The organism is Lacinutrix sp. MedPE-SW (genome assembly GCF_001874145.1).
Classification (GTDB): domain Bacteria; phylum Bacteroidota; class Bacteroidia; order Flavobacteriales; family Flavobacteriaceae; genus Lacinutrix.
The window spans coordinates 57,672-115,342 of record NZ_MPCX01000011.1 but is presented as its reverse complement, the minus strand read 5'-3'; the positions used below and the strand labels follow the sequence as shown (position 1 = coordinate 115,342).

Annotated in this window: 56 protein-coding genes and 1 tRNA gene (1 of these 57 only partly in view); 53 read left to right on the top strand and 4 right to left on the bottom strand. The window is 31.4% G+C overall.

Annotated elements, in window-relative coordinates; genetic code table 11:
* Positions 1-28 precede the first annotated feature (28 nt).
* Positions 29-853 (bottom strand): dihydropteroate synthase, encoded by an 825-nt coding sequence (folP, locus tag BM549_RS11235; protein ID WP_290470354.1) that lies wholly within the window; start codon positions 851-853, stop codon positions 29-31.
* A gap of 105 nt (positions 854-958) precedes the next feature.
* Here folP and BM549_RS11230 point away from each other — a divergent pair, with 105 nt between their 5' ends.
* From BM549_RS11230 to BM549_RS11030, 42 genes are all read left to right on the top strand, one after another.
* A complete protein-coding gene (locus BM549_RS11230; protein ID WP_290470353.1) occupies positions 959-1,495 on the top strand; it encodes a DUF1599 domain-containing protein in 537 nt (178 codons plus the stop codon).
* Positions 1,496-1,509: 14 nt separating this feature from the next.
* Positions 1,510-2,829 (top strand): BT_3928 family protein, encoded by a 1,320-nt coding sequence (locus tag BM549_RS11225; RefSeq protein WP_290470352.1) that lies wholly within the window; start codon positions 1,510-1,512, stop codon positions 2,827-2,829.
* A 4-nt stretch (positions 2,830-2,833) separates the two neighbouring features.
* On the top strand, positions 2,834-3,910 hold the full coding sequence (locus BM549_RS11220) for an ABC transporter permease (RefSeq protein WP_290470365.1): 1,077 nt from the start codon (positions 2,834-2,836) through the stop codon (positions 3,908-3,910).
* Between the two features lie 60 nt (positions 3,911-3,970).
* Entirely contained in the window at positions 3,971-4,720 is a 750-nt protein-coding gene (tpiA, locus tag BM549_RS11215; RefSeq protein WP_290470351.1) for a triose-phosphate isomerase, read from the top strand.
* A gap of 136 nt (positions 4,721-4,856) precedes the next feature.
* A complete protein-coding gene (gene prmA / locus BM549_RS11210) occupies positions 4,857-5,693 on the top strand; it encodes a 50S ribosomal protein L11 methyltransferase (protein ID WP_290470350.1) in 837 nt (278 codons plus the stop codon).
* A 239-nt stretch (positions 5,694-5,932) separates the two neighbouring features.
* Positions 5,933-6,772 (top strand): M57 family metalloprotease, encoded by an 840-nt coding sequence (locus tag BM549_RS11205; RefSeq protein WP_013868965.1) that lies wholly within the window; start codon positions 5,933-5,935, stop codon positions 6,770-6,772.
* Between the two features lie 95 nt (positions 6,773-6,867).
* On the top strand, positions 6,868-7,143 hold the full coding sequence (locus tag BM549_RS11200) for an ATP-dependent Clp protease adaptor ClpS (RefSeq protein ID WP_013868964.1): 276 nt from the start codon (positions 6,868-6,870) through the stop codon (positions 7,141-7,143).
* Positions 7,144-7,220: 77 nt separating this feature from the next.
* A complete protein-coding gene (locus BM549_RS11195; protein WP_290470349.1) occupies positions 7,221-7,649 on the top strand; it encodes an organic hydroperoxide resistance protein in 429 nt (142 codons plus the stop codon).
* A 240-nt stretch (positions 7,650-7,889) separates the two neighbouring features.
* On the top strand, positions 7,890-8,522 hold the full coding sequence (locus BM549_RS11190; RefSeq protein ID WP_290470348.1) for a Crp/Fnr family transcriptional regulator: 633 nt from the start codon (positions 7,890-7,892) through the stop codon (positions 8,520-8,522).
* A gap of 73 nt (positions 8,523-8,595) precedes the next feature.
* On the top strand, positions 8,596-9,399 hold the full coding sequence (locus tag BM549_RS11185; protein WP_290470347.1) for a sulfite exporter TauE/SafE family protein: 804 nt from the start codon (positions 8,596-8,598) through the stop codon (positions 9,397-9,399).
* Positions 9,400-9,520: 121 nt separating this feature from the next.
* Positions 9,521-10,930 carry an MBL fold metallo-hydrolase gene (locus BM549_RS11180; protein WP_290470346.1) on the top strand — a complete coding sequence of 470 codons (1,410 nt, stop codon included), beginning with the start codon at positions 9,521-9,523 and terminating at the stop codon, positions 10,928-10,930.
* Between the two features lie 10 nt (positions 10,931-10,940).
* Positions 10,941-11,258, top strand: coding sequence for a rhodanese-like domain-containing protein (locus tag BM549_RS11175; protein WP_290470345.1), 318 nt, complete (start codon positions 10,941-10,943; stop codon positions 11,256-11,258).
* 156 nt (positions 11,259-11,414) lie between these two features.
* Complete coding sequence (locus tag BM549_RS11170) at positions 11,415-11,684, top strand: heavy metal-associated domain-containing protein (protein WP_290470344.1); 270 nt, start codon at positions 11,415-11,417, stop codon at positions 11,682-11,684.
* 4 nt (positions 11,685-11,688) lie between these two features.
* Positions 11,689-12,414 (top strand): DUF2490 domain-containing protein, encoded by a 726-nt coding sequence (locus BM549_RS11165; protein WP_290470343.1) that lies wholly within the window; start codon positions 11,689-11,691, stop codon positions 12,412-12,414.
* Position 12,415: 1 nt separating this feature from the next.
* Positions 12,416-12,943 carry a hypothetical protein gene (locus BM549_RS11160; protein ID WP_290470342.1) on the top strand — a complete coding sequence of 176 codons (528 nt, stop codon included), beginning with the start codon at positions 12,416-12,418 and terminating at the stop codon, positions 12,941-12,943.
* A 94-nt stretch (positions 12,944-13,037) separates the two neighbouring features.
* Entirely contained in the window at positions 13,038-14,345 is a 1,308-nt protein-coding gene (locus BM549_RS11155; protein WP_290470341.1) for an FAD/NAD(P)-binding oxidoreductase, read from the top strand.
* A gap of 176 nt (positions 14,346-14,521) precedes the next feature.
* Positions 14,522-15,187, top strand: a complete 666-nt coding sequence (locus BM549_RS11150; protein WP_290470340.1) for a peroxiredoxin — start codon at positions 14,522-14,524, stop codon at positions 15,185-15,187.
* A gap of 78 nt (positions 15,188-15,265) precedes the next feature.
* Complete coding sequence (locus BM549_RS11145) at positions 15,266-16,597, top strand: rhodanese-like domain-containing protein (protein ID WP_290470339.1); 1,332 nt, start codon at positions 15,266-15,268, stop codon at positions 16,595-16,597.
* 207 nt (positions 16,598-16,804) lie between these two features.
* Positions 16,805-18,160 (top strand): cytochrome ubiquinol oxidase subunit I, encoded by a 1,356-nt coding sequence (locus BM549_RS11140; protein WP_290470338.1) that lies wholly within the window; start codon positions 16,805-16,807, stop codon positions 18,158-18,160.
* A gap of 9 nt (positions 18,161-18,169) precedes the next feature.
* Entirely contained in the window at positions 18,170-19,207 is a 1,038-nt protein-coding gene (cydB, locus tag BM549_RS11135; protein WP_290470337.1) for a cytochrome d ubiquinol oxidase subunit II, read from the top strand.
* 199 nt (positions 19,208-19,406) lie between these two features.
* A complete protein-coding gene (locus BM549_RS11130; RefSeq protein ID WP_290470336.1) occupies positions 19,407-19,964 on the top strand; it encodes a YeeE/YedE thiosulfate transporter family protein in 558 nt (185 codons plus the stop codon).
* Positions 19,965-19,967: 3 nt separating this feature from the next.
* Positions 19,968-20,381: a DUF6691 family protein gene (locus BM549_RS11125; protein WP_290470335.1), complete on the top strand. Its 414-nt coding sequence runs from the start codon at positions 19,968-19,970 to the stop codon at positions 20,379-20,381.
* A 265-nt stretch (positions 20,382-20,646) separates the two neighbouring features.
* The gene (locus BM549_RS11120; protein ID WP_290470334.1) at positions 20,647-21,891 is read left to right on the top strand and encodes a site-specific integrase; all 1,245 of its coding nucleotides are present in this window, start codon (positions 20,647-20,649) and stop codon (positions 21,889-21,891) included.
* A 2-nt stretch (positions 21,892-21,893) separates the two neighbouring features.
* Positions 21,894-22,937 carry a hypothetical protein gene (locus BM549_RS11115; protein WP_290470333.1) on the top strand — a complete coding sequence of 348 codons (1,044 nt, stop codon included), beginning with the start codon at positions 21,894-21,896 and terminating at the stop codon, positions 22,935-22,937.
* A 99-nt stretch (positions 22,938-23,036) separates the two neighbouring features.
* Positions 23,037-23,369, top strand: coding sequence for a helix-turn-helix domain-containing protein (locus BM549_RS11110; protein WP_013868959.1), 333 nt, complete (start codon positions 23,037-23,039; stop codon positions 23,367-23,369).
* A 248-nt stretch (positions 23,370-23,617) separates the two neighbouring features.
* Positions 23,618-23,842: a hypothetical protein gene (locus BM549_RS11105; protein ID WP_290470332.1), complete on the top strand. Its 225-nt coding sequence runs from the start codon at positions 23,618-23,620 to the stop codon at positions 23,840-23,842.
* Positions 23,843-23,848: 6 nt separating this feature from the next.
* Positions 23,849-24,166 carry a hypothetical protein gene (locus tag BM549_RS11100; RefSeq protein WP_116823317.1) on the top strand — a complete coding sequence of 106 codons (318 nt, stop codon included), beginning with the start codon at positions 23,849-23,851 and terminating at the stop codon, positions 24,164-24,166.
* Positions 24,167-24,168: 2 nt separating this feature from the next.
* Positions 24,169-25,365 (top strand): primase-helicase family protein, encoded by a 1,197-nt coding sequence (locus BM549_RS11095; RefSeq protein WP_290470331.1) that lies wholly within the window; start codon positions 24,169-24,171, stop codon positions 25,363-25,365.
* Positions 25,366-25,946: 581 nt separating this feature from the next.
* A complete protein-coding gene (locus BM549_RS14020) occupies positions 25,947-26,267 on the top strand; it encodes a DUF6660 family protein (protein WP_079738439.1) in 321 nt (106 codons plus the stop codon).
* Positions 26,268-26,316: 49 nt separating this feature from the next.
* The gene (locus BM549_RS11090; protein ID WP_290470330.1) at positions 26,317-28,503 is read left to right on the top strand and encodes a TonB-dependent receptor; all 2,187 of its coding nucleotides are present in this window, start codon (positions 26,317-26,319) and stop codon (positions 28,501-28,503) included.
* A 2-nt stretch (positions 28,504-28,505) separates the two neighbouring features.
* A complete protein-coding gene (locus BM549_RS11085; protein ID WP_116823314.1) occupies positions 28,506-28,919 on the top strand; it encodes a Fur family transcriptional regulator in 414 nt (137 codons plus the stop codon).
* A 56-nt stretch (positions 28,920-28,975) separates the two neighbouring features.
* Positions 28,976-29,338, top strand: a complete 363-nt coding sequence (locus BM549_RS11080; RefSeq protein WP_116823313.1) for a DUF3703 domain-containing protein — start codon at positions 28,976-28,978, stop codon at positions 29,336-29,338.
* Positions 29,335-31,284, top strand: a complete 1,950-nt coding sequence (locus BM549_RS11075) for a heavy metal translocating P-type ATPase (RefSeq protein WP_116823312.1) — start codon at positions 29,335-29,337, stop codon at positions 31,282-31,284. Before BM549_RS11080 ends, BM549_RS11075 begins: the two co-directional genes overlap by 4 nt.
* 71 nt (positions 31,285-31,355) lie before the next feature.
* Positions 31,356-31,769 (top strand): hypothetical protein, encoded by a 414-nt coding sequence (locus BM549_RS11070; protein ID WP_240324258.1) that lies wholly within the window; start codon positions 31,356-31,358, stop codon positions 31,767-31,769.
* Positions 31,770-31,878: 109 nt separating this feature from the next.
* Complete coding sequence (locus BM549_RS11065; protein WP_290470329.1) at positions 31,879-35,631, top strand: efflux RND transporter permease subunit; 3,753 nt, start codon at positions 31,879-31,881, stop codon at positions 35,629-35,631.
* Positions 35,628-36,848: a TolC family protein gene (locus BM549_RS11060; protein ID WP_290470328.1), complete on the top strand. Its 1,221-nt coding sequence runs from the start codon at positions 35,628-35,630 to the stop codon at positions 36,846-36,848. Before BM549_RS11065 ends, BM549_RS11060 begins: the two co-directional genes overlap by 4 nt.
* Complete coding sequence (locus BM549_RS11055; protein ID WP_290470327.1) at positions 36,848-37,579, top strand: heavy-metal-associated domain-containing protein; 732 nt, start codon at positions 36,848-36,850, stop codon at positions 37,577-37,579. The genes BM549_RS11060 and BM549_RS11055 overlap by 1 nt, the downstream gene beginning before the upstream one ends.
* A gap of 1 nt (position 37,580) precedes the next feature.
* On the top strand, positions 37,581-38,372 hold the full coding sequence (locus BM549_RS11050) for a cation transporter (protein ID WP_034646374.1): 792 nt from the start codon (positions 37,581-37,583) through the stop codon (positions 38,370-38,372).
* Between the two features lie 25 nt (positions 38,373-38,397).
* Complete coding sequence (locus BM549_RS11045; RefSeq protein WP_034646375.1) at positions 38,398-38,880, top strand: DUF305 domain-containing protein; 483 nt, start codon at positions 38,398-38,400, stop codon at positions 38,878-38,880.
* Positions 38,870-40,648: an efflux RND transporter periplasmic adaptor subunit gene (locus tag BM549_RS11040; protein WP_116823308.1), complete on the top strand. Its 1,779-nt coding sequence runs from the start codon at positions 38,870-38,872 to the stop codon at positions 40,646-40,648. Before BM549_RS11045 ends, BM549_RS11040 begins: the two co-directional genes overlap by 11 nt.
* Before the next feature lie 32 nt (positions 40,649-40,680).
* Positions 40,681-41,175, top strand: coding sequence for a heavy-metal-associated domain-containing protein (locus BM549_RS11035; protein ID WP_116823307.1), 495 nt, complete (start codon positions 40,681-40,683; stop codon positions 41,173-41,175).
* Positions 41,176-41,583: 408 nt separating this feature from the next.
* The gene (locus tag BM549_RS11030) at positions 41,584-41,859 is read left to right on the top strand and encodes a helix-turn-helix domain-containing protein (protein ID WP_290470326.1); all 276 of its coding nucleotides are present in this window, start codon (positions 41,584-41,586) and stop codon (positions 41,857-41,859) included.
* Between the two features lie 112 nt (positions 41,860-41,971).
* On the opposite strand, the gene BM549_RS11025 is transcribed toward BM549_RS11030, so the two are convergent.
* Positions 41,972-42,045: transfer RNA gene (locus BM549_RS11025), tRNA-Arg, on the bottom strand.
* Between the two features lie 123 nt (positions 42,046-42,168).
* The gene (locus tag BM549_RS11020) at positions 42,169-42,321 is read right to left on the bottom strand and encodes an SsrA-binding protein (protein WP_290470325.1); all 153 of its coding nucleotides are present in this window, start codon (positions 42,319-42,321) and stop codon (positions 42,169-42,171) included.
* A gap of 580 nt (positions 42,322-42,901) precedes the next feature.
* On the opposite strand from BM549_RS11020, the gene BM549_RS11015 reads away from it, so the two are divergent.
* Together BM549_RS11015 and BM549_RS11010 are read left to right on the top strand one after the other, a co-directional pair.
* On the top strand, positions 42,902-44,881 hold the full coding sequence (locus tag BM549_RS11015; RefSeq protein WP_290470324.1) for an endonuclease: 1,980 nt from the start codon (positions 42,902-42,904) through the stop codon (positions 44,879-44,881).
* A gap of 28 nt (positions 44,882-44,909) precedes the next feature.
* A complete protein-coding gene (locus BM549_RS11010) occupies positions 44,910-45,848 on the top strand; it encodes a calcium/sodium antiporter (RefSeq protein WP_290470323.1) in 939 nt (312 codons plus the stop codon).
* A gap of 70 nt (positions 45,849-45,918) precedes the next feature.
* On the opposite strand, the gene BM549_RS11005 is transcribed toward BM549_RS11010, so the two are convergent.
* Complete coding sequence (locus BM549_RS11005; RefSeq protein WP_290470322.1) at positions 45,919-46,944, bottom strand: glutamine synthetase beta-grasp domain-containing protein; 1,026 nt, start codon at positions 46,942-46,944, stop codon at positions 45,919-45,921.
* Between the two features lie 191 nt (positions 46,945-47,135).
* Here BM549_RS11005 and BM549_RS11000 point away from each other — a divergent pair, with 191 nt between their 5' ends.
* From BM549_RS11000 to BM549_RS10960, 9 genes are all read left to right on the top strand, one after another.
* A complete protein-coding gene (locus BM549_RS11000) occupies positions 47,136-49,322 on the top strand; it encodes a glutamine synthetase III (RefSeq protein ID WP_290470321.1) in 2,187 nt (728 codons plus the stop codon).
* A gap of 203 nt (positions 49,323-49,525) precedes the next feature.
* Positions 49,526-51,070 (top strand): curlin, encoded by a 1,545-nt coding sequence (locus BM549_RS10995; protein WP_290470320.1) that lies wholly within the window; start codon positions 49,526-49,528, stop codon positions 51,068-51,070.
* Between the two features lie 137 nt (positions 51,071-51,207).
* Positions 51,208-51,723, top strand: coding sequence for a hypothetical protein (locus tag BM549_RS10990; protein ID WP_290470319.1), 516 nt, complete (start codon positions 51,208-51,210; stop codon positions 51,721-51,723).
* A gap of 9 nt (positions 51,724-51,732) precedes the next feature.
* On the top strand, positions 51,733-52,539 hold the full coding sequence (locus BM549_RS10985; protein WP_290470318.1) for a CsgE family curli-type amyloid fiber assembly protein: 807 nt from the start codon (positions 51,733-51,735) through the stop codon (positions 52,537-52,539).
* A 2-nt stretch (positions 52,540-52,541) separates the two neighbouring features.
* Positions 52,542-52,952: a curli production assembly/transport component CsgF gene (locus BM549_RS10980; RefSeq protein WP_290470317.1), complete on the top strand. Its 411-nt coding sequence runs from the start codon at positions 52,542-52,544 to the stop codon at positions 52,950-52,952.
* Between the two features lie 18 nt (positions 52,953-52,970).
* Entirely contained in the window at positions 52,971-54,467 is a 1,497-nt protein-coding gene (locus BM549_RS10975) for a CsgG/HfaB family protein (RefSeq protein ID WP_290470316.1), read from the top strand.
* Positions 54,468-54,511: 44 nt separating this feature from the next.
* Complete coding sequence (locus BM549_RS10970; RefSeq protein ID WP_290470315.1) at positions 54,512-56,038, top strand: carboxypeptidase-like regulatory domain-containing protein; 1,527 nt, start codon at positions 54,512-54,514, stop codon at positions 56,036-56,038.
* A gap of 87 nt (positions 56,039-56,125) precedes the next feature.
* A complete protein-coding gene (locus BM549_RS10965; protein ID WP_290470314.1) occupies positions 56,126-57,304 on the top strand; it encodes an AIR synthase related protein in 1,179 nt (392 codons plus the stop codon).
* Positions 57,305-57,322: 18 nt separating this feature from the next.
* Positions 57,323-57,671 carry the 5' end (the start) of a DUF3078 domain-containing protein gene (locus BM549_RS10960; protein WP_290470313.1) on the top strand. Its footprint extends 605 nt past the window's final position, so only the first 349 of its 954 coding nucleotides appear in the window; the start codon lies at positions 57,323-57,325; its stop codon lies beyond the right edge, outside the window.

The window sequence follows — 57,671 nt, the reverse complement described above, 5'->3', positions numbered from 1 at the left end:
TTTAGGTAAATTTAAAAATTTAAAAGAATTAAGCCTCGAGTTCTGTAAATAATTTTACACATTCTACAGCTTCTTTTACATCATGTACACGTAAAATAGAGGCGCCTTTTTGTAAAGCAACCATGTTTAAAGCGGTAGTGCCATTTAATGCTTCAGTTGCTGTTGTGTCTAGTGTTTTGTAAATCATAGATTTTCTAGAAATTCCAGCTAAAAAAGGAAGATTAGTAATTTTAAAACTATCAAGAGATTTTAAAACCTCAAAATTTTGAGTGGTAGTTTTTGCAAAACCAAAACCAGGGTCTAAAATAATATCATTAATACCTAAGTTTCTTGCTGTTGTGATTCTTTCAGAAAAATAAAAAAGTATTTCCTTTAAAATATTTTCGTAATTAGTATGTTGTTGCATAGTTTGTGGTGTGCCACGCATATGCATCATAATATAAGGAACATTAAACATTGCAATAATATCAAGCATATTTTTGTCTAAATGTCCAGCAGAAATATCATTAATAAGTGCAGCACCTTTTTCTAAACATTGTTTGGCTACTTCAGCTCTAAAAGTATCTACCGAAAGTATAATATCTGGAAAATGATTAATAAGTAAATCTATTATTGGTAAAATACGGCTTAGCTCTTCATTTAAAGAAACATCATCTGCATTTGGTTTAGAGCTATACGCGCCAATGTCTATAAAAGTTGCGCCATCATTAAGCATTTTTTTTACTTGATTAATGATTTTAGATTCGTCCTTATAAAAACCGCCATCAAAAAAAGAGTCTGGAGTTATGTTAAGAATTCCCATAACTTTGGGAGTAGATAAATCTATAAGTTTTCCTTTGCAATTAATGGTCATAGATACCTTTAAGTTTGTAGTTTGTAAAGCATTTAAAAAGTATAAACGCTAAACCTTGAATTTTAAACAATTTTATGCGAAATTTACGCAAAATTGAAACAACTTATGCAAGATACTTCAAAACAATACGATGCGGTTATAGAAACCTGCCGTAGTCTGTTTATAAATAAAATGAGTGACTACGGAAGTGCATGGCGAATTTTAAGATTACCATCGCTTACAGATCAAATTTTTATAAAAGCACAACGTATTAGAAGTTTGCAACAAAACGATGTAAGAAAAGTTGACGAAGGTGAACAAAGTGAGTTTATAGGTATTATAAATTATTGTATTATGGCATTAATACAATTAGAAAAAGGTGTTGTAGAACAACCAGATATGTCTACAAATGAAGCTACTATTTTGTATGATGAGAAAGTAGCACTTACAAAACAACTAATGCAAGATAAAAATCATGATTATGGAGAAGCTTGGCGCGATATGCGAGTAAGCTCTTTAACAGATTTGATTTTGCAGAAACTTTTACGTGTTAAGCAAATTGAAGATAATGCAGGGAAAACAATTGTAAGCGAAGGTATTGATGCTAATTATCAAGATATGATAAACTATGCCATTTTCGCAATGATTCACCTAACAAATTAATAGCAAAATAAGTTATGAAATATTTAGTTCACATATGTAGAATACTCGTTGGAGCTTTGTTTATTTTTTCAGGATTAATAAAACTTAACGATCCATTAGGGTTTTCATATAAGTTACAAGAATACTTTAGTGAAGAGGTTTTAAATCTACCTTTTTTAGATCCTTATGCTTTAGGTATTTCGGTATTTGTAGTAGTATTAGAAGTGGTTTTAGGAGTGTTTTTATTATTAGGTTATAAGCGTAAGTTTACTGTTTGGTTACTTTTAGCAATGATTATATTTTTCACATTCCTTACATTTTATGCAGCATTTTTTGAAGTAGTAAAAGACTGTGGTTGTTTTGGTGATTTCTTACCATTAAAACCATGGGAAAGTTTCTGGAAAGATGTCACGCTTCTAATTTTAATTCTCGTTTTAGTAGTTGGAATAAAACACATTAAGCCAATTTTTGGTAAGTTTCCAACCACACTATTAGCTTTATTAGGTTTTATAGGTAGTTTATGGTTTGGTTACCACGTGCTAATGCATTTACCAACATGGGATTTTAGAGCTTATGCCGTAGGTAAAAATATTGCAGACGGTATGGTTGTTCCAGAAAACGCACCAAAAGCAGTGCAAGAATTTACATGGACTTTTAATGTAAATGGAGAAGAAAAAGAATATGTAACAGATGGTAGTTATCCAACTGTAGATGGCGAATATGTTGGCGTAACAACAAAAATAATAGAAGAAGGTTACGATCCTCCAGTAAAAGACTTCTCTATAGAAAGTGAAGACGAAAACTTAACAAGTAAGTTTTTAGCTAAAGAAAATTTAATAATGGTTGTTGCATACAATCTTGAAACAGCAAATACAAATGGATTAAAAAACATTAAAAGCTTTACAGATTTAGCAATAAAAAGAGGATACACAGTAATAGGTTTATCTGCATCAGGAAGTGAAGCAAAACAATATGCAAAAGAAACCTATGGTTTTGATTTTGATTTTTACCTGTGTGACGAAAAAGCATTAAAAACAGTAGTGCGTTCTAATCCAGGAGTAGTAAAATTAAAAAAAGGTACTGTAGTACAAAAAGCACATTTTAACGATGTTGATAATATCGATTTACCAGAAGTAGAACGTGAAATTGAGCCAGAAATAGAAACAACAGTAGAAGAAAATGTAGTGTATCTTTTAAACGGAGAAACAATTACCAAAGCAGAAGCAGATGCTTTAGAAACAGAAAGTATAGAGCAAATTAATGTAATAAAAGAAGGAGAAGAATTAGAGAATTACAATGCTTTAAACGAATCTAATTTTGCGGGTATTGTAAAAATAACTTTAAAAAAAGAGTAATAATCTGCTAAGCTATCTCTTAAATAAAACCTTTTATGCACTACTCACTTTATTTGGAGTAGTTACAGTCATATTCTTTTTATTTAATGTTTTACCTGGAGATCCAGCACAAATGATGTTGGGTCAAAACGAAGATAGTGAGCAATTGGCCATAGTTAAAAAAAAATATGGTTTCGATAAGCCGTTAGCTATACAATATGCATACTATTTAAACGATTTATCAGTACTATCATTTCACTCTAATACGCAAGACGATTATACATATTTACAAGACAATAAGTATACAGCATTACAGCTTTTTACAGTAGGTAATATAACAACAGTTTTAAAATACCCATATTTAAGAGAATCGTTTACAAAACAAGGAAAAAAAGTAAGTACAGTTTTAGGTGAAACACTACCAAATACATTTGTATTAGCAGTATCAGCAATAATAATAGCATTAATATTAGGTATTTTTTTAGGTGTAATTTCAGCACTAAAAAAAGACACGTTTATAGATAGTGCAATACAAATAATAAGCACAATTGGCATGAGTGTGCCCTCATTTTTTAGCGCTATATTATTTGCTTGGTTTTTTGGTTTTGTATTACATAAATATACCAATTTAGAGATGACAGGTAGTTTGTATGAGCTCGATAACTATGGCGAAAAAGTAAATTTAAAACTAAAAAACCTAATATTACCAGCAATTGTTTTAGGTATTAGGCCATTAGCAGTAGTAATACAATTAATGCGTAACTCGTTGTTAGAAGTGTTTAATCAAGACTACATTCGTACAGCAAGAGCAAAAGGATTAAGCGAGTTCCAGATTATAAAAAAACACGCTATAAAAAACGCATTAAATCCAGTAGTAACAGCAATATCAGGATGGTTTGCATCAATGTTAGCAGGAGCCGTTTTCGTAGAATATATTTTCGGGTGGAATGGTTTAGGAAAAGAAATTGTAAACGCACTAAATACTTTAGATTTACCAGTAATTATGGGTTCAGTATTAATTATAGCCTTACATTTTATAATAATCAATATTTTTGTAGATATAATATACGCTTGGCTTGATCCAAAAGTAAAATTAGAATAAAAAAATTAAGCCAATAAAAGGCAGTACACTAATAATATAAAACTATAAAGCATTACTAAAATGAGAAAAAATATAGTAGCAGGAAATTGGAAAATGAATAACGATTTACCTCAAACCGAAGCATTAATCGTAGACCTATTAAAACAAACACAAACCTCAAATGTCGAGGTCATGATTGCACCAACCTACGTAAACCTTTATCAAGCATTCGATGCTACAAGAAACTCTAATATAGAAGTAATAGCACAAAACATGCACTTTGCAGAAAACGGCGCATATACAGGAGAAATTAGCGCAACAATGCTAAAAAGTATAGGAGTAAAAACAGTAATATTAGGCCATAGCGAGCGTCGCGCATACTTTAACGAAACCAATGAGTCTTTAGCAAAAAAAGTAGATGCCGCATTAAAAAACGATTTACGAATAATTTTTTGTTTTGGAGAAGAATTAAGCGATCGTAAAGCAGGAAACCAAGAACAAGTAGTAGAAAACCAAATAAAAAGCGCATTATTTCACCTAGAAGCATCAGCATTTAAAAACATTATTTTGGCCTACGAGCCAGTATGGGCAATAGGTACAGGAGAAACAGCAAGTCCAGAACAAGCGCAAGACATGCATAAATTTATACGCCAAACATTACAAAATAAATATGGTGAAAATACCGCGCAAGACGTATCAATACTCTACGGCGGAAGCGTAAAACCAGCAAACGCAAAAGAAATATTCTCAAAACCAGACGTCGATGGCGGCTTAATTGGAGGCGCATCACTAAAAGCCGAAGATTTTATAGCCATAGTAAACGCATTTTAAATAAAAATTTGGGCGTTACCAAGCGATAAAAAAATCGCTTGGTCGTGCTCTCGGCAGTCGCTCTCTGCGAGGAGCTTCAACAAATGCCTCCATCACTAACGCAAGGCATACTTGCCAAATACAAAACATAACAATTATGTCTAATACAACATATATAGGATATTACTTTAAAGTAGAACCATTACAACCAGCAACCGAAATTTTAATAGCCGAGTTAGGTTATGCAGGTTTCGAAAGCTTCGTAGAAACAGAAACAGGAGTAACAGCATACATACAAAAAGACGAGTGGTTCGATGGTATATTAAATAATATATATGTACTAACCAATAACGAATTTAAAATCTCATACACCTTCGATGAGATAGAACAAGTAAACTGGAATAGTGAATGGGAAAAAAACTTTAACCCAATAATAGTAGACAACCTTTGTTCTGTTCGTGCACCATTTCATGAAAAACCAGATACAAAGTATGATATTGTAATAGAGCCAAAAATGAGTTTTGGAACAGGACATCATGAAACAACACACATGATGATACAACATATATTAAACAATACATTTCAAAACAAATCTGTACTAGATATGGGTTGTGGTACAGGAGTATTAGCCATTTTAGCAGCATTCAAAGGCGCAAAACCTGTAGATGCTATAGATATAGATAACTGGTGTTATTTAAATAGTGTTGAAAATGCAGAACGAAATAATGCCGCACACATAAATGTATACGAAGGAGATTCAAGCCTATTAAAAAATAAAAATTACGATATAGTAATAGCAAACATTAATCGCAATATTCTATTAAAAGATATTGGGATATATTCAAAATGTTTAAACCAAAACGGACAATTATTTTTAAGCGGATTTTATAATAATGATATTGCTATAATAGAAGAAGAATGCAATAAATACAATCTAAAATTACAATCAAAATTAGAAAGAAATAATTGGGTAGCATTAGAGTTTAAAAATTAATAATTCCTATATTTTTAATCAAAACACTGCTTATTTTTTAATAATTATGTGAAAAAACAGAAATTTACGGTAAAAACCGTAACATTCTTATTTTTCTATTCCTTACATTTACACCAGAAATAAATTTATTTTAAAACATATTTTTCAGTTATATAATCTTATAATTTGAAGCTGGAAACCTATGTCTTTTGTTTACGTAAACATTAATTTTTAAATTAATCTAATACCCTAATAACAAAATGAAAAATTTTAGAATATTTTTAATAGCAATTCTAGCAGTTTCGTTTTTCTTTCAATCTTGTCAAAAAGATGAGGTTAAACCAGAAGAAGTTCAAACCAAAGAACAAATTTCAGACGAAATTTTAAGTAAACTTGCAGAGTTATCCCTAAACGTTAACGATGTGCAAAAGGTAGACTTTCAACTACCAGATGGCTCAACTGTAGAAATGTATCAAATAGAAGACGATATATTACTAACAGAGTCTCAAATATTAAAGCAAGAAGTTAACAGTAATGAGTTAGACCGAAACTATCGTACTAATAATTTAGTTTCTCAAGGAAGAAATATCTCAATTATTGGTTACACCGGTGGTGGCGGTTTTGGGTTATCTCAAAACGAGCAAACTGCATTACAATGGGCAGTTGCTAACTATAACCGTTTAAGTGGAGTTTCTATATCTTTTACATTAACATTTGGTACAGACTATAATTCAAAAGATATGGTAGTGTATCACAACCCTAATCAAAGTGGAGCAGGAGGTTCTGCAGGTTTTCCATCAAATGGATTACCACACAAGTTTGTTCAAATATATGGTTTAGATAACTATAACACGAATGTAATAGAGCATGTAATAACTCATGAAATAGGACATTCTGTCGGGTTCAGACATACAGATTGGTCTACAAGACAAAGTTGCGGCCAAAATACAAACGAAGGTCAAGCTGGAGTTGGAGCAATAGCCGTAGCAGGAACATCTGCTGGTTATAACCCTAACTCTATAATGGTTGCCTGTTTTAACTCTGGTGAAGATGGAGAGTTCGATAGTGATGATATTATAGCACTACAAAACATGTATTAAGCTTAAAAGTTAAAATTTAATAAGGAGGACGTCATTTTTGGCGTCCTTTTTGCTTTAATAGTAAAAAAAAATTATTTTAGTTTAAAATATTAAAAATGAGCACTAAAGAAAAAGTATTAGAGCAATTTGACACCGCTACAAAAGAAAAAAAGAATAATGAAATTGTAGTTTATAATGATGATGTAAACACTTTTGATCACGTTATAAATACACTCATTAAAGCTTGCGACCATACTCCAGAACAAGCAGAACAATGCACAATACTCGTACACTATAAAGGACAATGTACAGTAAAAACAGGAGAACTTAAAGATTTAAAACCAAGATGCTCTAAAATCTTAGAAGCTGGCATAAGTGCAGAAATAATTTAGGAGAAATTTAAGAGCTTAGATTTTAAATCACATAACTTACGTAGTATCTTTATTACATAAACCTTAAAAAAAATACAATGAAAACATTATATGAAGCAACAACAACAGCTATAGGAGGAAGAAAAGGTAATGTAAAATCTGAAGACGGACCGTTAGATTTTAATCTTTCTGTGCCAAAATCTATGGGCGGCGATGGCGGCAACGGTGCAAATCCTGAACAGTTTTTTGGAGCTGCTTATGCTGCATGTTTTGGTGGAGCATTACAATCTGTTGCAAATGCAGAAAATATAGATATAGACGAAGAGGCTTTAAGTGTAACGGCTATTATAGGGTTTTGTAAAGATGAAGATGGTTTCTGTTTAGAAGCTACATTAGATTGTTACATACCAGGTGTAGATTTAGAAACAGGAGAAAGTTTAGTAGAAAAAGCACACGAAGTTTGTCCATTTAGTAAAGCAACTAGAGATAATATAACAGTAACATTAAATTTGCTTTTAGACGAATAATATACAGAAAAAGTTAAAAAAAGATAAAGCCACTATATTTATAGTGGCTTTATCTTTTTACAACCATTTATAAGTTGTTATATGTTAAGCTTTGTAACTAATGTTACCAATCGCAATTTTCTATTCTATTATTTTTACATTAAATTACAATAACTACCATTTAAAATAATAAAATTATCGGGTAACTATATTAATTAATTACGGTAAAATGCAGTTAACAATTACTAATAAATGTAAAAGATGATTCAAGAGCTAAAAAATAGTTATGGAAGCCTTTTTGAAGAAGAGCTTATTAATGAAATTATCCAAGTTGGGACTTATAAGGATGTGCCAGCAGGATTTAAATTAATGGATATTGGTTCTTACGTTAAAGGTATGCCCTTATTGCTTTCGGGAGCTATAAAAGTTCTTAGGGAAGATAAAGATGGAGACGAACTTCTTTTATATTATTTAGAAAAAGGAGACACCTGTTCTATGACAATGACCTGTTGTATGGGGCAAACTAAAAGTGAAATTAGGGCAATTGCAGAAACAGATGCAACTTTAATAATGATTCCAATTCAAAAAATGGAAATTTGGACCTCTAAATACAAATCTTGGAGAAATTTTGTATTTGAAAGTTACCACAATCGTTTAAACGAAATGCTACATACTCTGGATAGTATTGCTTTTAATAATATGGATCAAAGACTTTTAGATTACTTAAAAGAAAAAGCAAGAATTACAAAATCTAAAGTTATAGAAAGTACACATCAAGAAATTGCTTACGATTTGCATAGCTCTAGAGTTGTGATTTCTAGATTGTTAAAGAAATTAGAAAATTTAGGTAATATTAAACTTCATAGAAATTATATAGAAATTATAAATTTATAATAGTTGTGTAACTCAGGTTACTTCAAATTAACTTAAGACCATTTACTTTCGCGATATATAAGAATATTAAAGTATGGGAATTTTAGAAATTTTTGGCTATATCAGTGCACTTATTATTGGTATATCGTTAGGTCTTATTGGTGGTGGTGGTTCTATATTGGCAGTACCAGTTTTAGCTTATTTATTTTCAGTAAACGAAAAAGTAGCCACAGCATATTCGTTATTTATAGTAGGCGCAAGTGCATTGCTAGGAGGTATAAAACAGCATTTTAAAGGATATGTAGATTGGCGTACTGCAATTGTATTTGGTTTGCCTGCAATTATAGGTGTAAGTGCAATTAGACGTTATGTCGTACCAGCACTACCAGATGTTTTATTTACTATAGGAGATTTTGATTTTACACGTAGAATGGCAATGTTTGGTTTATTTGCTCTTTTAATGATTCCAGCTGCATTTTCAATGCTTAAAAAAAGAGAAGAAAAACTCCAAACAGGAAAAGTAAAATACAATTATCCTTTAATTATTATAGAAGGTTTAGTTGTTGGAGGAATAACAGGTTTAATTGGTGCTGGTGGTGGATTTTTAATAATTCCAGCTTTAGTAATTCTTGCAAATGTAAAAATGAAAGTTGCTGTTGGTACATCATTAATAATTATCGCATTTAAATCTCTACTAGGATTCTTTTTAGGTGACGCTTTAACAATGGATATCGATTGGGTTTTCTTGGCAATTTTTACAGGTATTTCTTTTGTAGGAATATTTATTGGTAGCTATTTAAGTAATTTTATAGATGGCACTAAACTAAAAAAAGGATTTGGCTATTTCATATTTGTAATGGCAATATTTATTTTTTACATGGAATTTTTTGTAGAGTAAAAAATAGAAATATCATAAATTTTCTTTAAACAACAAGAGTTTTTTTAGTTGTGTAACCTAGGTTACTGCATTATAGCTAAAGTCTATTTAGTTTTACAATAACAAATTAAAAATAATAAAAATGAACGTTGAACAAATTTATACAGGTTGCCTTGCACAAGGCGCATACTATATTGAGAGTAATGGTGAAGTTGCTATTATCGATCCTTTAAGAGAGGTAAAGCCTTATATAAATAGAGCCAAACTCGACGATGCAAAAATTAAATATATTTTCGAAACACATTTTCATGCAGATTTTGTTAGTGGTCATGTAACCTTAGCAAAAGAAACTGGAGCACCAATAATTTATGGTCCTAATGCAAAACCTTCTTTTGAAGCCGTTATAGCTAAAGATGGTCAAGAGTTTAAATTAGGTAACGTAACTATTATTGCTTTGCACACACCAGGTCATACCATGGAAAGTACTACATATTTATTACGAGACGAAAATGGTAAAGATCATGCTATATTTAGTGGAGATACACTTTTTTTAGGTGATGTTGGAAGACCAGATTTAGCGCAAAAAATGGGTGTTTTAACAGAAAAAGATTTAGCAGGTTTTCTTTTCGATAGCTTAAGAGAAAAAATAATGCCTCTTGAAAACGATGTTATAGTTTATCCTGCTCATGGAGCTGGTTCTGCCTGCGGGAAGAATATGATGAAAGAAACGGTAGATACGTTGGGCAATCAAAAGCAAATGAATTATGCACTTCGTGCAGATATGACTAAAGAAGAATTTATTGAAGAAGTTATAGATGGCCTTTTGCCACCACCGCAATATTTTCCTGCTAATGTAAAACTTAATAAAGAAGGTTACGATGATATTGAAGAGGTTTTAAAAAGAGGAACTCAAGCTTTATCTCCAAAAGCCTTTGAAGCTGCAGCAAACGAAACAGGAGCGATAGTATTAGATGTTCGTCATCAAGACGATTTTGCTCAAGGTCACATACCTAGGTCAATATTTATTGGTTTAGATGGTGGCTTTGCACCATGGGTTGGCGCTTTAATAGCAGATGTAAAACAACCAATTTTATTAGTCACAGAGCCAGGAAGAGAAGAAGAAGCGGTAACAAGATTATCTAGAGTTGGTTTCGACAATACACTTGGGTATTTAGAAGGCGGTTTTAATGCTTGGAAAAAAGCATCTATGGAGTATGATGCAGTAAGTTCTATAACTGCAGAGCAATTTAAAAGTGAATTAGAAGCAGAAAAGAAACCAGTATTCGATGTGCGTAAAGAAAGTGAATACCTTTCAGAACATGTTATCAATGCTAATAATACGCCATTAGATTTCTTAAACAATTATTTGTCAGAATTTCCAGAAAACACTTCATTTTATGTGCATTGTGCTGGTGGATATAGAAGTATGATTGCTGCTTCAATACTTAAAAGCCGAGGAATTCATAATTTAGTAGATGTAAAAGGTGGTTTTAAAGCCATTAAAGAGTCTGGAGTTAATGTTTCAGAATTTGTTTGTCCAACAACACTTTAAAAAAATAGAAATGAAAAATATAGATCAAGAACAGTGGCAAAAATCGATTGCTAAAGATGAAAACGCTATTATACTAGATGTAAGAACACCTAAAGAATGGGCAGAAGGTATTATAGAAAATGCTTTACTAATTAATGTTTTAGATACTGAAGAATTTGATGCTGAAATTAAAAAACTAGACAAGAATAAAAATTACTATGTGTACTGCAGAAGTGGTAAACGTAGTAGTCAAGCTTGCGAATTATTAGAAAATATAAATGTAAATGAAACGTACAATTTATCTGGCGGCATTTTAGATTGGACAGGAAAAACAGTTAGTCCAAAATAATAATCGTGATATAAATTGGTTTTCTTAGTGGTTGGTTAATAGAAAAGAGGTTGTTTAAATACAACCTCTTTTGTTTTTAATACCGCTTCTGTGTAACTAATGTTACTGCGGTTTTTAGCACTATATATTATCTTGCTTTAAGTAAATAATATAGATATGAAAAGCAGTATTATAGTTCAAAATTTAAAATGTGGCGGTTGTGTAAATACCATAATTGATAAACTTTCTTCAATTAAAAATATATCAAATGTCACGGTAGATAAAGACACATCAACAGTTTCTTTTAGAACACTTAATTCCGATGATGCTTTTATAGTAAAAAGCAAATTAAAATCGTTAGGCTATCCATCTATCGAAGACCAAAATGGGCTACATTCCAAAACAAAATCATTTATTAGTTGTGCTTCAGGAAAACTAAAAAAATAAAGCATTGAAACACAAAAAACATGTATGCTTAATTCTAGTATTAACTTTTGTTTTCTACACTAAAGCACAAGAAAAACAAACACATTATAGTAGTTGGAATACTATAAATTTCAGCAAAAAGATTAATAATAATTGGTTTGTAAATACTGAGTTTAATTTGAGGCGCACAAATTTTTTAAAAAGCTGGGAGCAATTTATCGTTAGGCCTTTTGTGCATTATAGAATTTCATCAAATTTAGATATTGCATTTGGGTACAGTTTTATAAAAAATTATAATTATTCAACTTATAGTATACCAATTGATGTAGTTGAAAATAATATTTTTCAGCAATTAACTACAAAACAAAAATTTTCAAGATTTTCATTTATACATAGATTTCGTTTAGAAGAGCGTTTTATAGGGAAAGTAATTGAAAACGACTTCAATTCATATAGCTTAAAAGGTAATAATTATAAAAATCGTTTTAGATATAAATTTCAAATTTTAGTTCCAATAAAGTTTAACGCCAGTCATAAAATTCATGTAGTTGTTTATGATGAGGTTCATCTAGACTTAGAAAATGGTTTAAAGCCTAAAAACTTAGATCAAAATTGGATGTTCTTAGGTGTTAGTTTTAATGCTAATAATCATATAAATATAAAAACGGGTTATCACGAAATACACGCATACAGAACTAATTTTTTAATAAATAATAAAATTTGGGAAACCACAATAACTTATAATTTGTAAAATGAAACAGATTAGAATCTCATTGTTTTTAATTTTAATTGTATTTAAAATAAATGCTCAAGAACATAATAACATAATTGAAACGCATAATGAAGGTAATGGATTTAGAATAGCAGGAATTATTGGTCATACACTAATTAATAATGAAGGAGCTAAAAATGTATTCGTTCCTTCTTGGGGATTGGATTTTGAATATTGGTTTAATCATAATTGGGGAATTGGTTTGCATAACGATATTGAAATAGAAACCTTTATTATTCGAAATTCTAATAGTGAAGCTGTAGAAAGAGTAAACCCATTGGTTTTAACATTAGATGTATTGCACCAATTTGGTAATGGTTTTGTATTAACTATAGGTCCAGGAGTAGAATTAGAAAAAGAAGAATCTTATTGGCTACTAAGGTTTGGTATAGAATACGAAAAAGATATAAGTGAATCCTTTTATTTATTACCTACTTTATTTTTAGACAAACGATTCGATGGTTATAATACTTGGAATTTTGGCTTAGGCGTTGGTTTAAAATTGTAATACTTAATTAAAAATGTAGTCTTATGTAACTCATGTTACATTAATCATATTTTATTTACCTTAATTTTATGAAATTAATAAATAACTAAAAGAAATGGCATCACATTATCAAATCTTGATTATTGGAGGTGGAACTGCAGGAATAATGACAGCAGCCCAACTTCTTGAAAAGAAAAAATCATATAGCATAGCAATTATAGAACCGGCAGATACACATTATTACCAACCTGCATGGACTTTGGTTGGTGCTGGAACTTATAATTTTGATAAAACAGCAAAACCAATGTTAGATGTAATACCAAGTGGAGCAACTTGGATTAAAGATAGAGCAAAAGGTTTTGATGCAGAAAACAATACGGTTTTTACAGAAAGTAAAGGTAATATTACCTACGATTATTTAGTTGTAGCTCCAGGTTTAGCATACGATTTTAGCTTGGTTCCTGGTTTGGGTGAAGCAATGGATAAAGGCGTTGTATGTAGTAATTATACAGATCCAAAACACACTTGGGATGTCATAAAAAACTTTAAAGGTGGTACAGCTTTATTTACACAGCCTACAACACCAATAAAATGCGGTGGAGCTCCACAGAAAATAATGTATTTAGCCGAAAATCATTTTAAAAAAACAGGCGTTAAAAGTAAATCAGATATAGTTTTTGCCACCGGAGGAAGTGTTATTTTTGGTGTTAAGCCAATAGCCAAAACCTTAATGGAAGTAGTAGATAGAAAAGATATTAATCTAAGATTTCATCATAAATTAGTTAAAGTTGATGGCGCAAAAAAAATTGCCTGGTACCAACTAACAAAAGATATAAAAGCTGGTGGTTGCGTAATTATGTCTGGTGAAGATGATGAAAATTATTTAGATGAAGCGTTTCAGTATAACTATAAAGACGTAAAAGTTACAATTAAAGATGGTTTATATGGTATACACTACGATATGTTACATACTGCGCCACCATCTGTCGCTCCAAAATTTGTAAAAGAATCAAATTTGGTTAATGATGCAGGTTGGTTAGATGTAGATCATCACACTATGCAACACAATAAATATGCAAATATTTTTGGTTTAGGAGATGTGGCAGCATTACCAACAGCAAAAACGGGTGCAGCGATACGTAAACAAGTACCTATTGTTGTAGATAATTTAGAGCTTTTAATAAACCACAATAAAATGGGTACAATGTCTTATAATGGATATTCTTCATGTCCATTAGTTACGGACTATGGTAAAATGGTTTTAGCAGAATTTGATTATGAAGGAAAATTTACTCCAGATCCAAAATTAAAACAATTGTTAATTAGTGATAGTTCTAAAGAGCATTGGAGATTATGGATGCTTAAAAAATATATGCTTCCTTATTTATATTGGCATAAAATGTTAAAAGGAAAAAATGTTTAGATTATAAATATTTTAAATGGGTAATACATCAATGTTTTACCCATTTTTTATTCTTTAAATAAAGTTTTTTTCCATATTTTAAAAAAAATACATGTTGTGTAACTAAGGTTACTGTTGATGCCTCTGTTATAGTTTAAATTTATAAAATATTAATAAATCAATAAATTTTAATTATTATGAGTAACGAAACTTTAATAACAGAACAACCTGTATCAATGCCAAGAATTGGAGATATCGCACCAGATTTTCAAGCAGTAACTACAAAAGGAAACATTAAAATGTCAGAATTTGCTAAAGACAAATGGATTGTAATGTTTTCTCACCCAGCAGATTTTACTCCAGTTTGTACAACAGAAATGAGCGGATTTGCAGAACGTAAACCAGAGTTTGATGCTTTAAATACAGAGCTTTTAGGTTTAAGTATAGATAGTATTCACGCGCATTTAGGTTGGGTACAAAATGTTAGAGAAACTACAGGCGTTTATTTCGATTTTCCAATTATTGCAGATATCGATATGAAAGTCTCTAAGCTTTATGGTATGTTACAGCCTAACGAAAGTGAAACAGCTGCAGTTAGAGCGGTTTTCTTTATAGATCCATCTAAAAAAATAAGATTAGTAATGTATTATCCATTAAACGTTGGAAGAAACATGGACGAAATTTTAAGATCTTTAGATGCTTTACAAACATCAGATAAGCATAAAGTTGCAATGCCTTTAGACTGGCAAAGAGGCGACAAAGTTATTTGTGGTGCGCCAAAATCTTTAGATGCTTTAAACAAACGTTTAGCAGACGACTCTGTAGAAAAAGTAACTTGGTATTTGGCAAAAAAGAATATTTAAAAATAAATTTTAAATATTATAAGGGCTTTAAATAGCAATACTTAAAGCCCAATTTAATTAACCTTAAAAAACAATATCATGAATATTAAACAATTTGAATATAAACCATTAGCTCACTATTCTTATGCTATTGTAAGTAATGGTGAAATGGCTATTGTAGACCCAGAAAGAAACCCAGAAGCATACTACAAATTTGCAAAAGAAAATAATGCTAAAATTATTGCAGTAATAGAAACACATCCACATGCAGATTTTGTAAGCTCTCATTTACAAATTCATAAAGAAACGGGAGCAACAATATACAATAGCGAAAAATTAGGAGCAGATTATCCACATAAAACTTTTGATGATGGCGACCATATTAAAATAGGAAATGCTAGACTTAAAGCATTAAATACACCTGGTCATTCTCCAGATAGTATTACAATAGTTGCAACAGAAAATGATGATACAGCGCTTTTTACAGGAGATACACTTTTTATTGGCGATGTAGGTAGACCAGATTTAAGAGAAAAAGCTGGAAATATGAAAGCTAAGCGAGAAGAACTTGCAGAAATGATGTTTGAAACAGTAACAACAAAATTTAAAGATTTACCAGACGATGCTATAGTATATCCAGCGCATGGAGCAGGTTCATTATGCGGTAAAAATTTAAGTGATGCTGCAAGTAGTACTTTAGAAAATGAAAGAATGGGTAATTGGGCATTTAAAACCCAAACAAAGCAAGTGTTTATGGATACCATTTTAGAAGGTCAACCATTTATACCATCATACTTTGGTTTCGATGTAGATACAAATAAAGCAGGAGCAGAAAATTTAGAAACAGCCATAAATTCTATTGCTTTTGAAGAAGAAACTTCAGCTTCAGGTTTAATTATAGATATTAGAGACGAAGCAACTTTTAAAAAAGGACATCTACTTGGTAGTGTAAACATTCAAGCAGTTTCAGAAAACGCAAAATTTGAAACCTGGTTAGGATCTATTGTACAACCTGAAGAACAATTTACACTAGTTATAAACTCTAAAGATGAGGTTGATTATATTTTGCAAAGAGTTGCGAAAATTGGTTACGAAAAACAACTAATAAAAATTATAACCTTAGCTAATAATGGCTTAGAAAAAACACCAAGTCTTGATTTGGCAGATTTTAAACAAAATCCAAATCATTATACAATTATAGATATACGTAATACTAGCGAAGTTGAAGAAGAAGCGTTTTTCGAGTCTGCAAAATCACATCCATTAAATGATTTAAGAAAAACAGCTAGCGATATTGAAACGAGTAAGCCAATAGTTGTGCATTGCGCTGGTGGTTATAGAAGTGCAGCTGGAAGTAGCATTTTACAAAAGGCTCTTAAAAATGTAACGGTATACGATTTAAGCGATAATATTAACGATTTTAAAAACTAATATTATAAAATTTATAGATTCGAAAGTTTTTCTTCCCAAAATTGAAATTTGATTATTTCTAAAATTTTTATAATCCCTTTTATGATATATAGAAGGGATTTTTTTATAATATTAATTTATATTTTATAATAAGCGGTTATTATGTAACAAAAGTTACCTAAAAAAATAGCGTTTGTTATTATTTTTGTAATACAAAACTTCACATCTATGGATACAGAAATTCTAGCCAGAATCCAATTTGCCTTCACTATCGCTTTTCACTATATCTATCCACCATTAAGTATTGGTATTGGGTTAATTATGGTAATAATGGAAGGCTTGTATTTAAAAACAGGAAATAAACACTATGAGATTTTAACCCGTTTTTGGCTTAAAATTTTCGCAATAACTTTTGGTATTGGTGTTGCCACAGGAATTATTATGGAGTTCGAGTTTGGAACCAATTGGGCTGTGTACTCTAGGTATGTTGGTGATATTTTTGGTAGTGCATTAGCAGCAGAAGGTTTGTTTGCTTTTGGTTTAGAAAGCGCTTTCTTAGGAATCTTAATTTTTGGTTGGAATAGAGTATCTCCCAAAGTGCATTTTATTTCAACAATTGGAGTCTTTTTAGGGTCTATGTTTTCGGCAGTTTGGATTGTTGTAGCTAATAGTTGGCAGCAAACACCAGCTGGTTATCATATTGTTGGAGAAGGTTTTAATGCTAGAGCAGAAGTTACAGATTTTTGGGCAATGGTTTTTAATCCTTCAAGTGTAGATAGAATTATTCATGTTTGGCAAGGCGCTTTTCTAGCAGGTGCGTTTTTAGTGTTAAGTGTACATGCGTATTATTTGCTAAAAGGAAGGTATATAGAAATTTCTAAAAAAGCATTTAAAATAGCATTAGGTTTAGCAACAATTATATCTTTAACTCAATTACTTTCTGGGCATAGTTCTGCAGATGGTGTTGCTGTAAATCAACCAGCAAAATTAGCAGCAATGGAAGGCCATTATGAAAAATCTGCACCTGCAGATTTGTATTTATTTGGTTGGGTAAATGACGAAACACAAGAAGTTACAGGTTTAAAATTACCTGGCGGATTATCGTTTTTAGTTCATCAAGATTTCGATGAGCCAATTACAGGATTAAATAGTTTTCCAAAAGAAGATAGGCCGGGACAAGTAAATGCAGTATTTCAGTTTTATCATATAATGATTTCTATAGGTATGTTTTTAATCGGGTTAACTTTATATGCTAGTTATTTATGGTGGCGAGGCACATTGTTTGATAAAAAATGGCTACTTAAAATTTTTGCGTTTTCAGTGCTATTGCCTCAAATTGCAAATCAAGTAGGTTGGTTTGCTGCAGAAATGGGTAGACAACCGTGGATTGTTTATGGTCATTTAAGAACAAACGAAGGCTTTTCTCAAGAGGTTTCTTCTAACCAAATATTATTTTCATTAATCCTGTTTTTAGTGGTGTACAGTATTCTATTTCTTTTATTTCTTTATTCAGTAAATAAAAAAATAAAACATGGACCTTATGACGAAGCTAAAAATCCAGATGAATTTTTAAAATACGTTTAATATAAAGTTATGGAAACATTTTTAGGTATAGATTACCCAACCTTATGGTATTTAGTAGTTGGTTTATTATTCTCTGGTTATGCAATTTTAGAAGGCTTTGATTATGGTGCAGGTTCTTGGCATTTGTTTTTTAGAAAAGATTTAAGTAGGCGTATTGCAATTAATGCAATTGGCCCGCTTTGGGATGCAAACCAAGTGTGGTTGATAATTGGTGGAGGTGCATTGTTTGCAGGTTTTCCTGTAATGTATGCTACAATGCTATCTGCAATGTACATTCCATTTATGTTATTTTTAATGCTACTTGTTTTAAGATCTGCAGCTATAAAATTTAGAAGTGCAGAAACCATGTTATGGTGGCGTAAAACTTGGGACATTATCTATTTTGTTTCAAATACATTAATATCATTTTTATTAGGAGTTGTTTTAGCTAATTTATTACAAGGTTTTGAAATTGGAGAAAATTACAGTTATAAAGGTGGTATGTTCTTTTCATTCCTAAATCCTTATGCTATAATGGTTGGTCTAACAACTGTGTCGTTATTTATGACGCAAGGAGCAATTTTTTTACTATTAAAGACTGAAGGTCGCTTACATGCTAGGTTAACTTTTTTGCTAAAAAAAGGAATGATATTTTTTATTGTTAGTTTCTCTTTAACATCAATGTACACTTTAATTTTCCTACCAGGAGTTACAGATAAATTTAAAGAGTTTCCTGTATTCTTTGTGCTTCCAATTTTAGCTTTTTTAGCAGTAGCAAACGTGCCTCGATTGGTGTCTAAAAAAAAGTATGGTAATGCGCTTATATTTTCATCATTAACTATGGCATTTTTATTAATGTTAGTCGCATTTCAGTTATATCCAGTGTTTTTGCCTTCTACTATAGACCCAGAATATAGTGTAACTATTTACAATGCTGCATCATCTCAAAAATCATTAGGAATAATGCTAACCATTGTACTCATTGGAGCACCACTTCTAGCAGGTTATTTTTTATTCTTATATAAAACGTTTCACGGTAAAGTTAAATTAGACGATACTAGTTATTAATTCTAAAATATGCTGTAAATAAATTATTTAGTCTATTGCATAAAACCACATTTAAACTACATATAGCTAGATTATTTTACTATGATAGATTAAAATACATAGTCTCAAAACTGTATTAATGATCATTAATTTTGATGTTTGTAACTAATGTTACCAAAATAGTCTAAAAAACCGCATTCCTTTGTAAAAAATTAAATAGATGAATTGGATTTATGAACCTTGGCCATGGTATATATCTGGCCCAATGATTGCCTTTATAATGTTTTTACTAATTATGGTAGGCAAAAATTTTGGAATGTCTTCTAACCTTAGAACTATGTGTACTATATGTGGAGCAGGTAATAAGGCAGATTTTTTTAAGTTTGACTGGAAAGCTCAAAAATGGAATCTTGTTGTCGTTTTAGGAGCAATAATTGGTGGTTTTATTGCATCGAACCTTATGTCAATAGATACTGCAGTTGCCATTAATCCTGATACAGTGACAGATTTAAATACTCTAGGTTTTAATAGTGCAGGAAAAGCTTATTTACCTTCAGAATTGTTTAATACAGAAGCAATTTTAGATATTAAAAATATTCTAATATTAGCAATTGGAGGACTTCTAGTTGGCTTTGGTGCAAGGTATGCTGGTGGTTGTACTTCAGGTCACGCTATTTCAGGTCTTAGTGATTTACAAATACCATCATTAATAGCAGTAATTGGCTTTTTTATTGGTGGTCTTATAATGATTCATTTTTTATTCCCTTTAATATTTTAAGATATGAGAACAATAATATATTTATTTATCGGTATCCTTTTTGGTATTACTATGTTTAAATCTGAAGCTGCATCTTGGTTTCGAATTTATGAGATGTTTAAGTTTGAATCCTTTCATATGTATGGTATAATAGGTTCTGCATTATTTGTTGGAGTAATAATTGTGCAGTCTATTAAGCGATTTAATATAAAATCCTTTTACGGAGATGAAATACGCTTTTTTCCAAAGAACAAAAGTTTTAGTCGCTATATGTTTGGAGGAATTATATTTGGTTTGGGTTGGGCTTTAGCTGGAGCTTGTCCAGGACCAATGTTTACTTTAATAGGAGCTGGGTTTGTTCCTATACTTATAGTAATTATAGCTTCGGTTTTAGGAACGTTTTTATATGGTTTATTAAGAGATAAATTGCCACATTAATTTTTAGCAAAATATTATATATAAAAAAAACCACTTCATTTGAAGTGGTTTTTTTGTGACCTCGACAGGATTCAAACCTGTAACCTCTTGAGCCGTAATCAATAAATGCTACTTATCGCTATTACCTTTTTTATGTGTAAGTATTCTGAAAACCATCGTATTAATTGAATTGTTTACTATTTGTTAATATTTAATAATAGTCTATTACATTATTTTTTCTGCAAATTTTCTGCAAATAATATATATTTGCAGAAACATTTATGCCATGAGTTACAATATTTCAATTCGTTTAGACAATCGTAGAAAGAAAAAGTCTGGAATGTATCCAATAAAACTTCGTGTTTATGGAAAAGAAACTCAAAAAGAGAAATGGTATAATTTAGATATTGATTTAACAGAAAAGAAATTTCAAGAAATTTGGTTAAATCCAAACAACAAAAAGTTACGTGGTGAAAATAAAGAATTACGACTGAAACTTCAGGCTATAGAAAATAGAGCTAATGATGAAGCTAGTAAATTGGGTGTTTTTGACTTTAGAAATTTTGAATTTAAGTTGTTTAGAAAAGCTTCAGATAAAAATAATCTTCAATTTCACTTTAACGTAGCTATTGAGAATTGTATCAAAAAGAATAAAATAAATACAGCAGAAAGTTTTAAATACACATTAAACTCGTTAGCAACCTTCAGTAATGAAGTTAAAAATTGTCCTATAGAGAAGCTGAAATTTCAACAAATAAATGTTGATTGGTTAAGAGATTACGAGGCTTACATGGTTAAAAAAGGTAAAAGCTATACAACTATAGCAATATACACTAGAACTTTACGGGTTATTTTTAATAATGCAATCGAAGCTAAAGACCTTAACCAAGAGTATTATCCTTTTGGTAAAAGTAAATATCAAATATTACGAACAAAAAAAGTGAAAAAAGCTTTAAACTCTAAAGAACTTAAAGTTTTATTTGATGCTAAACCTGCAAACGAGAATGAATCAAAAGCTAAAGATTTTTGGTTTTTTAGTTTTGCTTGTAATGGCATAAACCCAAAAGATATAGCACTCTTAAAATATTCTGATATTAAAGACGATAAATTTACTTATTACAGAGCCAAAACTTTTGATAAGAAAGCTGAGAAAACCGAAATCATTATCTACTTAACTGATTTTACAAATAGTATTATAGAAAAGTATGGTAGCAAAAATAAAAATAGCTTTGTTTTTGATATTTTGAATGAAAATGATGATGCAAACGAACAGCATAAAAAAATAAAAAACTTTACACGTTATATAAACGATCACATAAAAAGGTTGGCTGTTGCTAATAAATTACCGAGTGATATAAGCTTCTATTATGCTCGGCATAGTTTTGCAACCAATTCTTTGCGTAAAGGCGCTAGTATGGAATTTATTAGTGAAGCATTAAACCATAGTGACCTAAGTGTAACTAAAAACTATTTTGCTGGTTTTGAAGATGAAGCTAAAAAAGAATTTGCAAACTCAATAATGAATTTTTAAATATGATATATAAAGAAGAGTTTTATGAATTAATTATTATTCTAGCAAGTATTACACCTTTAAATGCAGATTTAAAATTAGAAGAGATTATTGAGCATAGAGCTGTTAAAAAAGAAAAAATTCACCTTGAATTAATCAAAGATTATTTAAATGATGATAATTTTTACAAAGAAAGAGTTGAAAAATATTTAGCAAATACACCTGATTATGATGAAGCTTTAGACACAGATTTAGAACCGTTATTTGTTTTTGTAGCTTTAGAGTTTTTTATTTTTGATGGAGTTTTAAACCAGAGTGAGAAAAAAGAACTTGTTGTGAGTTATATTAACACATTAGACCTCGAATTTGTTAATGGTTATGAAGGAGATAATTTTATAGACGCGCAAGAATTATTACATAAATACAGATTGTTTTATTATAAAGAATTTTTAGATTTAGGTGATGATAATCTTAAAAATCTTGAAATTATAAATGAGGCTTTAAACACTATTAATGATCAGGAAAATATGCTAAGCGGTTTGGATAAATCTTTACCTCAGCTATTAGAAACACCAAAAAAATTTCTTACCAAGAAAAAAGAATATTTTAAAGAAGCATATTTTATTGAAAGTGAATTTAAAAAAACTATAACACACACACCTACAATTACTAATACTATAAATTATAGTAACTACACAAATGTGTTTAACCAATCCATGCCAATAGAAATAGCTGTTAACCATTTTAAAATTTTTACAGAAAAAAACAGTAAAAACGGTAAACCGTTTCTAACTGAAAAACAATTTGATATATTTATAAAGAAAGCATTTTGTGGAATCCCTAATTTAAAAAAGCAGAAGTTCAATATGGCTCCTAAAGGAGAGAACTCTTTAATTAAGTATAGGTTTAGGGAGTTTTATGAAAGTTATTATCAATATTTCGGAACGGGTCAAGTTGTAGATAAATTTATAGAATTACTAACAGATAACTTTGTTGGTTGGGATTTTAAAAATGTTAAGAGTAATTTTAATAAAAAACCTAGTATAACTATTCAACTACTAAAGTAACTACGCTAACTACTTTTTTTACTACTGCACTTACGGGAATTTTAAATAACCTGTAATTAACCGCTATCATTGACAAATATTAATTTATAACATTTAAAAATGATAGCATTTGAACAAACGCAACTAGATGTTGCAGAGGTAAAAAGAGACCTCAAAGAATTAAAAGCCTTAATTGAAAAGGCAGAAACGTTATCCCAAACGGATGACCCGCAAACTATTGATGACATTGTTAAGTTTTCTGGTTATACAAAACCAACACTTTATAACTATTGTCAAAAAAACACCATTCCTCACCATAAGAAAAACGGTCGTTTATTCTTCTTCAAGTCCGAGATAATAGAATGGATAAAAGAAGGAAAGCAAAAATGCACAACAGAGCTTGAATCTGATGTCGATACCTTATTGTCTAATCGTAAAAAGAGACTTAAATAATTGAAAGCTTAATAAAAGTTTTCATTTAGAGCGATTTAAACAATCGTTAGTCTAACGTTAATTTAACGCAAAATGGATAGATATACATACAATTGTAACTATTGTGGTGTCGAGTACACTCCAAAAAGAAGGTATAAACAGAAATATTGTAGCAATAGTTGTAGAGTAAATGCCTTTACAAAAAGAAAAAGGTAACTAGAAATTTACCTACAAAAGAGAATCAAGAAAAACCATCAACAATCAATAAAATGAGTTGGTCTGGTGTAGGAAACGCAGCTGTAGGATCTTTAGCTACAAATATTGTTACTAACATACTTACTAAAGAAGAAAATAAACCAGCAACAAAAGGAGATATAAAAAAACTAATTAATAAGACTCATCAGGGTGTGATTTTAATCAAAAACCTACCTCCAAGATATGATGGTACTAGAGCTTATTTCGATACAGCTCAGCAAATATTAATTTATAAATAATAAGAAATGGAAAATAATAAAACATATAAGCCAGATGGCTTAAATATAATAGAGGATATACACAAAGACTTATTAAGTCAATATGCAAATGAAAATAATGCGCTTTCATTTAAAAAATTAAGTTACTTAATAGCAAAAACAAAATTGGCAATAGAAGTAATGAGCTATAACCCGAGATTACCACTTTGTCAAATTGAGAAAGAAATAATTAATATGTGTAAGGTAGATAGTTCAATTCAAGGAGTTGATGTGAAAATTTATTTTACTACAAAATTTGAAAAAATCGATTATTCCAGATTGGCTAATTTAACAGTAAACGTTTAGTTATGAGTGAAAAATATTTAAGAATAGGTACAGCTTATTTTAAAGAAGTTAATATGCCTTTAAACAGCAAAGACACTATAAAAATGTTGAATCCTTGGTCAAAAAGTGAAATTATAACCGACCATGGTAAGGAGTACATTGAAGATATAAAAAAATATGATGGTTTTTGTTTAATCCCATCACATACTAATTATAAACGTGTAATTAATGGATTTTATAATAAATATGAAAAACTAGACCATAAAATTGAAAAAGGTAGTTTTCCAGAAACAGAAAAATTTCTCAAGCATATTTTTGGTGAGCAATATATTTTAGGCTTAGATTACTTAAGTGTTTTATGGCAAAATCCAACGCAAGTTTTACCAATTTTGTGTTTAGTAAGTAATGAGCGAAATACAGGTAAAACCACTTTTTTAAATTGGGTAAAATCTATATTCCAAAATAATATGACAATTAATAATAATGAGGATTTTAGAAGTAGATTTAATTCAGATTGGGCTTCAAAGTTAATTATTGCTGTTGATGAAGTGTTATTAGACAAAAGAGAAGATAGTGAAAGATTAAAAAATCTATCCACCGCAAAAACTTATAAAAGTGAAGCTAAAGGTAAAGATAAAGTTGAGGGAAATTTTTTTGGTAAGTTTATTTTATGTTCCAACAACGAAAAGAATTTTGTTTACATAGATAATTCAGAAGTAAGATACTGGGTTAGAAAAATTATTCCATTCGATTTATCAAATGACCGACCAGACCTTTTAGAATCTTTAAAAAAAGAGTTACCGCACTTTATTCATTTTATAAACAAAAGGAAGATTTCATGTCCTAGAAAAACAAGAATGTGGTTTACTAAAGAGCAAATTCATACAGAAGCTTTAAATGTGTTAATCAACGGTAATAAAACTTTTATAGATAAAGAATTAGAGCAAATTTTGTCAGATGAGTTTGCCTTGTTTGAAAAAGAAGAATTAAAGTATTCATTGGGAGACTTGGTAGATAAGCTTAGTAAAAATAATTTAAGAACCAATTCTTTTAAATTATCTGAGTTAATAAAAAATGAATATAAATTAGAATCTAAGAATAGTACATATACTAAATATTATATGTCAACATCAGTTTCAAACACTCCTATTGTTGAAGAAACAACCCATAGAGGTCGTCATTATACTTTTACTAAACAAATGTTTAAAGAGTTAAGTTGATTTGTTGCAAAACTACTGTAATGCTATGCTAGCTAGTACTTACGGTAATAAACAACTCAACAACATTAAAACAACAATCACACGTTTTCTTATTCTATTACATTGGCTATGTTATTAAACTAAACAACATAATAACAACATACTACAACATTTGATTAAACCCACATAACAACATACAACAACAACTTTTTTAATTGTTGCTACATTGTGTACAGCTTGTTTACTCTTAAAACCCTTATTATTCTATTGTTTCAAACAAATTAGCAACAATCAACAACAAGGTCTGTTGGCTTTGGTTTTATTGTAGTAAATGAGAAAATGCTTATTATAAGACAATTTACAAGTTTATATAAGAAACGATAATATTTTTACTAGAGAAAAAAATATGTAGAAATTAATAAGATGAGTATAATAAAGGAATTAACCAAAGTGATAGGTCACGAGCCTAAATTAGCTCGTGAGGTATGGTGTAAAATCAATATGGTAAAGCATCTTGAAACTTTAAAGGAGAAAGCAAAGGTTGTCGCTTAAATAAAATAATTGCACAACCATTGCATCATTAAATTTTTATCTTTGTAATTGTGAAATTTGTAACAATCATATTATCATTAATTATACTATTGCTTTCAGCAAAGCCTTGTTCTGATGGGCAAAATATAGAAGACCAGCAGCATCAAGACGAGATAAGTACAAATCATAATCATCAAGAAGATAGCGACGATTCTTGTCCTGTAACTTGTATTTGTAATTGTTGCGGTATGACAATTACTTACGAACCCATCAAGACATTTGATTTAAAACTTAATATTGAAATCTCAACGGATTTGATTTCTACATATCAACCTATTTACGGGTTTAATTTCCTTTCCAATATTTGGCATCCGCCACAAGTAATCAGCTAAAACAAATCGATTTTAAATCAATTATTTAGTTAATTACAAATACAATTCAATGAATAAATACCTATTGAGCATAAAGCTCATATTAATACTTTGCCTATCGTTACAGGCACAAACATCAGACATACAAATAAAAGTCCTAACAGAAGCTGAAAACGAGCCTTTATTGGGTGCTACGGTTTATTTTGAAGCATTAGAAAAAGGTGCAGTAACCGATTTTGATGGTATTGCAACTTTTACAGAAATACCAGATGGTCAGCATCAAATAATAATTTCCTTTTTAGGTTTTGAAACATTTGAGACAACAGTTCAAATTCCAAGTAATACAGCGTTAGTCTTTAAATTAAAAGAAGGTAGCAATCAATTAGATGCTGTAGTACTGCAATCTTCAAGAAGTACAAGAACCGTAAGAAAAATACCGACACGTATAGAGTTTATAGGTGCAGAGGAATTAGGAGAAAAAGCAATAATGAATCCTACTAATATTTCTATGGTGCTTCGAGAAAGCACAGGAATACAAATGCAACAAACATCATTAAGTAGTGGGGGTACCAATATTCGTATTCAAGGTTTAGATGGTAGGTACACACAGCTTTTAAGAGATGGATTTCCATTATATGGTGGTTTTTCAAGTGGGTTAAGTATTTTACAAATCCCACCTTTAGACTTACAACAATTTGAAATTATTAAAGGAAGTTCGTCAACACTTTATGGTGGCGGTGCTATTGCAGGATTAGTAAATATGGTATCTAAAACACCAGATGAAGAACCTGCATTAGATATTATGCTAACTCAAACCCAAGCGTTAGGAAGTACAGCCAATGTATTTTATAGCAAACGAAATGAAAAATTCGGTATATCACTTTATGGTTCTGGTCATTATCAAAAAGCATACGACCCAGAAGATGATGGCTTTAGTAACCTACCAAAAACAACATCAATTTCATTCAATCCAAAATTATTTTATTATCCATCAGATAAAACAACACTTTGGTTTGGATTAAACGGAACGTATGATGATAGAATTGGTGGAGATATTACCAAAATTGAAAGTGGTGAGGATGGTATTCATCAATATACTGAAGAAAACAATTCAAAACGATTAAGCAGTCAATTGGTATATCAAACACAATTAGATGCTGTCAGTTCATTAGAGTTTAAAAATAGTGTCTCTTTTTTCGATAGGAATTTAACCGTTCCGGATTTCAATTTTGATGGAAAGCAAACAAACACGTTTACTGAAATATCTTATAATACAGCATCAGAAAAAACGGATTGGATAGTTGGAGCTAATCTATATACCTCAAATTTTGATGAAAATGACAACGCACTATTACAGCGAGACCAAAAAGATGTGACCTTTGGCGCATTTGCAAATAATATTTATGATTTATCAGATAATTGGATATTAGAAACAGGATTAAGAGCAGATTATAATACGGATTTCGGTTTCTTTCCACTTCCAAGAATTTCATTACTCTACAAAAATGATAGTGGATTTTCAAGTAGAATTGGTGGAGGTTTAGGATATAAGATTCCAGATATTTTTACCGAGGAAGCAGAATATATCAATTTTGAAAATGTGCTTGCTATAGATAAATCTATAATAGATGCAGAACGTTCTTATGGTCTTAATTTTGATGTAAACTATCAAACACGATTATCGGATGAGATTGGTTTTTCCATAAACCAATTATTCTATGTGACTGCTATTAATGATGGACTGCTTTTAAATTCTACAGATAACGGTTTATTTCAGTTTGAAAATGCACCAGATGAAATCTTTAGCAAAGGAGCAGAAACCAATATTAAGTTTACTTACAAAGACTTTAGATGGTTTTTAAACTATGCACTAATTGATACCAAATTAAATTATTTACCTGGCAATCCACAGAAGCCATTAACCGCAAAACATAACGCAGGTAGTGTTTTAATGTACGAATCTGAAAAATGGCGTATTGGTTATGAAACCTTTTATACAGGCAAACAGTTTTTATCTAACGGAACAGAGACTACAGACTTTGTAACTATGGGTTTATTGGTGATGCGTAACTTTAAATTAGGAAGTGTATTTGTGAATTTTGAGAATTTTACAGATAGAAGACAAAGCAGGTTTTCACCTTTGGTTTTACCGCCACACGACAATCCTGTTTTTCCAGAGATTTATGCACCTACAGATGGTTTTATATTTAGTGTAGGACTTATTATTAAACCATTTGGAAACGAAGACCACGATTAAATATGGAAACAATAGAACAAGTATTAGAGTCAAAAAATATTCGTGTTACAGCAATGCGTCTATTAATTTATAAGTTTCTTGCAGAAAAAGAGATAGCGGTAACATTAAGTGATATTGAAAGTGCTTTTGAAAAAGCAGATAGAACTACCTTGTACAGAACTATTAAAACTTTTGAAGAAAAGGATATTGTGCATCAAATAGACGATGGCACAGGGATAACAAAATATGCGTTATGCGAAAAGGGATGTAATTGTGATATAAAAAACGATTTGCATTTACATTTCCATTGTAACAATTGTAATGAAACCATTTGCCTAACAGAACATAAAATACCGCAAATTAAAGTGCCTGATGGTTTTGTGTCAGAGAATGTAAATTTGGTGGTAAAAGGTATTTGCGATAAGTGTAGTGGCTAATAATTGCACTTCCATTGCACTTACTATTAAAGTACATTTATCCAAAATTAGAGGATATGAAGTTTAATACCAAAATACCTAAACATCTAAAACTGGCGTATAACGAAGAATTAAAACTATACAGTTTCTGTTTAGAAAATAAGCGTTTTGGCAATGCTTGGTATCATTTAGAACGCAGTCATATCATAGGGCAATCTTATCCAATAGAACATACCTATTCACATTGGTTAATGCTAAAATTTGGATTTAGACAAAAAGATACGAAAGAAGTAATAGGTCAAATAATTAGGTTGCTTGTGGGTGGCTGGAAATCATTTATAAATCACGTTCCACTTGGTAATACTGGTGGAGCAAACGTGCCACCATTAAAACGAATGCCTATTCCCAATGACATTGAAAAATTATTAGATATTAAATGAAAAAAAAGAAAGTCAATTTAAGAGATTTAAAACCAAATTCAGAAGTGCAACACACGCATAATGATGGTCATAATCACGGTAATGGAAGTGCATTCAAAACCTACGTGCCTGCAATAATAAGTTTTATAATGCTTATCATTGGTATAGGTTTAGATTATTTTGATGTTTCATTCTTTAAGGATTGGATTCGTATTGCTTGGTATGGTATTGCATATCTTCCTGTAGGGTTTCCTGTTGTAAAAGAGGGTTGGATTAGTATTAAAAAAGGTGATGTTTTTACAGAGTTCTTTTTAATGTCTATAGCAACCATTGGTGCATTTGTTATTGGTGAATATCCCGAAGGTGTTGCAGTAATGCTATTTTATGCAGTAGGCGAATTATTTCAAAGTGCTGCTGTAAATCGTGCAAAAGGAAATATAAAAGCATTATTAGATGTTAGACCTAAAGAAGCCAATGTATTTCGTGAGGGAGATTATAAAAGTGTTTCGCCTGAAGTTGTCAATATTGGAGAGAAAATTCAAATTCGTGTAGGTGAAAAAATTCCATTGGATGGCATTTTATTATCCGAAAAAGCATCTTTAAATACAGCTGCGTTAACAGGAGAAAGCAAACCAGATTCCATTCAAAAAGAAGCAAAGGTTTACGCGGGTAGTATTAATTTGGAAAGCGTTATTGAAGTTGAGGTAACCAACACCTTTGAAGATAGTTCTATTGCGAGAATATTAGACTTGGTTCAAAATGCAACAGCACGTAAATCTAAAACAGAATTATTCATCAGACAGTTTGCTCGTATCTACACACCAATTGTAGTGTTTTTAGCTATTGGTGTTACTTTTATACCTTACTTTTTTGTAGATGATTATGTGTTTAGAGATTGGTTATACAGAGCATTAATTTTCTTGGTAATATCTTGTCCTTGTGCGTTAGTGATTTCAATTCCATTAGGATATTTCGGTGGATTGGGAGCAGCTTCAAAAAATGGAATCTTATTTAAAGGTGCTTCATTTTTAGATGCAATGACCAAGATAAATACTTTGGTAATGGACAAAACAGGAACCGTAACTAAAGGTGTTTTTAAAATTAAAGAAGTAAAAGCAATTGATTGGAAAGAAACCGAATTTATGCAATATTTAATGGCGATGGAAGAACAATCCACGCATCCAATTGCTAAAGCAATTTTAGAGTATAAATCAGAAGGAGAAGATTTTGAAGCTCAAGACGTTTCTGAAATTGCAGGTAAAGGTTTAAAAGGCGTTGTTAATGGTAAAACAGTTTTAGTAGGAAATAAAGCCTTAATGACTGCGAATAATATAAATGTTCCATCTGAAACGGAATCTATTGTAGAATCGATAGTATTAGTTGCAATCGATAATCAATTTGCAGGTTATGTAGTCATAGCAGATGAATTAAAGGAAGATGCAAAAGAAACTATAACAGAATTACACAAAGTAGGCATTAAAAAAATTATGATGCTTTCTGGTGATAAAGATTCCATTACCCAACAAGTTGCAAAAGAACTAAATATTGAAAATGCTAAAGGTGGTTTACTACCAGAAGATAAGTTAAACGAAGTTGAGATTTTAAAGAAAAACCCTGAAAACAAAATAGCTTTTATTGGTGATGGTATAAACGATGCACCTGTTTTAGCAGCAAGTAACGTTGGTATTGCAATGGGTGGTTTAGGTAGTGATGTCGCCATAGAAACCGCAGACGTTATTATTCAAACAGACCAACCTTCAAAAGTTGTTAGAGCCATTAAAATAAGTCGTTCTACACGAAAAATAGTTTGGCAGAATATCATTTTAGCGTTTGGTGTTAAAGTCATTGTCTTAATATTAGGAGCAGGTGGTTTAGCTACAATGTGGGAAGCAGTTTTTGCAGATGTAGGAGTAGCATTATTAGCAATTTTAAACGCAGTCAGATTACAACGAATGACTTGGGATTAAGCAGATTAATCAATTAAACTTCTGTTAAACAAAATCAATAGTTGTTAAAATTTCGTAACTTCGCAATCAATATGAAGCAGATTTTCCATAAAATAATGTCTTTAGCAATGACTTTTGTAGTGTTATTCTCTACAATGTCATTTACTGTGAATATGCATTATTGCGGAGATACGTTAGTAGAAACTGCTATTTTTCATAAGGCCAAAGGGTGCGGAATGGAAATGGAAAAGCCTTCAACCGAAGGATGTTCTATTACCAAGAAAAATTGTTGTGATGATAAACAGTTAGCAATTGAAGGTCAAGACGAATTACAATTGCAAGTTGACAAAATCACATTTGAACAACACCTATTTATAGCTTCATTTGTTTACACTTACATTAACCTTTTTGAAGGTTTAGAAAATAACGTTTCTACTTACGAAGAATACAAACCACCACTCGTCATAAGGCAACTCTACAAGATTGACGAGACATACTTAATTTGATTTTTAAACTATAGACTTTTTTATCCTATGACTGCAATGTTGTAAGGATAATTTGCTGTATTCGGTGTTTTCTTAACACCTATGTCTAACTGTTTAATAATCAAAGATAATGCTAAATAAAAGCATCAAATTTTTAATAGAAAATAAACTCGTAGCTGTATTATTACTTGTTCTCTTTATAGGTTGGGGAACAGTAAATGCACCTTTTAATTGGGACACTGGTTTCTTACCAAGTAATCCTGTGGCTGTTGATGCCATTCCGGATATTGGAGAAAATCAACAAATTGTATTTACTAAATGGGATGGTCGTTCGCCACAAGATATAGAAGACCAAATCACCTATCCACTTACAACATCTTTACTCGGTATTCCGGGAGTAAAAACCATTCGTAGTTCTTCTATGTTCGGCTTTTCAAGTATCTATATCATTTTTGAAGAAGACATCGAATTTTACTGGAGTAGAAGTCGTATTCTCGAAAAACTTAATTCCTTACCAAGTGGTTTATTACCCGAAGGTGTTAATCCTGCTTTGGGTCCCGATGCCACAGGATTAGGACAAATATTCTGGTACACGCTTGAAGGTCGTGACGAAAACGGAAATGTTACTGGTGGTTGGGATTTGCAAGAGTTACGCAGTATTCAAGATTACTATGTAAAGTATGCGTTGTCCTCTGCAAGTGGTGTTTCAGAGGTTGCTTCTATTGGTGGATATGTTCAAGAATATCAAGTGGATGTGAATCCAGAACTGATGCGTCAATATAATATTCGATTGCATCACGTTGTAAAAGCAGTTAAAGAAAGCAACAAGGATATTGGTGCACAGACTTTGGAAATTAACCAAGCCGAATATTTAGTTCGTGGTTTGGGTTATGTGAAATCCATTTCAGACATCGAAAATGCAGTAGTCACTTCAGAAGATTATACTTCAATTAGGATAAAGGATATTGGTAAAGTTTCATTAGGTCCTGCAACAAGACGTGGTTTATTAGATAAAGAAGGCGCAGAGGTTGTTGGTGCTGTTGTGGTAGCTCGTTATGGCGCAAACCCAATGGAAGTTATCAATAACGTAAAGGAAAAAATTAATGAATTAAGTGCTGGATTACCTTCAAAAGTATTAGCGGATGGTAGAACCTCACAAGTTACCATAGTGCCTTTTTATGACAGAACAGAACTGATACAAGAAACATTAGGCACTCTTAACGAAGCATTGACTTTAGAAATACTAATCACCATTCTGGTCATTATCATTATGGTATTTAATCTTCGGGCTTCAGTATTAATTTCCGGACTATTACCTGTAGCAGTCTTAATGGTGTTTATTGCAATGAAACTCTTTGGTGTCGATGCCAACATTGTCGCATTATCAGGTATTGCTATTGCTATTGGTACAATGGTCGACGTAGGTGTCATACTATCAGAAAACATTATAAGGCATTTGGATGAAAACGAAAATGTCATTCCGACAGAGCAAGGAACGAGCGACGAGGAATCTCATAAAAAGTTACCCATAAACACAGTAGTCTATAACGCAACCGCTGAAGTCTCTGGTGCAATCGTAACCGCAGTTATGACAACTATTATCAGTTTCATTCCTGTATTCACTATGATTGGTGCAGAAGGAAAACTATTCAGACCATTAGCCTTCACAAAGACTTTCGCATTAACAGCATCCATTATTGTAGCGTTATTTTTAATTCCTCCTTTTGCTGCATTTTTATTCAGAAAGAAAAACATTAAAAACACTTTTAAATATGTTTTAAATGGTGTTTTAATAGCATCAGGTATCACTGCATTGATTTATGGATATTGGTTAGGACTGGTATTAATAGCATTTGGAATTACAGCAGGACTCCATCTTCAAAATAAGATAACAGCCAATCAAGCTAATCGTATTAATATTATTATTTCAGCATCAGCAATAGTATTCTTATTAGCCGAATATTGGAGACCATTAGGCGTTGATAAAAGCATTTTTTGGAACCTCATTTTTGTTAGTGTTATTTGCTTTGGTTTATTAGGTGTTTTCTCATTATTTATAAAATACTACACACGCATTTTAAAATGGTGTTTAGATAATAAGCTACTCTTTTTGTCTGCCCCAACAGCAATTGTAATTGCAGGTTTTTTCATTATGAAAAACACAGGTAAAGAGTTTATGCCATCATTAAATGAAGGTTCTTTTTTACTAATGCCAACCTCGATGCCACATTCTGGCGTGGAAGAAAATAAACGTGTTTTACAACAATTGGATATGGCAGTAGCCAGTATTCCAGAGATTGAAACAGTAGTTGGTAAAGCAGGTCGTACAGAATCAGCTTTAGACCCAGCACCATTATCAATGTATGAAAATATTATTCAGTACAAACCAGAATATATGCTGAATGAAAACGGAGTACGCCAACGCTACAAAGTAAATGATGATGGCTTCTTTGAATTGAAGGATGGTAGTTTGGTTTCTAATCCTAATAATTCCGAAAACGTCATTTTTAGCACTATAAAAAGGTCTCAATTAATTGAAGATGATGATGGCGAGTACTATCGTAACTGGCGACCAAAAATTGAATCACCAGACGATATTTGGAATGAAATTGTAAGAGTCACCAAATTGCCTGGTGTTACCTCTGCACCAAAACTACAACCTATTGAAACCCGATTGGTAATGCTTCAAACAGGAATGCGAGCACCAATGGGAATTAAAGTAAGAGGTCAAGATTTAAAGCAGATTGAAGCATTTGGCGTACAATTGGAAGATATTTTAAAACAAGCCGAAGGTGTTAAAAAAGAAGCTGTTTTTGCAGACCGTATTGTTGGTAAGCCTTATCTGCTCATCGATATTGACAGAGAGAAAATAGCACGTTATGGTATATCCATTGATGATGTGCAAAATGTATTAAAAGTTGCAGTCGGTGGAATGGTCTTAACCCAAACTGTTGAAGGTCGTGAGCGTTATGGTGTTCGTGTACGTTATCCAAGAGAATTACGAGCAAATCCTACCGACTTAAAACAGATTTATGTACCAGTAGAAAAAGGTAGCCCTGTGCCTTTAAATGAATTAGCATCTATTAGATACGAACAAGGTCCGCAAGTCATTAAAAGTGAAGACACCTTTTTGATTGGCTATGTATTGTTTGATAAAATGGATGGTTTTGCAGAAGTCAATGTCGTAGAAAATGCACAAGCACTAATCCAAGAAAAGATAGATTCTGGTGAATTGATAGTTCCAAAAGGAATCAACTATGCATTCACAGGAACGTATGAAAATCAGTTACGAGCCGAAAAAACCTTATCGGTTGTTGTACCGTTAGCATTGGCAATCATTTTCTTAATTCTGTATTTCCAGTTCCGTTCGGTTGGTACGTCCTTAATGGTATTCACAGGTATCGCAGTAGCGTTTGCAGGTGGTTTTATAATGATTTGGCTCTATGGTCAAGGTTGGTTTTTAAACTTCAATTTCTTTGGTGAAAACCTACGCGATTTATTCCAAATGCACCCAATCAATTTAAGTGTTGCAGTTTGGGTTGGGTTTATTGCACTCTTCGGTATAGCAACCGATGATGGTGTAGTAATGGCAACTTATTTAACCCAAACATTCGATAGAAACACACCAGATAATAAAAAGGAAATTAGAGCATCAGTTGTTGAAGCAGGTGAAAAACGAATCAGACCGTGTTTAATGACTACAGCTACAACCATTTTAGCATTATTACCAGTATTAACCTCTACAGGTCGAGGAAGCGATATAATGATACCTATGGCAATACCAAGTTTTGGTGGAATGCTTATAGCCTTAATAACCTTATTTGTAGTTCCAGTATTATATAGCTGGAAAGCCGAATTTCAACTTAAAAGAACATCAAAATGAAAAATATAATTCTAATAATCAGCATTTTGTTTGTTTCCGCTTTCGCGAAAGCACAAGAGCTTCAATCCTACATTCAAGAAGCAGAATCAAACAATCCAGAAATTCAAAAGTTTGAGTTACAATACAAAAGAGCTTCCGAAAAGGTAAACGAGGTCAACACCATTCCTAATACCGAATTTGGTGTTGGTTATTTTGTGAGTGAGCCAGAAACACGAACAGGTGCACAACGCTTTAAGGTTTCTGCTAAACAAATGTTACCGTGGTTCGGAACCATTACATCGAGAGAAAATTATGTGAGTTCATTGGCAGATGCTAAATACGAGGACATCGTTATCGCAAAGCGAAAACTAATGGCTTCGGTATCACAATCCTATTATAATCTATACGCCAACAAAGCAAAGCAAGAGGTCTTAACTGAAAACATTAAACTATTAGAAACTTATGAGACGTTGGCATTAACTTCTGTTGAGGTTGGTAAAGCATCCGCAGTAGATGTGTTGCGATTGCAAATGCGTCAAAACGAAATGCAACAATTAAAAGATGTATTGCAACAACAATTTTTAGCAGAACAAACTAACTTCAATAATTTATTGAATAGAGATAATGATGTTACCGTGAATGTGGTAGATAGTTTAATGATACCTTCAGAAGACTTTGATATTACTTCTGAAAATTTAGCATTACATCCTGAATTACTAAAATATGATAAACTCTTTCAATCCATAAAGCAATCAGAATTATTAAATCAAAAAGAAAGCAGTCCAATGATTGGTTTTGGATTAGATTATATCAATGTTGCTGAAAGACCAAATATGGATTTCAGCGATAACGGAAAGGATATTGTAATGCCAATGGTTTCGGTGTCTATCCCAATTTTCAATAAGAAATATAAATCCCAGACCAAACAAAATGAGTTGCAACAGCAGGAAATTACTGCTCAAAAACAGGAACGTTTAAATTCATTGGAAACTCTTTTAGACAAAGCGAATAACGAACGCATTTCTGCAAGAATAAGTTATGCTACCCAAACCAAAAACCTACAGCAAGCAAAAGATGCAGAAGACATTTTAATTAAAAGCTATGAAACAGGAACGATTGATTTTAATGATGTTTTGGATATTCAAGAGTTGCAGTTAAAATTTCAAATGAACCAAATAGAATCAATTAGAACTTATTATGTTCAATCAACGATTATTAATTATTTAACACAGCAATAATGAAACACACATATAAGATTGCGGGAATGACTTGCAATAACTGTAAGGCTTCCGTCGAGAAATATTTAAGTGAAATAGCCCACGTATCAGAGGTGTCTGTTAATCTTGAAAAAGGTGAGGCAGAAGTGAAAATGAATAAGCATATTTCAACTGATATACTACAAAAAGCATTACCAGAAAAGTATACTTTATCTGAAAAGAATGAGAAGAATGTATTTAAATCTTCAAGTATGTCGGCAATGCCAATGGAAGAAGAAAAAAGCAAGTTACAACAATTAAAACCTCTTTTACTTATTATTTTTTATATCGCTTCAGCGAGTATTTTACTTCACTATAAAAATTGGTCTTGGAACGACTTTATGCTCGATTTTATGGGTTTATTCTACATCGTGTTTAGTTTTTTCAAGATGTTAGATTTAAAAGGTTTTCCAGATTCATTCAGAATGTATGACCCATTAGCAAAAAGAGTTCCTTTTTATGGGAAGATTTATCCATTTATTGAAACAGCATTAGGACTGATGTTCTTAATGAGATTTGAAATCAATATAGCTTTAATAATTACACTTGTAGTATTAGGGATAACAACTATTGGAGTAACAAAAACATTATTGGACAAAAAATCAATACGATGTGCGTGTTTGGGTACAGCTTTAAAATTACCGATGACTGAAGCCACATTTATTGAAAACGCTATAATGATAATTATGGCCATAATTATGCTAATTTCTTAAAATGAAAAAATCTATTTTCAAAATATCAAAAATGGATTGTCCTTCTGAAGAAAATCTAATTAAGATGAAGCTATCTGATATAGATGGTATCAAACAACTTGATTTCAATTTAGGAGAAAGAATCTTAACACTATATCATAATTCAAATGTAAATGAAATTGGTAATGCCTTAAAAGAATTAAAATTAAATGAAAGTTTAATCAGTTCAGAAGAAACAGACACAATCATTACTGAATCTACGAGGAGTCAATCTGAACTATTGTGGACAGTTCTTATTATCAATTTTGCATTTTTTATTATTGAAATGAGTACAGGACTTATTTCAAAATCAATGGGATTAGTTGCTGATAGTTTAGATATGTTGGCAGATTCATTTGTTTATGGATTGAGTTTAATAGCGGTTGGTGGAACGGTTTTAAAAAAGAAACGTATTGCAAAATATGCAGGTTACTTTCAGGTAACCCTTGCAATTATTGGAATTGTTGAAGTGATACGTCGGTTTTTAGGTTATGAAGCTTTACCTGTATTTTCAACAATGATTATCGTTTCAATATTTGCTTTAATTGCAAATGGCATTTGCTTGTACCTCTTACAAAAATCAAAAAGTAATGAAGCACATATGCGTGCAAGTATGATTTTCACATCAAACGATATTATAATAAATCTCGGAGTAATTGTAGCAGGCGTGTTGGTCAATTGGCTGCATTCTGGTATTCCAGATTTAATTATAGGAATCATTGTATTTGGATTGGTGATACAAGGTGCATTCAGGATATTAAAATTAAGTAAGTAAAAGTTTAACTATAAAATCAAAAATTATGGAAAATTCAAAAGAACACTCAAACAAAGGAAATTACAAAACCTTCTTTATAATGTTGGCTTGCTCATTTGTAGCAATGTACATCACAATGTATTTAAACACCTATTCCATAGACCACGTATGGTTTAGTTTAACACGATTCTATATGACGTGTTTAGGGATTTCAACCATGGCAGTAATAATGTGGTTTTTTATGCGAAAAATGTATAATAATAAAAAGAAGAATATCGCCATACTTGCAGGTAGTTTCATTCTGTTTGTGGGTGCATTAGGGTTGGTAAGAACTCAAGCACCAATTATTGGTGATGTCCTTTGGATGAAAGCAATGATACCACATCATTCTATCGCTATTTTAACAAGTGAAAGAGCAGATATTCAAGACCCAGAAGTTAAGAAATTAGCAGAAGACATTATAAAGGCACAGCGTAAAGAAATAAAAGAAATGAAAGCAATGATAAAACGATTAGAGAATGAAAAATAATAAAATAGTCATATATATTGGCATACTCGTAATAGGTGTTTTATTGGGTTGGTTACTTTTTGGTGGCTCATCAAATAAAGAAAAAGACCATAATTACAATGCGGTTGCAGAAACCAATCAATTATGGACTTGTTCTATGCATCCACAAATTATGCAACCAGAACCAGGCGATTGTCCTATTTGTGGTATGGATTTAATTCCTGCGGAAAGTAGTGCAGATGGTTTATTAGCAGACCAATTCAAAATGACCGAAAATGCTATGGCATTAGCCAATATTCAAACATCTATTGTTGGTAAAGGCAATGTTGAAGGCAATACTATCAAATTATCTGGTAAAATTGTTGAAAACGAAGAAGCCAATGCAGTACAGGTCAGTTATTTCGCTGGAAGAATTGAACGTTTGAATGTGAGTTTTACAGGCGAAGAAGTTCGTAAAGGTCAATTATTGGCAACCATTTATTCACCAGAACTCTATGCAGCACAACAAGAATTAATTACAGCAGCATCTTTAAAAGCATCGCAACCGGCTTTGTACAAAGCAGTTCGTAATAAACTGAAATTATGGAAGCTCTCTGAAAATCAAATCAATCAGATTGAAGAAACAGGAAAAGTGAAAGAAAACTTTCCTGTTTATGCAACCGTTTCAGGAACTGTTACCGAAAAACTGGTAGAGCAAGGTGATTATATCAAACAAGGTCAACCTTTATTAAAAATTGCTAATCTCAATACGGTTTGGGGAAATTTTGATGTGTATGAAAATCAGATTGACCGCTTTAAAAAAGGACAGGAAGTGATGACAACAACCAATGCTTATCCTAATAAAGAGTTTAAAGGTAAAGTAGATTTCATTGACCCAGTTTTAAACACGAAAACAAGAACTGTAACCTTACGTGTTGTTTTAAGCAATAAGGACGATGTATTTAAGCCAGGAATGTTTGTAACCGCAAATATTGAAGGCAGTACAGCTAAAAATGACGAAGTATTAACAATTCCTACATCTTCTGTGTTATGGACAGGTGAACGTTCTGTGGTGTACCTTAAAACAAATCCAGACCAACCTATTTTTGAAATGCGTGAAATTAAATTAGGCAATCAAATTGGTAATGAATATGAAGTTGTAGAAGGTTTATTTGTTGGAAATGAAATAGTGACTAACGGTACATTTACGGTTGATGCAGCAGCACAATTACAAGGAAAAAAGTCTATGATGAATAAAGATGGTGGTAAAGTAATGACTGGACACGAAGGTCATTTAGGTATGGATAACAATTCACCCAACAAAGAAAGTGACCACACTAATATGAATGAGCGTTTGAAAGTATCAATGAAATTTCAAGAGCAGTTAAAAGCTGTTTTCAATGAGTATATCAATTTAAAAGATGCTTTAGTAAAAGAAGATTCAAAAAGTACTTCAGCAAACGCAACAACTTTATTAAATAAATTGAATAAAGTAGATATGAAATTGTTGTCAGATAATAAGGCGCATAACCATTGGATGTCATTAGAAGGCGAAATAAAATCTTCTGCAACTTCAATTTCTGAAACGTCCGATATAAAATCACAAAGAGACCATTTTAAACATTTATCATCACATCTAATCAATGCTGTACAACTATTTGGTGTCAATGAAAAGGTCTATGTAGAATTTTGCCCAATGGCAGATAACAACAATGGTGCATATTGGTTGAGTAAAGAAGAAAAAGTAATCAATCCATACTTTGGCGAAGCAATGCTAACCTGTGGTGAAGTAAAACAAGTAATAGAATAATAAATCAAGTAATAACAATTAAATTTTAAACAATGAATTTTTCAAAGAAAAATCACGAACACAAAAACAAAAATGTAATCGACGTGAGTAAAAAAGTAATTTTAAGTGTAGCTGTAATAGCAGCATTAGGTTTAACAAGTTGTAAAAACGAAACCAAAAAAGAAACAGAAACCACAACTACTGAAATGTCTAAAGATATGGCAATGACAGACCTGTCTTTTGGTGTAAGAGGAAATTGCGGAATGTGTAAAAGCACTATCGAAAAAGCAGCTAACGGTGTTGAAGGTGTTGCAAGTGCTAATTGGGATGTCGATAAAAAGAAGATTGATGTGTCTTTTGATGATACAAAAACCGATGCAATGGCAATCCATAAAGCAATCGCAGCTTCAGGATATGATACCGAAAAAGTAGCTGGTGATGAAGAGGCATTTAACAGTCTTCCATCTTGCTGTCAATATAAACACGATATGATAATGAATAAATCTGGTGAAGAAAAAAGTGATGACCATTCAAACCACGACCATTAGATCAATAATGAAAGAGTCTTTTTCGGAAGGCTCTTTTTTATTCCATACAAGTCAAAACCTAGTTTTTTTGCTTGCTTCGATTTGAGTCTGTCGAAAGCTCAAAATCCTTTGTGTTATTACGCGAGCAATACATAGTTGGTTTTATGTTATAATACTTGTATCCAACGCTATAATAGCACATTGCTTGTTTTATTTAAAAGTATCTATATAAATAAATTAGTACAATAAAAAAGCAAAGGGCTATTGCTAATGCTTAAAACCTCTATTCCGCAACAAAACTGACCCAAATCTAAGTTGTGTAATAGAAGCAATAGCTTCACTTCTCTCATTTTTTTAGACGTCTATCTTACCTCAAATTTTTGTTTGCTTCATTTCGTTAACTTTCATTTTATAAAAAAATAATAAGGTATGATAACAAAAACAATAGAAGTACAAGAAATTACAGTAGATGAATTAGTAGATAAAGTAGCAGATAAGCTTTTAATAAAAATAAAACATTATTTAAATGATTTGCATACTAATGGAAATGAAGCGTATTTGACAAGACAAGAAACGGCAGATTTTTTAAGAATTAGTTTAGTTTCACTTTGGAATTGGACAAACAAAGGTATTATAAAGAGTTACGCTATTGGTAATAAACGCTATTACAATAAACAGGAAATATTAGCTATACTCAGAAAATAACAATAATTATACAGGCAGTAATAGCGAAATTATACAGTGATTTTTCTGCAAATTTTCTGCAAATAAAAAAACCAACATTTACAAAAGCTTTGTAAAGTGTTGGTTTTATTAGTGACCTCGACAGGATTCAAACCTGTAACCTCTTGAGCCGTAATCAAGTGCGCTATTCAGTTGCGCCACGAGGCCTTTTTTCGTGGGTGCAAATATATTTCTTTTTTATATAACAGTCAAAATAAATCGTAAAAAAAATAATTTATTCAGAAGTGATTTAAAAACATTAAAGTTTTATATGTTCAGTTTAATAGGTAGTTAATCTAAAGCGTTTTTGGTTACGTATAGTTTCCAAGCAAAAATAGCCATCTGTATTTTAGTTGCTTTGGTTAAGTCTAAACGTTGTTTGCTATAGCTAGGTAAAATAGCTTTGTTTATTTTAGAAAGTATTTTAAAAAGTCGTTTTTTCAAAATGAATATTAATCAATAAGTTACAACTTCAAAATTATAATAATTACTATGTATAGCCAAATTCTGTTTAATTTAAAAGATTAAAACTTATTCTAGACTAAGTTTTATCTTTTAGTTTAGTTTACAGGCTTATCGATGTTATGGTTTCGATAATTAATTTCGCTAATGTTATCATAGTTGTTTAGTTTAAGGGTTAATAATAATTTTTCGATTGTCCATTCAATATATATTTTTTGATAATTATTATCCAAACAAATTAGTAAAAATCAATACAATTGACTTTATATATATAAGTATTTTAATGTAATGTATTTTAAAATTTTACAAATACTCTTGATAAAAGTATTATTTCGTAAGTTAAAATACCTTATATGTATAAAATAAGTAACTATTGTAGGCGCTTTTTTTGAGTTGTTATTATTACCAAGGGAGTTTTAATTAAAAAAAAGAGTCAATTATAAAAAATCATTAAAATATAGAAACCTCTTCTCGTATTTTTTAAGTGATTAAAAACTAACAATTAACAATTAAGAAATATATACTATCATAATGTTGTTTACATTTGCCCAAATTTGTGTAAATGAAAAAGAATATAATTTTTAGCGCTATACTATTATTTTGTAATTTAATATTTAGCCAACAAGTAGTAATTAATGAGTTAGATTGTGATAATCCAGGGCTTGATGAAGAGGAATTTGTAGAGTTATTAACTGCAACACCAAACATGTCTCTAGACGGCTTTGTAATGGTGTTTTTTAATGGCTCTTCTTCTGGAGGTGATTCTAGTTACTTTGCTGTAGATTTAACAGGTAGTGTATCAGACGATAACGGGTTATTGTTAATAGGCAGTACCACAGTGATGCCATTTCCACAATTATTAATACCTTCAAATGTAATTCAAAATGGAGCAGATGCTGTAGCAATATATCAAGATAGTATAGATGCTTTTCCTGGTGAAACACTTGCTACAACAACTAATTTAGTAGATGCATTGGTGTACAGTACTAATGATGCTGTAGACACTAATTTACTAAGTTTATTAGGTTTAGGTCCAAATGATCAAGTTAGTGAAGGAGCAGGAAATAATTCTAATTCAATTCAAAGATTTGATGATGGTTCTGGGACAATTACATATACTGCAACCACGCCAACACCTAGAGCGTTAAATGATGGTAGTGGTATAGTTTTTAATGCCATAGAGATTTCAACTACTCAGGAAATTTATAATGAAGGTGATACAATACCAATAACATTTACATCTCAAAGTAATGTAAATCAAGATGCTACTTTTAGTTTTACTTTAGATAATGAAAGTTTTACAACTTCAGATTTTACAGGAAATACAACTGTTACAATTCCTTCTGGTCAAAATTCTGTTACTACATCTATAACAGTGCTTAGTGATGGAATTAATGATGGAGATGAAGAACCAATAGTGAAATTTGTAAATTTATCTACACCTTATATACCATTCAATAATTTTTTAAAACTAAGAGTTGTTGATAATGATTTTATGGTTGCACCGTTTAATGCTCCAATACCTGGAAATCCACCAATGCCAACAGGTGTGGTGCAAAGCACTCAACCTGCAGGATATTACGATAGTTTAAATGGGTTGTCTGGAGCAAATTTAGAGCAAGCAATCCAAGATATAATTGCAGAAGAAGGTGTGGTAAGAGCACAAACGTATGCAGATGTAATAGATATTTTAAAAGAAGCAGATCAAAACCCAGAAAATAGTAACCAAGTATGGCTTGTGTATACAGAGCAAGGGCGAGCTAAATTAGACTACCAAACAACTTCAAATAGTGTAGGTAAATGGAATAGAGAGCATACATTTCCACGTTCGTTAGCAGGCTACAATAGTATAGATGAAGATGATGATGCAGATGGGATAGATGTATTTTGGAATACAACAGCAGATTCTTTAAGACATGGAAACTCAGACGCCCATGCACTTAGAGCTGCAGATGGACCGGAGAATAGTTCTAGAGGAAACCAGCATTATGGTGAATATAATGGGCCAACAGGAAACCAAAGTAGCTTTAAAGGAGATGTAGCGCGTAGCGTTTTATATATGCAGTTACGTTACAATGGTCTTGAAATTGTTAACGGTTTTCCAACTACAACAGGTCAAATGGGAGATTTAGCAACATTATTACAATGGCATAATCAAGATCCGCCAGACGATTTTGAAATGAATAGAAATAATGTTATTTACAACTGGCAATTTAATAGGAATCCTTTAATCGATATGCCAGATTTAGTAGATTATATTTGGGGAGCAAATGCTGGTGAAGTTTGGAATAATAGTTTAAGTGTTGAAAGTTTTAATACTGAAATTTTAAAAATATTTCCAAATCCAGTTTCCAATCAATTATTTATTTCTGGAAAGGAAGACGAATATTTGGTAGCTATATATTCTTCTGAAGGAAGAAAAATTAAATCTGAAACTATATATAATAACTCAAGTATTAAATTAAATTTAGCTAGCGGACTCTATTTCGCACAAATTACAGCAAATGATAAAACCGAAACTCGTAAATTTCTTGTGAAGTAGTATCTTCGTAAAAATTTAATTAGAATTTATGAGCATTTTTTTGGTAATAGCAGGTTTAGTGCTATTGGTTGTTGGAGGAGATTTTTTAGTTAAAGCCTCTGTTGGTTTGTCTTTAAAATTCAATATATCTAAAATGGTTATTGGTATGACGGTTGTTTCTTTTGCAACCTCTGCACCAGAGTTGTTAGTTAGTTTGCAAGCAGCCTTAACAGGATCTCCAGCTATAGCAATTAATAATGTTGTAGGTTCTAATATAGCTAATATTGGGTTGGTTTTAGGTATAACAGCACTAATAGGCTCAATAGCTGTAGATAAGTCTTTTTATACGTTAAATTGGCCAGCAATGATGATTTTTTCATTCGCTTTATATTATTTTCTAAGCAATGATGGTTTTTTATCAGCAATTGAAGGCTGTATATTATTTGGAGGCTTAATTTTATTTATAATTATTCTTTTAAAAACTGCAAAAAAAGATGCTGTAGCAGAAGAGGTAGATGATTCTTTAGCGGTAGTATCTAATGCTAAAATATTACTTTGGTTAGTAATTGGGGCAGTAGCATTATACTTTGGTTCAGTCTGGTTAGTAGATGGCGCTAAAGAGTTGGCATTAGCTTTAGGAGTGAGTGATGCGGTAATAGCTGTAACAGTAATAGCGATAGGAACAAGTGTGCCGGAGTTAGCGGCTTCTGTAATAGCAGCAGCAAAACAGGAGAAGGCATTGTCTTTAGGTAATTTAATAGGTTCAAATATTTTTAATATAGGTTCTGTTTTGGGTTTAACCTCTATAGTAAAAACCATTCCGGTTACAGATTTAAAAATTCTAGATAGCGATATCTTTTGGATGATTGCATTTGCAGCGGTCTTAATTTTATTAATATTTATTCCAAAACAAATGCAAATAAGTCGTTACAAAGGTTTATTGCTTGTTGTAGGTTATTGTAGTTTTATATACTTGGCATTTGCTTAATAAAAATTAATAAAAAAAGCGTTTGAAATATTTCAAACGCTTTTTTTGTGGATTTAACTAATAGTTTGTTTTAATCAATATTAGCAGACTTAACAGTTTTAATAATTCGGCCTGCAATTTTGTATGGATCACCGTTAGAAGCAGGACGTCTATCTTCTAGCCAACCTTTCCAGCCTTTTTCTACAGTAATAATAGGTATTCTTATTGAAGCACCACGATCTGATACGCCGTAGCTAAAATCATGTATAGATGCAGTTTCATGATCACCAGTTAAACGTTGGTCGTTAAATTCTCCGTAAACAGCAATGTGTTCTTTAACAACCGGTCTAAATGCTTCGCATATTTTTTCGTAAGTCTCTTTACTACCACAAGTTCTTAATGTGGTGTTAGAGAAATTAGCATGCATACCAGAGCCATTCCAATCCATATCTTTCCCTAATGGTTTTGGGTGGTATTCTATATAGTAACCATATTGTTCAGTTAAACGATCTAATAAGTAGCGTGCTATCCATATTTCATCACCTGCTTTTTTAGCACCTTTAGCAAAAAGTTGAAATTCCCATTGTCCAGAAGCAACCTCTTGGTTAATACCTTCAAAGTTTAAGCCTGCTTCAATACATAAATCTGCATGTTCTTCAACTAAACCTCTTCCGTGTGTGTTTTTACCACCAACAGAGCAATAGTATAAACCTTGTGGAGCTGGATAACCACCAATAGGGAATCCTAAAGGTAATTGGGTTTTTGTATCCATTATAAAATATTCTTGCTCAAAACCAAACCAGAAATCATTGTCTTCATCTTCAATAGTAGCTCTTCCGTTAGATACGTGAGGAGTTCCATCTGCATTTAAAACTTCTGTCATTACTAAATAGCCGTTTACTCTTGCAGGATCTGGATATATAGCAACAGGTTTTAATAAGCAGTCAGACGATCCGCCTTCGGCTTGTCTAGTAGAAGATCCATCAAAAGACCAATTTTCTAATTCTTCAATTGTACCTTTAAAGTCTTCGTGTTCTTCAACTTTAGTTTTACTTCTCATGTTTTGAGTAGGATGGTAACCATCTAACCAGATGTATTCTAATTTTATTTTTGCCATAATGCTTCAGGTAATATTAATAATATGTTTGCAAATATATAATGATTTTTAATTCACCTATAAAAAAAAGAGGTGAATTTTTTAAAAATTATTAAATTTACTAAACTAACCCTATATTTTTTAGGGTATGTTTATTTTAGAGTGTAAAATTTACTCTAAATTGATATATTTGTAAAAAAAAGCTATATAATATGTCAACATTACGATTTTTCGCAATAAAAGAAACTTTAAATAGGAAACCTGTAATTATAAATGATGAAAAACGTCGTTCAGAACTTTTTGGGCAGAATGTTTACGATTCAAAAAAAATGCGTCAAACATTAACTAGGGATGCTTTTGAGAGTGTTACAAATGCTATAGAAAAAGGAAGTAAAATAGATAGAGCTATTGCAGACCAAATAGCTTCTGCAATGAAAGATTGGGCACTCTCTAAAGGAGTAACACATTATACGCATTGGTTTCAACCTTTAACAGGTGCTACTGCAGAGAAGCATGATGCTTTTTTTGAAACTATAGAAAATAATAATGCTATAGAAAAATTTGGTGGTTCTCAATTAGTACAACAAGAACCAGATGCGTCTAGTTTTCCAAATGGAGGAATTCGAAATACGTTTGAAGCAAGAGGTTATACCGCATGGGATCCAACATCACCAGCATTTATATATGGTACAACTTTATGTATACCTACGGTGTTTGTAGCGTATACAGGTGAGGCATTAGACTATAAAACGCCATTATTAAGGGCGCTTCAAACAGTAGATAATGCAGCTGTAGCTGTGTGTAAGTATTTTGATAAAAATGTAAAAAAAGTAAATGCTTCACTAGGTTGGGAACAAGAGTATTTTTTAATAGATAGTGCATTAGTTTCTTCAAGGCCAGATATTCAATTAACAGGAAGAACGCTTTTAGGTCATGCCTCAGCAAAGGGACAGCAGTTAGACGATCATTATTTTGGCACAATACCAAATAGAGCAATGTCTTACATGAGAGATTTAGAAACAGAATGTATGCTATTAGGTATACCTGTTAAAACAAGACACAATGAAGTCGCGCCAAATCAATTTGAATTAGCACCTATTTTCGAAGAAGCAAATTTAGCTGTAGATCACAATGCTCTATTAATGGATGTTATGGATAAAGTTGCAGAGCGACATAATTTTAAAGTATTATTTCATGAGAAACCTTTTAAAGGCATAAATGGATCTGGAAAACATAATAACTGGAGCTTAAGTACAGATACAGGAATAAACCTGTTAAGTCCTGGTAAAACACCAATGAGTAATCTTCAGTTTTTAACTTTCTTTATAAATACGATTAAAGCAGTAAACGATAATGAAGAATTGCTGCGTGCTGCAATAGCATCAGCTAGTAATGATCATAGATTAGGAGCAAACGAAGCGCCACCAGCAATAATATCTGTTTTTATTGGTGAGCAATTAACTAAAGTATTAAATGAGCTAGAAAATGTAACAAGCGGAAAATTATCTCCTCAAGAAAAAACCGATTTAAAACTTAATGTAGTAGGTAAAATTCCAGAAATATTACTAGATAATACAGATAGAAATAGAACATCTCCATTTGCATTTACAGGAAACAAATTTGAATTTAGGGCAGTAGGTTCTAAGGCAAATTGTGCAAACCCAATGACGGTTTTAAATACAATAGTAGCAAAACAGTTAATGGAGTTTAAAATTGAAGTTGATGCACTTATAGATAAAAAAGATTTAAAAAAGGATGAAGCAATATTTAATATTTTAAGAGAATATATAAAACAATCCAAACGAATTCTTTTTGAAGGAAATGGTTACGGTGAAGCTTGGGAAAAAGAAGCTAAAAAAAGAGGTTTAACTAATAATAAGTCAACTCCAGAAGCTTTAAAAGTAAAAGTTTCTAAAAAAACTATAGCTTTATATGAAGGTTTAGGTATCATGAATGCTGTAGAAACACAAGCGCGTTACGAAATAGAAATGGAGCAGTATATTATGCGTTTGCAAATTGAAGGTCGTGTTTTAGGAGATTTAGCAAGAAACCATATTGTGCCTACTGCTGTTAAATATCAAAATATTTTAATAGAAAATGTAAAAGGATTAAAAACAATATATAATGACAATTTTAAAAAAGTAGCCAAAGCACAATTAGTTTTAATTGAAGACATATCTAGCCATATTGATAAAATAAACGACTTAGTTACAAAGATGACGCAGTCAAGAAAAAAAGCAAATGCTATTGAAGATATAAATGATAAAGCAGCGGCATATTGTAATACTATTAACCCAATGTTAGAAACAATTCGATACCATTGTGATAAACTAGAGTTGTTAGTAGACGATGAGCTTTGGCCGCTTACAAAGTACCGTGAACTCTTGTTTACTACGTAATTCTACGTACTTAATAATAAGTAATTTAGCTTATGGATTTACATGTATTATGAGTTTTTTCTTACAAATAATTACGGTTTATCGATGTTAGTAAATAGGTAATCGAAAAAACTGTTAAATTCAATTTATTTTGTCGCAGTATTAAAATTTGTATTGATTAATTTCTATATCTTAGCAATGCTATTAATCAATATATATTTAACATGAAAAAAGTAATTTTTGGTGCTGCGGCACTATTATTCACGGGCGCACTTATGGCGCAAACATTAAATTTACCAGCTCAATCAGATTTAAAAGCCAAAGATGGTACAAACTCAATGGATGCTAACGAAGTATCTCATTTAGGTTCAAACCCTACTATTTTTGGGGGTAACACTGGTGAAGCTATTCAAAACGGTAACACTAATAAAGTACAAGTACGTCAAGCAGGTACTAACCAATCTGCATACTCTATACAGTCAGACGGTTTAGGTACTGGAGACAACAGAGCTAGAATTTGGCAAACAGGTGCGGTATTAAGTGATAGTGGTTACAGAAATGTTGCAGATGTAAGACAACAAGGTACAGGTAACCAGGCTTCAGCTTATCAAGAAGGAGATACTAATGAAGCAGTAGTGCGTCAAGGTATGAAAGATGGTGGTTTAAGTACAGGAAACAAAGCTTATATCAATCATGGTACTGGAGAGCAAGGAGAAACAAACTATGCAATGGTTGAGCAAGATGGATTAAACAATACATCTAAAACTGTTCAACAGTATGATAACAGTGAGGCTAGAACTGTTCAATTAGGAGATGATAACATGGCTGATATTCGTCAAGATGCAGGTCCTAATCAATCTGCGGGTCATTCTGCGTTAGCTGAGCAATATGGAAATGAGAATGCTACAAGAATTCGTCAATACGGTTCTGCAAAAAACACAGCGCATTCTATGCAAAATGGTGATAGAAATAAAGTTAACCAAACTCAAACGTCTAATGCAGCTTCTGGTATAGGAAACAATGCTGTTGTTGATCAAGGTTATGGTTTAGTACCTTTTTCTGCATCTGCTTCAGCAATCTGGGGAAGTACATCATCTGTCGATAATATTCAAAATGGTACTTTCAATGGTAGTTCTGATGATGCAAAAGCATTACAAATCCAAGATGGATCAGAGAATGATGCTCTTATCGGTCAATTTGGAGACGGTAGTGGTATTGGTAATGTTGCAGAGCAACGTCAAGACGGAGATAGAAACGGTGCTGTAATAGGTCAAAATGCTTATGGTAGTACTACAGGTGGAGATAACTATGCGCGTCAAGATCAAACAGGAGATGATAACATGGCTGGAATTGGTCAAAATGGATCAGACCATTTAGCTTACCAAAGACAAATTGGAAATTCAAATGAGGCTTACTCTACTCAAAGAGGTAGTGATAACCACGTTAGTACTTACCAAGGAGGTGATGGTAACATCTTAGAAACAGGTCAAAGAGGACAAAATAACACTATATTATTAGTTCAAAAGCAAGAAGCTGGTTTTGCAGGACATAGTTTCAAAGTTTCGCAAAACTTACCAGGAGGTTCTCCAGTAGGTATGCCAAATGGAGGAAACATTGCTGATGTTTTACAATTAGGACCTAGTGGAAACTTTGCTACAGATGGTGAAGGTTGTGACTTCCAAGATGCAACTGATTTAGACATGCCAGGTGGTGTTGGTTCTTTTGATATCGCAAATCCTTGTGCAGATGGTACTGGTACTGGATGTTAATAACAACCTAGTATAGATACTTTTATCTAATATTAATATTAAAAAGGAGGGTTTACTATATAGCAAGTAATACTCTCCTTTTTTTTTTAAATTTAAAAATTATGATAATTTCAAAAATAAAAACAAATAAAAAATTAATGTTTCTGCTTTTTTTTCTTTGTTTGTTTCAGTTAGGTATAAGTCAAACTTATACTAATGATGATGAAGATTCAGATAGTCAATCAGGTACAGAGCTAAATGGACAAGAAGTATCACAAAGTGTTTTTAATTCTTTTTTTGATACAACCCCTAATGAAGATTTAAATACTATAACAGGAAATTCTGTATCAATAACTCAAATTGCGTCCTTCAATACTTCAGTTGTAAAAGTAGCTTCTAGAGCAAGTGATATTAAAATTGCTCAAAATGGAAATGCTAATAATATAAATCTTACTTATAAAGTGGATGCGGTTGTTTCAGATTTAGAGCAAAACGGAAACGAAAATGCAATTTTAGATTATGTAATAGACCCAAACGCAAAAGTGTCTTTAGAATTAAAGCAAAATGGAGATGGTTTGTATTTTGAAAGATTTGGAGCAAATAGTATTTCAAAAAACATTAAATTTACTCAAACAACAGCTTCACCAACAGTTATTATTAGAAGTTTTAACTAGAGATTTTTAATGTCTTTTTATATCAAAACATATATTGTTTTTTTAATTTTTGTGCTTACCAGTTTTACTGTTAATGCACAAAAATTTTATAATAAAGAAGTTAACGCAATAATTAAAATTGATAAAAAAAGTGAGTTCACTATTTTTAGTGCAACAGCAGAGAATTTAAAATACTCTGGATATAATTTAAGATATGAGTTTTTAGCTTTTAAAACCGATACTAACAATAATAATTCAAGAACTTCTCAAAGTGATAATTTCTATTTAGAAGGGAATGAAAAAAAAGTATTATCTTCATTAACAATAAATAATAATTTTGATGGAAAAATTATTCTTGTACTATTAATTTATCCAATTGTTGATGGTGAAAAAAATACAGGTGCAATAGCAAAAGATAGGTTAGTATTAACAAATAACAAAAATGGGCAAATTTTAATTGAGTTAGATCCTAATAGAAAAGAATTAATTGAGCAAGAGTCTGAAGATAAAGTTGCAGATGGACAAGATGGTGTGTTTATTCAAGGTTTGGTTATACAAAAAACATTAACAAAATCAGGAAGGGATTTTCATAGATTCTTTTTTTCAGAATATTTTAATAAGCAAATTAAAACAAATAAAAATGTTGTTATAGAAGAGGTTCCAGGCCAAAGAAGAAGTACAAGAATTACAGTAAAGGTTGATGGTCAATTAGTTTGGCAATTTTTCGTAAATCCTAAAAAGCAATTCTTAAAGGATATGGCAAATAGAGCATTAAAAAACTGTATTATTTATTTACAACAATTAGCAAAACAAAAAGAAACATTAAAACGCTATTAATTATGAATATAAAACTATCATTTTTACTTTTTTTTGGAGTAATAACTATTGGTTTTTCTCAACAATTTAGTTATAAACCTTTAAACCCAGCTTTTGGGGGTGAAACATTTAATTACCAATGGCTGCAAAGTTCGGCTACAGCTCAAAATAGTTTTACGGCACCAAGAAATACTGCCGATGCACAATCAGAATTAGAGCGTTTTGGAGAACAATTAAACCAACAAGTATTAAGTCAAATCTCTAGAGTTTTACTTGCGCAACAAGTTGATGCTGTAGGAGATTTTGATCAAGAAGGTACATTTACTTTTGGCTCACTAAATGTAGAAGTGTTTGATTCAGACGAAGGTCTTGTAATTAACATTTTAAACACCTCAAATGGAGAGCAAACACAAGTTGTTGTTCCAAATCAATAAAATTTTACTTAACCTTTTATGAATATCTGTATAAAAAAAGTTATAGTTGTTATAACAATATGTATAACTCTAAGTTCTTGTGGTGCTTATTTTAATCAACCTTTTTCCCAGGAGCCAGCAAAAATTGGAGAGTTTTCAAAATCTACAAACAAGCTGCTTAGTTTACCACCAGCAAAAGTTCCATTAGAAGTAGCTGTCTATAACTTTAGTGACCAAACAGGTCAATATAAGGCAGTAGAGAATGGGAGTACTTTTAGTACAGCTGTTACACAAGGAGCAACAACAATTTTAATTAAAGCCTTAGGAGATTCGGGCTATTTTATTCCTTTAGAAAGAGAAAATTTTAATAACCTTTCTACTGAAAGAAATATTATACGCTCAACCAAGCAAGAATATATAAAAGGATTAAATCCTAACGAGCCGCCAATAGAACCATTACTTTATGCTGGATTAATGTTAGAAGGCGGTATAATTTCTTACGATACAAACATAGTAACTGGTGGAGCTGGAGCAAGATATTTTGGGGTTGGAGGATCTGCTAGGTACAGGCAAGATAGAATTACTGTTTATCTAAGAGCAATATCAACTAAAAATGGTGAAATTTTAAAAACCATATATGTTTCAAAAACAATACTGTCTCAAGCAGTTGATGTAAGCTTGTTTCGATTTGTTAAATTTCAAAGACTATTGGAAGCAGAAACTGGGTTTACTCAAAATGAACCAGTACAGTTAGCTGTTAAGGATGCAATTGAGAAAGCTGTTTACGATTTAATACTAGAAGGCATTCAAGATGGCTATTGGGCAAGTAATGCGGGCCTTGAAAAGGATACCGAAATTGTAAACGCCTACAAGCAAGAAAAAGAAGCAGCTAATGCAACAGAGTTATTTAATAGATTTACATTTAAAAGAAGAACAGATAATGCACTTCATGCATCTGTAGGAACAGCTAGAATAAATGGTGATTATATAAATGCAAAGCATCAACTAAACTTTAGGTTAGGTTACAAACGCTATCTAGGTAAACATTTTAACTTAAACTTAAATGTAAATCAATTCCGGTTAAAAAATGAAAATATTTTTGATCAAAGTTTCGTTTCAATTGATGCTAATGTAGAGTATAATATTCTTCCCTTTGATAAATTATCACCGTATATATATGTTGGTGGTGGAACAAATATTTCTAATGATTTTAATAACATAAACCCTAAGTTACAAGCAGGTTTAGGTTTAGAGTATTTAGTAACAGAAAGAATAGGAGTTACTTTATTTTTAGAAAATAATTTTGTTTTTAGTGATACAATCGATGGCTTAGTTAGAGGTGATAAAGATGATATGTATTTAAGACTTGGATTAGGCGCGAATTTATATATAGGAAATTATAATACTCAAAACGATTTAAAAAGAGCGGAAGAGCGAAGAAGAAAGCAAGAGTTAAAAAGAATTAGACGAGAAAATATTGAAAAAGGATTATATAATGAAGTTAGTAAAGAAAAGAAAAATATTGATACAGAATAATCAATAAACCAAACTTGAAGAGAACTAACTAAAACAAAGAAAAAATGAAATCATTAAAATATATAATAATATTTTTTATTCCCATGTTACTATTACTAACATGTAGTGAAAATCAAATAGATGGAGAGCGAACAGGCTCTATTAATGGAAAGGTAGTAGCACAGGGAACTAATACTCCTTTAGAGAATGTTAAAATCTCTACTAATCCAGCAACAAGCACCGTATTTACAGATGAAGAGGGTAATTTTGTAATTAATAATGCTATAGTAGAAACTTATGCCGTACAAGCAGAGTTAAGCTCTTATGTAACAGCATTTGAATCTGTAACGGTTATTGAAGATGCTGCCGCAGTGGTTTCATTCGAGTTGATTACATCTAATGCAAATAACCAACCGCCAACGGTGCCAAATTTAGTGTTTCCAGAAGATTTAGCTACAGATATACCTTTAGAAGTACAATTTACATGGGAGTCTAGCGATCCAGATACAAATGATGAATTATCATATGTATTAGAGTTAAGAAATGGAGAAACCAATGAAATAGAACTTTTTGAAACTGCTCAAGATACGTTTTACCTAGCTAGTAATCTTGAATTATCAACTACATATTTTTGGCAAGTAAAAGTAAATGATGGGACTAATGATGATGTAGTTTCGGCTATAAGTCAGTTTTCAACAATTACAACACCTAATAATCCATTTGTTTTTGTTAAAAATGTTAATGGAAATAATGTTATTTATTCCGGTAATGAAGATTTAGCATCTGGAGGAAATAATGAATTAGATATTGATTTACTTCAGTTGACAGATAGCGGAGTTAATAGTTTTAGGCCAAGAGCAAATTCTGCATTAAATAAAATAGCTTACTTAAGAACTGTTGGAGGCAATACACAAATTTTCACAATGAATAGTGATGGTTCTAATGATACTCAAATAACAAATGCAATTCCTGTAAATGGTTTTAGAATGGAGCATGTAGATTTTTGTTGGGCACAAAATGGTAGTAAATTGTATTATCCAAGCTTTGATAGATTATATTCAATAAACTCAGATGGTAGCGGAGTAACACAAATTTTTCAAACTACAGATGGTTCATTTATAACAGAAGTACAAGAAACATTATTTAATAACGATTTATTGGTTCTTAAAACAAATAATTCTAATGGATATAACGCTAGAATATTCACTGTCAATATTTCAACAGGTATGGAAAATACAGTAATTGTAGAAAATTTACCTGGTGCACTGGGAGGATTAGATATTACTGCAAATGGAGATCAAATAATATATACTAGAGATTTATCTGGATCAGAAAATAGTAATTATAGACAATTTGAAAGTAGAGTGTTTATTTATAATTTTTCAACCGCAACAAGTAATATTTTAGGAACAGATGTTGTTGCAGGTCAAAATGATTTAGACCCTAAATTTTCTCCAGACGAAGGCGCTATAATATTGACAAGAGTTGGCAATAATACTGGAGCTATACCAACAGTTATAAAATTTCAATTTGGAGCAGCAACACAAGAAAAAGAATTATTTTCTGCTGCCTCAATGCCAGATTGGGACTAATAAAATTATAACATAAATTTAAAGAAGCATACAATAATTTTGTATGCTTTTTATTTACAATTATCTTTGCGATACTAACACAACATTATGAGCTCAGAAATTAGTAAAAGATATAGTCAACGTGGTGTATCGGCTTCAAAAGAAGACGTGCACAATGCTATTAAAAATATAGATAAAGGGTTGTTTCCTAAGGCATTCTGTAAAATTGTGCCAGATTATTTAACTAATGACGAGGATTATTGTTTAATAATGCATGCAGATGGAGCAGGTACAAAATCGTCACTAGCTTATATGTATTGGAAAGAAACAGGAGATATTTCTGTTTGGAAAGGCATTGCACAAGATGCTTTAATTATGAATATAGACGATTTACTTTGCGTTGGAGCAACAGATAACATTATGTTATCTTCAACAATAGGAAGAAATAAAAATCTAATTCCGGGCGAAGTAATTTCAGCAATTATAAATGGAACTGAAGAATTAATTGAAGATTTAAAAAGCTTTGGAGTTACTATACATTCTACAGGTGGAGAAACAGCAGATGTTGGAGACTTAGTAAGAACAATTATTGTAGACTCAACAGTAACAGCTAGAATAAAACGAGAAAACGTAATCGATAATGCAAATATTAAAGCAGGAGATGTTATAGTTGGTCTAGAAAGTTTTGGTCAAGCTACGTACGAGAAAGAATATAATGGAGGTATGGGAAGTAATGGCTTAACTTCTGCTAGACACGATGTATTCAATAACTATTTAGCTAAAAAATATCCAGAAAGTTTTGATGCAGCAGTACCAGAAGATTTAGTATATTCTGGGCAAGTTAAGTTAACAGATGCAGTAGAAAATAGCCCAATAGATGCTGGTAAATTAGTATTGTCACCAACTAGAACTTACGCGCCAATTATAAAAGAAATTTTATCTAAATATACTTCGCAAGACATACATGGTATGGTACATTGTTCTGGAGGAGCACAAACCAAAATTCTTCATTTTGTAGATAATTTGCATATTGTAAAAGATAATTTATTCCCAATTCCGCCACTTTTCAAACTAATTCAAGAACAATCTAAAACAGATTGGAAAGAAATGTATCAAGTATTTAACTGTGGGCATAGAATGGAACTATATGTAAGCCCAGAAATTGCAGAATCTATTATTGCAATTTCAAAAAGTTTTAATGTTAATGCTCAAATAATAGGAAAAGTAGAAGCTTCAGAAAATAAAAAACTAACAATAGAAAGTCCTTTTGGAACGTTTCAATATTAATATTCCTAAATAAAATTAATGAGAATTTGTTTATTAATTATTGCACTATTAGCAATTAACAACGTAAAAGCACAAGAAGTAAATCAAGATTCAGTAGTTAAAGTTCAAGATACAATTAAATGGCTACAAGAGAATAAAGCAGGTTTAGATATAAACGAAGTAACCTTTGTAAATTGGAGTGCAGGAGGAAGTAATTCTATTTCAGCACTATTTAATTTACATTCAAGCTTGCGTTATAAACGCGACAATTTAATTTGGAAAAGTGTTGCCAGAACGCGTTACGGAGTAAATAAACAAGAAAACCAAAAGCTAAGAAAAACCGAAGATGAATTAGAACTTAGTTCTACAATTGGTTATAGAAAAGATA

Excerpts from the sequence above, each read along its gene's own strand:
- folP (WP_290470354.1), bottom strand. The coding sequence starts at position 853 with ATGACCATTAATTGCAAAGGAAAACTTATAGATTTATCTACTCCCAAA.
- BM549_RS11230 (WP_290470353.1), top strand. The coding sequence starts at position 959 with ATGCAAGATACTTCAAAACAATACGATGCGGTTATAGAAACCTGCCGT.
- BM549_RS11225 (WP_290470352.1), top strand. The coding sequence starts at position 1,510 with ATGAAATATTTAGTTCACATATGTAGAATACTCGTTGGAGCTTTGTTT.
- tpiA (WP_290470351.1), top strand. The coding sequence starts at position 3,971 with ATGAGAAAAAATATAGTAGCAGGAAATTGGAAAATGAATAACGATTTA.
- prmA (WP_290470350.1), top strand. The coding sequence starts at position 4,857 with ATGTCTAATACAACATATATAGGATATTACTTTAAAGTAGAACCATTA.
- BM549_RS11205 (WP_013868965.1), top strand. The coding sequence starts at position 5,933 with ATGAAAAATTTTAGAATATTTTTAATAGCAATTCTAGCAGTTTCGTTT.
- BM549_RS11200 (WP_013868964.1), top strand. The coding sequence starts at position 6,868 with ATGAGCACTAAAGAAAAAGTATTAGAGCAATTTGACACCGCTACAAAA.
- BM549_RS11195 (WP_290470349.1), top strand. The coding sequence starts at position 7,221 with ATGAAAACATTATATGAAGCAACAACAACAGCTATAGGAGGAAGAAAA.
- BM549_RS11190 (WP_290470348.1), top strand. The coding sequence starts at position 7,890 with ATGATTCAAGAGCTAAAAAATAGTTATGGAAGCCTTTTTGAAGAAGAG.
- BM549_RS11185 (WP_290470347.1), top strand. The coding sequence starts at position 8,596 with ATGGGAATTTTAGAAATTTTTGGCTATATCAGTGCACTTATTATTGGT.
- BM549_RS11180 (WP_290470346.1), top strand. The coding sequence starts at position 9,521 with ATGAACGTTGAACAAATTTATACAGGTTGCCTTGCACAAGGCGCATAC.
- BM549_RS11175 (WP_290470345.1), top strand. The coding sequence starts at position 10,941 with ATGAAAAATATAGATCAAGAACAGTGGCAAAAATCGATTGCTAAAGAT.
- BM549_RS11170 (WP_290470344.1), top strand. The coding sequence starts at position 11,415 with ATGAAAAGCAGTATTATAGTTCAAAATTTAAAATGTGGCGGTTGTGTA.
- BM549_RS11160 (WP_290470342.1), top strand. The coding sequence starts at position 12,416 with ATGAAACAGATTAGAATCTCATTGTTTTTAATTTTAATTGTATTTAAA.
- BM549_RS11155 (WP_290470341.1), top strand. The coding sequence starts at position 13,038 with ATGGCATCACATTATCAAATCTTGATTATTGGAGGTGGAACTGCAGGA.
- BM549_RS11150 (WP_290470340.1), top strand. The coding sequence starts at position 14,522 with ATGAGTAACGAAACTTTAATAACAGAACAACCTGTATCAATGCCAAGA.
- BM549_RS11145 (WP_290470339.1), top strand. The coding sequence starts at position 15,266 with ATGAATATTAAACAATTTGAATATAAACCATTAGCTCACTATTCTTAT.
- BM549_RS11140 (WP_290470338.1), top strand. The coding sequence starts at position 16,805 with ATGGATACAGAAATTCTAGCCAGAATCCAATTTGCCTTCACTATCGCT.
- cydB (WP_290470337.1), top strand. The coding sequence starts at position 18,170 with ATGGAAACATTTTTAGGTATAGATTACCCAACCTTATGGTATTTAGTA.
- BM549_RS11130 (WP_290470336.1), top strand. The coding sequence starts at position 19,407 with ATGAATTGGATTTATGAACCTTGGCCATGGTATATATCTGGCCCAATG.
- BM549_RS11125 (WP_290470335.1), top strand. The coding sequence starts at position 19,968 with ATGAGAACAATAATATATTTATTTATCGGTATCCTTTTTGGTATTACT.
- BM549_RS11120 (WP_290470334.1), top strand. The coding sequence starts at position 20,647 with ATGAGTTACAATATTTCAATTCGTTTAGACAATCGTAGAAAGAAAAAG.
- BM549_RS11115 (WP_290470333.1), top strand. The coding sequence starts at position 21,894 with ATGATATATAAAGAAGAGTTTTATGAATTAATTATTATTCTAGCAAGT.
- BM549_RS11110 (WP_013868959.1), top strand. The coding sequence starts at position 23,037 with ATGATAGCATTTGAACAAACGCAACTAGATGTTGCAGAGGTAAAAAGA.
- BM549_RS11105 (WP_290470332.1), top strand. The coding sequence starts at position 23,618 with ATGAGTTGGTCTGGTGTAGGAAACGCAGCTGTAGGATCTTTAGCTACA.
- BM549_RS11100 (WP_116823317.1), top strand. The coding sequence starts at position 23,849 with ATGGAAAATAATAAAACATATAAGCCAGATGGCTTAAATATAATAGAG.
- BM549_RS11095 (WP_290470331.1), top strand. The coding sequence starts at position 24,169 with ATGAGTGAAAAATATTTAAGAATAGGTACAGCTTATTTTAAAGAAGTT.
- BM549_RS11090 (WP_290470330.1), top strand. The coding sequence starts at position 26,317 with ATGAATAAATACCTATTGAGCATAAAGCTCATATTAATACTTTGCCTA.
- BM549_RS11085 (WP_116823314.1), top strand. The coding sequence starts at position 28,506 with ATGGAAACAATAGAACAAGTATTAGAGTCAAAAAATATTCGTGTTACA.
- BM549_RS11080 (WP_116823313.1), top strand. The coding sequence starts at position 28,976 with ATGAAGTTTAATACCAAAATACCTAAACATCTAAAACTGGCGTATAAC.
- BM549_RS11075 (WP_116823312.1), top strand. The coding sequence starts at position 29,335 with ATGAAAAAAAAGAAAGTCAATTTAAGAGATTTAAAACCAAATTCAGAA.
- BM549_RS11070 (WP_240324258.1), top strand. The coding sequence starts at position 31,356 with ATGAAGCAGATTTTCCATAAAATAATGTCTTTAGCAATGACTTTTGTA.
- BM549_RS11065 (WP_290470329.1), top strand. The coding sequence starts at position 31,879 with ATGCTAAATAAAAGCATCAAATTTTTAATAGAAAATAAACTCGTAGCT.
- BM549_RS11060 (WP_290470328.1), top strand. The coding sequence starts at position 35,628 with ATGAAAAATATAATTCTAATAATCAGCATTTTGTTTGTTTCCGCTTTC.
- BM549_RS11055 (WP_290470327.1), top strand. The coding sequence starts at position 36,848 with ATGAAACACACATATAAGATTGCGGGAATGACTTGCAATAACTGTAAG.
- BM549_RS11050 (WP_034646374.1), top strand. The coding sequence starts at position 37,581 with ATGAAAAAATCTATTTTCAAAATATCAAAAATGGATTGTCCTTCTGAA.
- BM549_RS11045 (WP_034646375.1), top strand. The coding sequence starts at position 38,398 with ATGGAAAATTCAAAAGAACACTCAAACAAAGGAAATTACAAAACCTTC.
- BM549_RS11040 (WP_116823308.1), top strand. The coding sequence starts at position 38,870 with ATGAAAAATAATAAAATAGTCATATATATTGGCATACTCGTAATAGGT.
- BM549_RS11035 (WP_116823307.1), top strand. The coding sequence starts at position 40,681 with ATGAATTTTTCAAAGAAAAATCACGAACACAAAAACAAAAATGTAATC.
- BM549_RS11030 (WP_290470326.1), top strand. The coding sequence starts at position 41,584 with ATGATAACAAAAACAATAGAAGTACAAGAAATTACAGTAGATGAATTA.
- BM549_RS11015 (WP_290470324.1), top strand. The coding sequence starts at position 42,902 with ATGAAAAAGAATATAATTTTTAGCGCTATACTATTATTTTGTAATTTA.
- BM549_RS11010 (WP_290470323.1), top strand. The coding sequence starts at position 44,910 with ATGAGCATTTTTTTGGTAATAGCAGGTTTAGTGCTATTGGTTGTTGGA.
- BM549_RS11005 (WP_290470322.1), bottom strand. The coding sequence starts at position 46,944 with ATGGCAAAAATAAAATTAGAATACATCTGGTTAGATGGTTACCATCCT.
- BM549_RS11000 (WP_290470321.1), top strand. The coding sequence starts at position 47,136 with ATGTCAACATTACGATTTTTCGCAATAAAAGAAACTTTAAATAGGAAA.
- BM549_RS10995 (WP_290470320.1), top strand. The coding sequence starts at position 49,526 with ATGAAAAAAGTAATTTTTGGTGCTGCGGCACTATTATTCACGGGCGCA.
- BM549_RS10990 (WP_290470319.1), top strand. The coding sequence starts at position 51,208 with ATGTTTCTGCTTTTTTTTCTTTGTTTGTTTCAGTTAGGTATAAGTCAA.
- BM549_RS10985 (WP_290470318.1), top strand. The coding sequence starts at position 51,733 with ATGTCTTTTTATATCAAAACATATATTGTTTTTTTAATTTTTGTGCTT.
- BM549_RS10980 (WP_290470317.1), top strand. The coding sequence starts at position 52,542 with ATGAATATAAAACTATCATTTTTACTTTTTTTTGGAGTAATAACTATT.
- BM549_RS10975 (WP_290470316.1), top strand. The coding sequence starts at position 52,971 with ATGAATATCTGTATAAAAAAAGTTATAGTTGTTATAACAATATGTATA.
- BM549_RS10970 (WP_290470315.1), top strand. The coding sequence starts at position 54,512 with ATGAAATCATTAAAATATATAATAATATTTTTTATTCCCATGTTACTA.
- BM549_RS10965 (WP_290470314.1), top strand. The coding sequence starts at position 56,126 with ATGAGCTCAGAAATTAGTAAAAGATATAGTCAACGTGGTGTATCGGCT.